The organism is Massilia sp. CFBP9012, assembly GCF_034045115.1.
GTDB lineage: Bacteria > Pseudomonadota > Gammaproteobacteria > Burkholderiales > Burkholderiaceae_D > Telluria.
On sequence record NZ_JAXCWM010000009.1, the window covers coordinates 57,672 to 115,342 of the forward strand.

Below are 57,671 nucleotides of genomic sequence, written 5' to 3' on the forward strand. Positions count from 1 at the left end.
CAGGCTGCGCATGGCCTCGATCACGCCGTCCTCGCCCTCGCCCATGGTGGGCACGATGACTTCGAGGCTCGGGTCGGCATGCACCTTGGCGTCGAACAGCGCCTGGCGAAAGCCCCGGTTACGCTGCTGGATGCTGTAGTGGGCCAGTGAGCCGGACAGCATGGCGATGCGCTTCTTGCCGCAGCGCAGCAGGTGCTGGGTGGCGAGGTAGCCGCCACCCATATTGTCCGGATTGATCGACGTGAAGCCGCGCCGGTGCATGTCCACCAGCACCATCGGCTTGCCGGTCTGCTGCAGCGCGCTCAGAACCTCGGGTTCGAAGAAGCCGGCGCACAGGATCGCGTCGGGCTGGTGCAGGCGGATCTGTTCCAGCACCGGCTCGGCCGGGCCGACCACGATCAGCGACAGCGCGATGCCCTCGCGCCGGCAGGCTTCTTCGGCGCCGTGCAGCACCGGCGTGAAGAAGGGGCTCGAAGTAAGCGTGTTGTGCTGGCTGTGCAGCAGGAAGGCGATGCGTCGGATGCGGCCCTTCTTGAGCAGGGAGAAATCGTAGCCCAGCCGGATGGCGGCCTCGCGCACGACCGACCGGGTCGCCTCGGTCATGCCGCCCTGGTTTTTCAGCGCACGCGAGACGGTGCCGATCGACAGCCCGGTCTCGCCAGCGATGTCGCGCAGGGTCACCTGGCTCATGGCAGCACCAAAATCCAAAACATGCTGTGTCTCCGTATTTATTATTTAAAACTGTTTTATTAAACGCCCGATGCCGCGTTTTCTGGCCTCATACCGGCCAGGAAAAATCGCTTGCATCCAGCAGGTTTTATAACAGTCGCACTTTCGACGCGTCAATCGAAGAGGAGCTGCCCAGGTTCTTTTTAGCGATTTTTAGTAAACAGGCCAAACGCCGCCTGTCGCCGGGTTCTGCCGAGGCATGTCTTACCTCGGCAGAACGTACTTACTGCATGCCTGTTTCGTGTTTACCTGGCGCTCAAACCGCCGGTCGAAGGCTTGCGCACGCCCGGCTGCAGCAGTTCGAGCTCGGCCAGTTCGACCGTGCTGCCGTTGTCGAAGCGCAGGCGGTATTCGCGGTAGGCACCGGGCTTGGCGATACCGAACGGCCGCAATTGGTTGCCCCAGTCGAAGCGCTCGCCGCTGCGCTCGTCGAGCGCGGTCCAGCCACCCTTGCCGCTGCGGCCTTCCAGCGTCCAGCCCAGGCCTTGGGGCGCGGACGCGCCCGCGGTGATGGTGTAGTGGCTGATCCGGGTTGGCGCCGCGAATGCGAACGCCACGCTGGCGCGCGGCGGCAGGGACAGCACGGTTGCCGCGTCGTCGTCCACCAGCGCGCCGGCGATGCGCTTGCCGCCCAGGGTCACGCTGCGCGCGCCGCCGCTGCGGTCGGCCAGGCCCTCCGGCTGCTTGCCGGGGGCCGTGAGCGAGGCCGGCAGGCTGGGCGCGTCGCTGCCCCAGGTCGACGGCGCACTGCCCATCGTGAATTCCAGGGTGGCGCCATTGGCGATGTCGGCGTGCTTGATCCAGGCCTGGTTCCACGGCTTGCCGTTGACCTTGAGCGACTGCACATACACGTTTTGCGGGCTGTTGTTGTTCGCGATCACGCTCAGCATGCGCCCGTTTTCCAGCCGCACGTCGGTGCGCGCGAAGGCCGGCGAGCCGATCACATACTCGGGAGACCCCATGCGCAGCGGATACAGGCCCATCATGGCGAAGGTGTACCAGGCCGACATCTCGCCGTTGTCCTCGTCGCCGGCATAGCCCTGGCCGATCTCGCTGCCCAGGTACAGGCGGCGCAGCGCTTCGCGGGTCAGCGCCTGGGTCTTCCAGGGCTGGCCGACCGAGGCATACAACCATGGGATGTGATGCGAAGGCTGGTTGCTGTGCGCATACATGCCCATGCGCACGTCACGCGCCTCGGTCATTTCATGGATCACCCGGTTGTAACGGCCGGAGAACTTCTGCTCGCCCGTTTCCGGGGTGGCGAAGAACTGGTCCAGACGCGCTGCCAGCTTGTCGCGGCCGCCCATCAGGCTGGCCAGGCCCTCGGCATCGTGCGGCGTGGTGAAGGCGAAGGTCCATGCGTTGGCTTCGGTATAGTCCGCGCCCCACAGGCGCGGCTCGAAGCTGGCCGCCGGCTGGCGCCACTGGCCCTTGGCGTCACGGCCGCGGAAGAAGCCCGTCGCCGGGTCGAACAGGTGCACATAGTCGGTGGCGCGCGAGGCGAAGTATTCGCTCTCCTCGCGGTAGCGGCGCGCGCGCGCCGTATTGCCCTTGCCGGCCTCTTCAATCGCCAGCGCCTGCCCCATCTTGGCCAGGCCGAAGTCGTTCAGCGCCCCTTCCAGCGTCCACGACATGCCCTCGTGCACCGTGGTGTCGGCGTAGCCGCGGTACATCGACTTGCCCAGGCCCTTGCGGCCCACGTTCGAGACCGGCGGCGCCACCGTCGCGTTCTTCAGCCCCGCCTCGTAGACCTGGTGCACGTCGAAACCGCGCACTCCCTTGAGCCAGGCGTCGGCGAAGGCGACGTCGGAGCTGGTGCCGACCATCAGGTCGGCGTAGCCCGGCGACGACCAGCGCGCCATCCAGCCGCCGTCGCGGTACTGCTGCAGGAAGCCGTCGACCAGTTCGCCGGCCCGGGTCGGCGTGAACAGGGCATAGGCCGGCCAGGTGGTGCGGAAGGTGTCCCAGAAGCCGTTATTGACGTAGTTCTTGCCGGGGATAATCCTGACCGAGGTGCTGGACGCATCGCCACCGGCATTGTCCTTGGACCAGCCGCTCTGGTCGGCATGGCGCCAGTCCGGCCGCTCGACCGTGCCGACGTTTTCGTGGGCCATGTTCGGATACAGGAACAGGCGGTACAGGTTCGAGTAGACGGTGACGAGCTGGTCTTCGCTGGCGCCCTGCACGTTCACCCGGCCCAGTTCCGCGTCCCAGGCGGCCTGGGCGCGCTCGCGCACAGCCTCGAAGCCGGCGCCACCGACCTCCATGTCCAGGTTGCGGCGCGCCTGCTCGAGCGAGATCAGCGAGGTGGCGATGCGCATGCGCACCTCGCCCCGGGCATCGGGCTTGAACTTGACGTAGCCGGTCGGGCGCCCGGTCTCGAGCGCGCCGCTGGCGGTCCATGGCTGGTCGAAGCGCGCGAACACGAACATGCGCGAGGCGCCGTTCGACAGGCCGCTGCGCGTGTCGGTGTAGCCGCGCAGGGTCTGGGTCGCGGCGTCGAGCGTCAGGCCGCCGCGCGCATCGACATTGTCGAACAGCAGATTGGCGTCGGCGTCAAGAGGGAAACGGAAACGGAACACGGCGGCGCGCTCGGTCGGCGCGATTTCGGCGCGGATGCCGTTGTCGAAGTCGACCCGGTAGCCATGCGCGCGCGCCTGTTCCTGCTCGTGCGAGAACGACAGCGCGCGGCGCTGGCGATCGGGGTCGGGCTGGCCGCTGGCGGCCGACGGCATCACCTGGAAGGTCTGGCGGTCCCCCATCCACGGGCTCGGCTGGTGGCTGAGCGACAGCGCCTGCAGGCGTGGCCGGTTGTCGGGGCCGTTCTTCTCGTTCCAGCTGTACATGAAGCTGAGCGTGCCGGCGTCGGTGACCGGGGTCCAGAAGTTGAAGCCATGCGGCATCGCCGTCGCCGGGATGTTGTTGCCACGCGAGAAGGTGCCGTTGGCCTGGGTACCGCGCGTCGCCAACACGTAGTCCGACACGCGCGTGACCGCCAGCGGGGCCTGGTCGGCGATCAGGATATCGTCCAGCCAGCCGCTGGCCTTGCCCACCTTGCCGCCGGCGGGCAGCACTTCGAGCTCGATCGACTTGATGCGGCGGCCCTTCAACTGGCCCAGGCGCACCGATTTGTTCGCCCACTGCTGCGGGAACAGCGTCTTCGATTCGGCCTGGGAGGCGGCGCCGACGCGTACGCCGTGGTGGTCGGCGATGCCCAGGCTTGAGACGCGGCTGCCGTCGTCCAGCACCAGGTCGAGCGAGACGCCGGTCGAGGCGACCGTGTCGTCGTCGACGATCTCGGGCAGCACTTTCCACGACAGCGTGGTGTCGGCATCGATGGCGATATCGACCGGGAACAGCTGCATGCGGCCGCCGCTGCCTTCGGCCTGGTAGCGCAGCGCACGCAGGCCGCTGTAGCCGGCCTTCGGCTTGGCGGTATAGGGGCGCTCGGGGCCCGCGCCGGCTTCGACGCGTACACCGCCGCCGGCCAGGGTCGCGGGCAAGGGATCGTTGGCCTCGAACGAGCTCGAGAACCGGACCACGTCGCTGGCAGGCGCCAGGCTGTCGGGCGTGGTGCTGGCGCAGCCGAGCAGCAGCGCGGCGGCGGCGACCTGGGCCGCGATGGCGCGCCGCCGCGGTGCAGCGCCGCGGCTTGCGCCTGCGGTGCGTGATTGGTCGGACAATAAGGCGGCGCTGCGGGAATCGTGAGCGGTTGCTTTCTGCGTCATGGTGCGGAAGGGCTCCTGGTCTGTGGAAGGGTGGCTGGCACGGCATCGGCCAGCGCGCGAAGTTGCAGGGCGGCGCGCAAGGCGTCTTCGGCGGCGTCGGACGTCACCTCCAGCGTGATGCGCTCGCCGGGCAGCAGGGTCAAGGCGTTGTCGGACAGGTCGGCATCGAGGTCGCCGAAATCGATCCAGACCGCGCGCGCGAGGCTGGAAGCGGAGATGTCGAGCAGGTAGGCGCCGGCGTGCTCCGGATCGCGGCGCAGTGTGGCGTGAAGGCCCGCATCCTTCCAGGCGATCCGCTTGGCCGGCGCGAAGTACACCACCGCGCGCGCCGCCGGTTCGCCCTCCGCTTGCAGCTCGAACACGGCGATGGTGGAGGCGGGATGGGCCGTGCCGAGCAGATCGGCATCGCGGTAGGCGGCTACTGTGGTCGCCGACAGCGGGGCCATCTCGACCGTGTTGCGTTCGTCGCGCAGCACCCTGCCGTCCAGCGTCATCACGCGGGTGCGCAGCTCGCCATGCACGCGGCGGGTGCGGTCATTGAGCAGGCTGACCCCTGTCTGGCCACTGGCGTCGCGCAGCGCGGCCAGCGCCACCGGCGCAAAGAAGCGGCGCGCGTGGAAGTGCAGCGCTTTCGGGCGGCCATACCAGTCGATGCCGGACCAGGAAGCGCCCGGCCAGACGTCGTTGAGCTGCCAGTACAGCGAGCCCATGGTGGTCGGACGACTGCGGCGGTGATGCAGCGCCGCCAGTTCGATGCCTTCGGCCTGCATTGCCTGGCTCAGGTAGACAAAACTGGCGAAGTCGCGCGGCTGGCCGAACTCGTCGTCGATGTATTTCATCAGGCGTTCGTTACCCTTGCCGGCCATGAACTTCTGATGGGCGTCGATCACGGGGGCGCCGAGCTGCTGCTGGTCGCGCCGGGCGAAGGCATCGATGGTGCGCTGGACCGGCCACGCCTGCAGGCCGTATTCGGACATGAAACGCGGCGTGATCTCCAGGTATTTCGTCACTGGATGGGCCGGATTGCCCCACACTTCCCAGTAATGCATGTCGCCGCTGGCCTCGGTGTTGGCGACTTCCTGCAGGTCTTCGCTCGGCGAGCTGGACCAATAGCCGATACCGCCGCCCTCTTCCCGCACCACCTGGCGCAGGTCGGTTCCAAACAGCTGCACATAGCCCTTCCACACCTTGTCGGCGAAGGCTGCGTCGGCCGCCTTCAGCGTCTTGCCGTGACCCCAGTATTTCCAGGCGATCTCTTGCTCGTTATTGCCGCACCACAGCACCACGCTCGGATGGTTGCGCAAGCGCCTGACCTGGTCGCGCGCTTCGTGAACGACGTTCGCGCGGAAGGCCGGGTCGTAGGCTGGCTGCATGCCGCCGCCGAACATGAAGTCCTGCCATACCAGCAGGCCCAGCTCGTCGGCAAGATCATAGAAGTCGCGCCCTTCGTAGTAGCCGCCGCCCCAGCTGCGCAACATATTCATATTGGCGTCGCGCGCCAGTTCCAGCGCGCGGCGCAGCTGCGCCTTCTTGACGCGCGGTTGGAACATGTCGAACGGGATCGTGTTGGCGCCCTTGGCGAACACCGGGACGCCGTTGACGACGAAGTAGAAGGCGGTGCCGCGCGGGTCACGGTCGCGGCGCAGTTCGACGCTGCGCAGCCCGGTGCGGGCGGGAATGCTCGCCAACCGGGTCTTGCCATCGGCCACCTCGAGCTCGTAGCGGTACAGCGGCTGCTTGCCATAGCCGTTCGGGAACCAGCGCTGCGGCGCGTCGACCGCCACCGGGAGCGCGATGCGATTGGCGCCGGCGCGTAGTTGAACGCGCTGGCGGGCGGCCAGCGTGCGCGCGCCATCGGGCGCCGTCTGCCACAGGCGCAGCTCGACCGCCGCAGCGCGCACCGCGTCGAGCGAGGCAATCGCGGTCAGCTCGGCGCGCGTGGCATCGACGCGGTCCTGGCGCAGTTGCAGGTCGTCGATGCGCAGCGTATCCCAGCTTTGCAGCACCACCGGCTTCGTGATGCCGGCGCCGACGTAGCGCGGCCCCCAGTCCCAGCCGTAGTGATAGCCGGGCTTGCGCACGAAGTTGCCGGTCATGGCGTCCTGCGGCTCGTCGCCGTAGGGAGAAGGATAGTTGCCGGCTATTTTGTGCGGCATTGCCGCGACCTGCGGCAGCATCCGCGCGATCGGCGAGCGCAGCACGATGCGCAGGATGTTGCCGCTCGGGCGCAGCCGGCCCTCGACCGGCACGCGCCAGGTACGGTGGGCGTTGTCGGCATCGAGCACCTTGTGGCCGTTGAGCCAGACTTCGGCGAAGGTGTCCAGCCCTTCGAACACCAGGTCGCTGCGCGCATTGCGCAAGGCCGCGCGCGGGGCATCGAATTCGACGCGGTATTCCCAGTCCGCCAGGCCGATCCACTGCAAGCCGGCCTCGGGCGCGCCGACATAAGGGTCGGGTATCAAGCCGTGCGCCATCAGGTCGGTGTGCACCGTGCCCGGCACCGTGGCCGCGCGCGACGGCGCCGCTTCCGGATAGGCGCCGGCCTGGGCGCCGCCTGGCACCATGCGGAAGGTCCAGCCCTGGTCGATGGTGAACTGCAGCGGCACTTCGGCCTGGGCGGCGCCGGCGAACAGCGCCATGACCAGTCCGAGCAACAGGCGCGTGGAGGACATCAGTGTAGACATGGCAATCATGGGATGTGGGCCTCCCCGCCTCCTGGTCGAGGTGCGGGGAGGTGCGACGGCGGGACTCAGAACTTGTAGTTCAGGCCCACGTATGCCACGCGGCCGGAGTAGCCACTCGAGTAGTAACGCGCCTTGGTGTCGTTGCCCAGGCGGGAACGCGACTCTTCCTCGGTCAGGTTCAGCACCGACGCGGTCAGGCTGAGTTCCTTGGTGAAGTTGTAGGCGGCGTTCAGGTCGACCTGGCTGTAAGGCTCGTCATACACGTTCAAACCGTTGACCAGGCCGTTGACGACTTCTCCGCGGCGGTTGTACGAGGCGCGCAGCATCATCTTGTCGTCCGAGTAGAACACGGTCAGGTTGGCCTGGTTCTTGGCGCTGCCCACCAGCGGCGAGGTGCCGATGTTGGTGCCGTCCGCCAGGGTGATCGCCGCCTGGTTGGTCTTGTTGTAGGTGTAGTTTGCCTGGACGCCGAAACCCGAGTCGAAGGTGTGCTGCGCATACACTTCGATGCCCTTGGAGACCGCATCGCGGCCACCGGCGCTGGTGCTGTAGTTCTGCACCGCCACCGACTCGCCGCCGATATCCAGGGTCACGTCACGCACCACCGGCACCGCGAAGTTGCTCACGTTCTTGCGGAACACGGCCGCGCCCAGCACCGAACCGCGCGTGAAGTACCATTCGAGGCCCAGGTCGTACTGGACAGCCTTGAAGGCGTCCAGTTCCTTGTTGCTGCCGGTACCGAACCAGCCGACCTGGTCGCCGCCGCCGATCAGGCGGCGGTCGTCGACGTATTCCTGGCCGAAGTTGCGCAGGCTGCCCGGCGCAGCGATCGAGTTATAGCTCGGACGCGCCACCACCTTCGACGCCGCGCCGCGCAGCAGCAGGGTGTCGGTGAGGTCGAAGGCCAGGTTCAGGCTCGGCAGGTAGTCGGTGTAGGTACGGTCGAGCGCGCTCACCACGAAGGTCGAGATGTGGCCGCTGGCCGGATTGGTCTGGCTGTCCGGCAGCACGGTGAAGCCGCTGGTGCAGCCCGAGCCGGCCGGCGCGCCGGCGGCAGGCGCGCCGCCCGGCAGGCATGGCGCCGGATTGCCGTCGGGGCCGTCGAAGAAGTAATCGTTGTAGAAATCGACCTGGTCCGTCGAATCGGCATGCTGGCGGGTGCGCACCACGCGCATGCCGAGGTTGCCGCGCAGGCGGTCGGTCTTGATGTTGGCCTGGACGTACATCGACGTGATTTTCTCGTCGACGTTGTAGACGAAGTTATCCTCGTTACGGGTCTGCATCGGGCCGTAGGTGTTGTTCAGGTGCGCGATATAGGCCGGGTAGTTAATCGCCGGGAAGGCGCTCGCTTTCAGACCGTTGGTCAGGTTGCCCAGCTCTTCGCTGTAAAGGAAGTCGGGACGGAACTTGTTGGCATTGACGTCGCAACCGTTCTGGAAGCGGCTGTCGTAGTCGCCCGGGTCGGCGCCCTGGCAGACCCAGTAGTTGTTGCCGGTACGGCGGTTGGTGCCGCCGTCGCGATACTTGGCGCCGAACTGGATCGAGTCGAGCCAGTTGCTCTTGTCGATGTGCCAGGTCAGGTCGGCCTGGGCGTAGTTCTGGTCGGTCTTGTTGCGGGTCCACGACGAGCTGGTCGAGCCAAGGTCGATCTCGCCGATGCCGTTGCGCAGGTTGGCCATCAGCTCTGGCGAGAAGTTCATGGTCGGGGTGCCGGAGAGGTCCCACGACGAGTACTGGTTGCCCAGGCTCCAGCTGCCGTCGGCGTTCTGGCGGCGCGGCTTGATCGGCATGCCGAGCGTCATTTCCGGACCGCCTTCGGCCCAGGTGCGGCCGAGCTTGATGTTGGCGTCGAGCGAATCGCCCTTCCATTCGAGTTCGAAGTCGGCGGTCTGCGACAATGCTTTTTCGCGGCTGATGTTGCCGGCGATCTGCGGGGTCGGAATGGTGCAGTCGTCAGGACCGAAGCCGCCGGTATTGGCGAACCCGGCCGCCCCGGCCTGCGCCGAGCTGCAGTAATAGTTCTTGCCCGGACGCGCGCTGTACTGGGCGCCGGTGACGATGCTGCCGCTCGGGTCGAAGGTCAGGTGGTCGAGCATGCGGCCGCCCGGATAGTTGCCGTCGCCGTTGAAGCGCGCGATGCTCCATTCCGGGATCTTCAGGGAATTGGTCTGCGTATTCTGCTTCAAGTCGAAGCGGAAATAGTTGGCCGTCATGTTCAGGTTGCGCAGGGGCTTGAATTGCAGCGTCAGCTGGCCGCCCTTGCGCTCGCGTTCATTGGTCACCACGTCCAGGTTGACCGAGGTCGGCAGCGCGAAGTTGGTGTAGTAATCGCCATCCTGGTTGTAGAAGCCCGATTCGCCCCACCAGTACGAGTTCAGGCCGTTCGGCTGGCCGTTGACGTCGACCGACGGATTGGTGGCGCGGCTGTCGCTGTACCACTGCCAGTTGGAGGTGCTGCCGCCCATGGTGCGAATGGTGCGTTTCTGCTGGGTGTAGCCGATCAGGAAGCCGATACGGTTGCTTTCGTCATGCCAGGCGTACTGGCCCGAGATCTGCGGATCGGTCTTCTTGGTGGTGTCGGACCAGGTGCCTTCGGCGTTCAGGAAGCCGGAACCCGATTTCACGTCCAGCGGACGGCGGGTGCGCAGGATCACGGTGCCGCCGATGCCGCCTTCGTCGAAGCGCGCTTCCGACGTCTTGTACAGTTCGGCGCTGGCCAGCATATTCGACGGCATCAGCGTGTAGTTGAACGAACGGGACGGATCGCCGTTCGATTCGGCGGTGGCGACGTAGTTGCCGTTCAACTGGGTCAGCGTCAGTTCCGACGACAGGCCGCGCACCGAGACGTTCTTGCCCTCGCCGCCGCTGCGGGTGACGACCACGCCCGGCACCCGCTGCAGGGCGTCGGCCACGTTCTTGTCAGGGAACTTGCCGACGTCTTCGGCGGTGACCACCTCGACGATCGAGTTGGCGTCGCGTTTCTGGTCAAGGCTTTTCTCGATCGAGTAGCGGAAGCCCGTCACGTGGACCGTCACCGGTCCGGTGGTGTTTGCCGGCGCCGGCGCCTGCGCGCCCGGTTGCGCCGGCTCGATCTGCGATGCGCCCTGCTGGGCCACCGGCGCCGCCGGTTCCGCCGGGACGGTCGCGGCCGTCTGCGCGTGGGCGCTGGAAAGAGTCAGCAGTGCGGCGCCGACCGCCATCGCGATAGGCGTGATGCGGCAGGTCAGCTGCCGGGAAGCGGCTTGGGTTCTTGAAGTCATCGTTTGTCTCCTTGTCGTGCCCTGTGGCGGGCTTTCTTTTAGGCGGAACCTTTCGGGTTCCATGGAGCGGCATGCCGTGCTTTCCCCGGATGAGCGGAACGCTGGAATGATAGCGTTCACAGGGATTTACTAAACGACAGTGATGCCGCGTGCATAGCAGGGGTCTTCGTGTAACAACAAGCGAATTTATACAAAGGAAAGAACTTGCACTCAACAGTCTTTCGCGGAACGGGCGAAGTTTAGCGGAGTTTAGTAAACGGCGATAAACCGTGTGCGGCCCTGCTTCCCTGGGTAGAGTGCGATATCATCGCGGCAACTTAACCAGAGACAAGAGTGTTGCCGCTGTGTTTTTCCCCTATGTTTATCTCGCCTACCTGTACTTCGTACTGCGCCTGATCGTTCCCCTCCCCCTGCACCGCACCACCCGGATCGGCCTGGGGCTCGCCCTGCTGCTGGTCTGCCAGCACCACATGATCCAGCGCTGGGTGTTCGGCACGATGTTCTCGCCCGAGATCCCGCGCATCTTCATCATCGTGCTGGGCTGGTTGTACTGCAGCTTCCTGCTGGCGCTCCTGCTGCAGCTGCTGGCCGACCTGGCCCTGCTGGCCGCCTGGGCGCTGCGCCGCGGGCGCGCCATCGATGCGCGCCTGACGCTCCGTTTGCGGTATGCCGTCCTTGCTGCCGGCACGCTGCTGTCGGCGGTCGGCGTGGGCCAGGCGATCGGGGTGCCCGAGGTGCGCCGGGTCGAGCTGGCGATCCGCGACCTGCCCCCGGCCCTGGACGGGTTCCGGATGGTGCAGCTGACCGACCTGCACATCAGCCGCCTGATGCACGGGGACTGGGTGCGCGAGGTGGTCGAGCGCAGCAATGCGCTGCGGCCCGACCTGGTCGTCATCACCGGCGACCTGATCGACGGTTCGCCGCAGGCGCGCGCGGGCGACGTGCGGCCGCTGGCCGACCTGGCGGCGCGCCACGGCGTCATCGCCAGCCTGGGCAACCACGAATACTATTTCGGCGCCGAGCGCTGGACGGGTGTCTTCGAAGGACTTGGCATGCGGGTGCTGGTCAACCGCCACGCCACGATCGAGCACGATGGCGGCCGCCTGACGATCGCCGGCGTCACCGACCGGGTGGCGCCGCGCTTCGGCATGGAAGGGCCGGATACGCGCCGGGCCCTGGACAATGCGCCGGCTGGCGTTCCCGTGGTCCTGCTCAGTCACCAGCCGATCGGCGTCGCCGCCAATGCCGAAGCCGGGATCGACGTGCAGTTGTCGGGCCATACCCATGGCGGCATGATCCGGGGTGTCGACCAGGTGGTCAAGCGCGCGAATGGCGGCTATGTCTCGGGCAGTTACCGCGTCAAAGGGATGGCGCTGTATGTCAGCAACGGCACCGGGCTGTGGAACGGGTTCCCGATCCGGCTTGGGGTACCGGCCGAGATCACGGAGTTCGTCCTCAGGCCGGCACGCTAGGCCTTAGCGCCTCTTCTTCTCAAGCTTCGGCACCGGCGGCAGCGACGCCCGGTGCTTCTTGATGTCGCTGAGCAGCAGGCGCGCCTGGGTGCCCCAGCCGCCGATGAAGACGTCATCCTTGCCGTCGCCATCGAGGTCGCCCCGGCCCATGCTCCAGCTGCGGCCGACGGTCACGCCCGGCAGCACCGACAGGGTCACGTCCTTGAAATTGCCCTTGCCGTCGTTCTGCCAGGCGCGCGGCTGCAGCGGCACGAACCCGGGCACCTGGATCGCGCCGACCAGCAGGTCCGGCGCGCCGTCGCCATTGAAATCGACCACCGTGCCGGCCCAGCTCGAGAAGGTGTGCGCCGGCAGGCGCGCCGCGGTCTCGTCGCGGTAGTTGCCCTTGCCGTCGTTGACCAGCAGGCGCGTTTGCGGGTCTTTCTCCCAGCCGGCGTTATTGCTCGTGATATTGAAGAACACGATATCGCGCTTGCCGTCGCCGTTCACGTCCAGCACGTGCACTTCACGCGTCTCCATCGGCACCTTCAGCTCGAGCCGGTGCGACTCATCCCTGAAACGCCCTTTGCCATCGTTGATCAGCAGCCGGTTCGGCTGGCTGGGGCTGGCCAGCACCAGGTCGAGATGGCCGTCGCCGTCCATATCGGCCAGCACCGCGCCCTCGGTCTGGTCGTTCGCTCGCGGCAGGTGGGTGGCGGAGGCATCGATGAAGTAGCCGGGCCGCTTGGGGTCGCCCAGGAACAGCAGGTTCTTGGCCGGCACCTCCTTGCCGCCGCCCGCCTCGCCGGTGCTGCCAATGAAGATGTCGGGCAGGCCGTCGCCATTGACGTCGCCGACCGCCAGCCCATTGCCCTGGCTGTGGGCCGGGAGGCGCGCGCTGGCGTCAACGAAGCCGCCCTTGCCGTCGCCCAGGTAGAGCTGGTGGTTCTCATCCGCCTCGGCCACGAATACCACGTCCATATGGCCGTCGCGGTCGAAATCGGCGGCGCGCACGTGTTCGCTGTCGTGCATGCGGGTGCCGAAGGCGTCCGGCACATAGGTGAGCTTGCCGCCGCCGTCGTTGCGGTACAGGCGGTTGACGCCGTGCTCCACCGAGAGCACGACATCCAGGTCGCCGTCGTGGTCGACGTCGATGAAGACGGAGTCGGTCGCGTGCAGGGCCGGTGCGACCGGCACATTCGGCAGCGTCGCATCGATCCAGCCGGATCCCGGCGCCTCGGGGATCAGGGAAAAGGCATCGTAGGCGGGATCGCGCGCAGTAGGCTTGCCGGGCTCGGCCTCAGGCTCGATGCGCCAGAGATCGTCCAGCTCCGGCCCGCCGCCGCGATTGCCGCTGCCGGCCGCAAGATACACCTTGCCGTCCAGCGTGGCGGCCTGGGTGCCGTGGCGGCCGACCGGCAAGGCCGGCAGCGTTTGCCAGCGGGCGCTCTTCGGATCCCAGGCCTCGACTTCGCGGTGCGCGTGTTCGTGCTTCATGCTCTCGCCGCCGATCACCGCCAGCTTGCCGTCGATGACGGCGCTGGCGGTCCCGGCGCGCGGCGTCGGCAGCGGCGCGGCGAGCGTGCTCCAGCGCTTCGCCTTGAAATCGTAGACGTCGACCTCGCCCACCGTCTGGGCCAGCGCATTGCCCAGGTCATGGGCGGAGCGGCGGCCGCCCGCCGCATACAGCTTGCCGTCGATGACGGCGGCGTGGAAGTGGTCGCGCGCATGCGGCGCGTCGGACAGTTCGGTCCAGCGGCCAGTGGCGGGGTCGAAGGCGTCGAACCAGGCGACGTAGCCGCTCATATGGCCGCGGCGGTTGCCGCCGACCAGGTAGATGATCCCCTCATGCACCGCCACGCCGCTCGCGCCGCGCCGCCGCTGCGGCGGAATCTCGGGCCCCTTGCTCCAGCGGTCGGCCGCCGGATCGTAGATCAGCACGTGCGGCACCGGAGACTCCTCCGGGAACTTGCCGGTCAGGGCGCCGAGTACGACCAGCTTGCCGCCGAATTCCACGCCCTGCAGATGATGGATCTCGAATGGCGGAGCTTCGCCTTTGGTCCAGCGCCCGCTGGCCGGGTCGTAGATCTCGAGGGGCCGCTCGCCGCGTCCGCCGAGCAGGATCAGGCGCCCGGCCACCGCCACGAAGCCGTTCTCGTGGCGCGCGGTGGGCCTGGATGCGTCGGTTTGCTGGCGCCATTGCGACGCCGTCGTCTGGGCGGGGTCACGGGCCTGGGCGGCGCTGCCGCCTATCGTCGTGGCGGCCAGCGCGATGGCGACGGCGAGCCGGGTCCAACAAGGGTTGCGCGGCCTGGCGCAAGGGTCAAACGTCATCGATACGTTCCTCCATGAGCTGCAAATGGGATGCAAGCGGACTGCAAACGGAAAGCATAGCAGACTTGACAATTCGGCAAGCACGCCTGACATCGCCATGTCATGGACCTGTCACGTGACGTTGCTAGCATGACTTGTTCGGTTCGATAAATGACAGCCCGGTGCCTGCCTCCACCCCTCTTCCACTCGCCATCCTGCGCCGCCGCGTCCTGTCACTGGTCAGCCCCAATGCCCTGCTGCCCGTGACCTGCGTGCTCGGGCTCACGATCGTGCTCTCGATCTGGGCCTTCTACGTCGATCGCGCCGAGCAGGAGAAGACCGTCGCGCGCCAGGCAGCGACCACCAGCAGCGAAAACATCGTCCTGATCGTCGCGACGAATCTCGAAGAAGTGCTGGGCCGGGCCACGCTCTATGCGCGCATCGCCGCCAGCGAAGCAAATGCGGCGCAGCCCAACGCCTTCCACCTGAATCCGCAGCTGATCGGCGACTCGGCCTATGTGCGCGCCGCGCTGTTCGACGCCGGCGGCGCCCTCGTGTACTCATCCGCCAGGCAGGACCGGGAACCCGAGCTGCAGCAGCTTCTCGAGCGCACCGGCGGCCACCCGCCCGGCGCGCCGGCGATGGCGATCGGACACCCCGCGGCGAGCGGCAAGTATCCCTGGCGCCTGCCGGTCCTGGTGCGGCTCGACGGGGACAGGGGCCACTACGGCGCGATGGTCGACCTGGGCTATTTTTTGGGCAGCTACCGCAACGTCGACCTGGGGCCGCAAGGACGCATCGAGATCGTCCACCAGGACGGCGCGCCGCTGGCGGTCATGCAGGGCGGGATCCTGGTGCCTGCGGGGTCGCGCGCGACGGGCCAAGGGGTAGAGCCCACCGCCGACGCCATCGTCGCCCGCGAAGTCCTGGCCGACATCCCGATCCGGGTGACCGTGATCCAGGATCCCGCGGTCGTCCTGGGCCAGCTGGATGCGCAGCACCATGCGTATTTCCTGCGCGCGGGCGCCTATTCGCTGCTGGTGCTGGTCATCACGATCGGCATCGCGGCCGGCCTGTGGCAACAACAACGGCTGCACAGCGCGGTGGCCGTATCGGAACAGGAAAAGCAGCGCCTGATCGCCCAGCTGGAGCAGGAAAAGAGCCGCGCCCTCGCGCTGGCCTCGCAAGACCACTTGACGGGGCTGGCCAACCGCCGGATGTTCCAGGAGATGGCGTCGGCGGAACTCAAGCGGGCCAGGCGCAGCCGCAACCTGTATGCCCTGCTGTTCTTCGATCTCGACCGCTTCAAGGTAATCAATGACACCCTGGGCCACGGCGTCGGCGACCAGCTCCTGAAGGCGGTGGCCGCACGCCTGCGCGGCGCCGTACGCGAGTACGACCTGGTCGCCCGGCTGGGCGGCGACGAGTTCGTGGTGCTGCTGTCCGAGGTGCCGTCGGAGGAATTCGTCGCCCAGCTCGCCGGCAAGCTGGTGCAGGGCCTGTCGGCGGTCTATCCGGACCTCGACGGCCACGACGTCGAAACCAGTCCCAGCGTCGGCATTGCGCTGTACCCGCGCGACGGCCAGCAGCTCGATGCGCTGCTGCTGCATGCCGACCAGGCGATGTACAGCGTCAAGGCGCGCGGGCGCGGCTTCTTCAGCTTCTACGACGCCTCCCTGAACGCCTCGAACGCGCTGCACTCTGAACTCGCCGCGCGCTTCAGGCCAGCCATCCAGGACGGCGAATTCTGCCTGCACTTCCAGCCCAAGCTGACGCTCGATACCTTGCAGATCGTCGGCCTGGAAGCCCTGGTCCGCTGGCAGCACCCCGACCATGGCCTGATCTTCCCGGGCGACTTCATCCCCCTGGCCGAGGAACAGGATTTCATCGCGCCGCTCGGGCGCTGGATCATCGACGCCGTGTGCCGCCAGCTGGCGCAGTGGCGGGCGGATGGCGTGCCGCTGGTGCCGGTGGCGATCAACGTCTCGGCGCGCCAGTTGCGCGACGAACGGCTGCTGGAAGACTTCATGGGCGCGCTGGCCCTGCATGGCATCGCACCCGACCTGATCGAGATCGAACTCACCGAGAGCAGCCTGATCGAGGATGCGGAAATGGCGCAGCGTAACCTCGACGCCCTTGCCGGCGCCGGCATCCGGATGGCGCTCGACGACTTCGGCACCGGCTTCTCGGGCCTGTCCCGCTTGAAGCAATTCCCGATCCATACCGTCAAGATCGACCGCTCCTTCATCCGCGACATCCGCAACGACACCAACGATGCGGTGATCGTCGCCTCGACCATCTCGCTGGCCCACAACCTGGGCCTGACCGTGGTGGCCGAAGGCGTCGAGACGCGCGACCAGCTGGTGCACCTGAAGGCTGCCGGATGCGACCAGGTGCAGGGCTTCTACCTGCAACGCCCGTGCGCCGCGGCCCAGATCGCGCCCCTCCTCCACAAGCAGTTCCTTGCCTTCCAGCCGACATGACACCCATTCTCCGCCGCCGGACAGCCATGCGGCTCCCGCTCCTCGCGGCCCTGGGCGCCCTTGGCGCGCCGGCGCTGGCGGCGGCCTGCGAACGGCCGGACCGGCTGCGCTTTTCCATCATCCCGCGCGGCGACGTCCGGAAGGAGATCGCGGATCTGCAGCCACTGCTCGACCAGTTGCGCGCGGCGCTGGGCATCCCGGTGGAAGTCTATGCCGCGCCATCCTACGGCGCGGTGGTCGAAGCGCTGCTGTCCGGCGCGGTTCACCTGGCCCGGCTGGGGCCCGCGTCCTACGTCTCCGCCAGGCGCGCCGACCCCATGCTCACACCATTCGCCAACTATGCGAACAAGGCGAGCAGGTTCCAGCCAGCCGGCGCGTTCTATCACTCGTTGCTGATCGTCCGGGCTCGCAGCGCGCTCGCGGACGTCGGGGCCCTGCGCGGAAAACGCCTGGCCCTGGTCGATCCCGAAAGCACCTCGGGCGCCCTGATCCCGCGCCACGTGTTCGCGAAACAGGTCGGCCGACCGCTGGAGGCGTATTTTTCCCAGGTCGGCTATTCGGGCAGCCATACCCAGTCGATCAACCGGGTGCTGGCGGGCCAGATCGACGCCGCCTTCGTCGGCAGCCAGAACCTGGCGACGGAGATGGCCTCGCATCCAGCCAGGGAGCGCCAGATCCGGGTCGTGTGGCGCTCCGGCCCGATCCCGACCGACCCCTTCGTGTTCAGGGGCCAGCTGTGCGAAGGCTTGCAGGAGAAGATACGCGGCGCCTTTTTCAAGAGCGGCGGCCCGCAGAGCGCGGACGTGCTGGACAAGCTGAACGTCGCCCGCTTCGTGCCGGTATCGGACGGCGATTACCGGATCGTCCACGAGATTTATTGAGCTGGACGGGATCGCTGGCCCGCAGCCTCAGAAGAACGGCCAGGCGAGGCGCCCCTTCAGGTGCAGCACGACCCGCAGCGCCGGGTAGCCAAGCGCGAAGCCGAAGGCCAGCAGGCAAGATGGTTCGCCCATGAAGGCCAGCCAGAACCCGGCGACCATGCTGGCGGCCACCAGCACCATCAGCCATAGCTCGATGCTGAGCAGGAATCCGGACGCTGCGCGCCACACTTGCCGCAGTTCGGCGGCGGCTTCGCTGACGGACTTGTCATGAACCATGGCGGTGTCGCTCCACGTGTGAGACCGGCGCTCACCGCGGGCCGGCGGCGCGGCGCCCTGGCCGTTATCGCATCCTAGTCCCTGCGCCAACAAGAGATATTGCCGTACACCAAAAAATACGCGGGACTTGCGCCGGCCGCCCCTAGACACGCAGCGCCGGCGGCACGGCCGGCAGGCTGGCCACCACCATGGTCCCCTGCCCGGCGCCATCCTCGATCCGCACCTGGCCGCCATGCATCGCCGCGATCTCGCTGGCGATCGTCAATCCGAGCCCACTGCCCCCGCCGGGCATGCCGAGGCCGCGATAGAAGGGCTGCAGCACCTTGTCGCGCTCGGCGCGCGGGATGCCCGGCCCGGTGTCGGTGACGCTGAACGCGATGCGCGCATGCGTGCCCTCGCCCACTCCAGCCATGGCGATGTGGATCGCGCCGCCAGCCGGCGTGTAGCGGATCGCGTTGTCGATCAGGTTGGCCATCATCTCGCGCACGAATTGCGGATGGCCGACGATCACGAGCGGCGCGGCGCAGCCCTCGACGGCGATGTCAAGTTCCTTTTCCAGCGCCAGCGGCACCAGTTCCGCGATCGCGTCCTCGGCCAGCGCCGCCACGTCGAAGCGCTCGAAGTCGCGCGGTCCGAGCGCCCTGGCCTCGGCCAGGCTCAGGCTCAGGAGCTGGTTGGCCAGCCGCACCAGGCGCGCGGTGGCGGCGTCGAAACCGCTCACGGCCGCCCGCAGTTCGCCATGCTCGCGCAGGCGCAGCGCCAGTTCGGCCTGGGTGCGCAGGACGGTGATCGGGGTGCGCAGCTGGTGGGTGGCGTCGGCGATGAAGCGCTTCTTGGCCTCGATCTCCCGCCCCAGCCGGCTCATCAGGTCATTGATGACGGCGGTATGTTCCTGTAGTTCGGCCGGCATGTCGGCGATCTCGATGTGGCGCAGGTCGTCGTGGGTGCGCTGGGCGATCGCGTCGCGGATCCGGCGCAGCGGGGCCATCCCGCGCTTGACCCCGTACCAGATCAGGATGCCGATGCAGGCCACGAACAGCGCCTGCGGCAACAGGACGAAGCGCAGCACTTCGCGCGCCAGCATCTCGCGCTTCCTGACGGTTTCGGCCACGCGCACCTTCAGCGGCGAAGCCGGGCTGTAGATCGACAGCGTGTATTCCGCCACCCGCACCGGCTTGCCGTCCATCGCCGCGTCATAGAAGCAGGTGTGGGCGATGCAGGTGTCGCGCTGGGCGGCCTCGGGAATGTGCGCGTTGCCGGCCAGGCGCGCGCCGAGCCGGTCCGACACGCTGTAGTGGATCGTGTCCACCTGGTCGAATTCGAGCATCGCCCGCGCCGCCTGTGGCAGGTCGACGTGAACGCCGTCCTGCCGCACGCTGACCTGGCCGGCCAGCGTCTGCGCCGAATCCTCCAGCGCGCGGTCGTAGGCGATATTGGTGAAGTGGAGGATCACCGCATACACGCCCCAGGCCCACACCACGCTGAGCAGCAGCAGCGGTGGCAGCAGCCACAGCATGAGCCGCCGGCCGAGCGAGGTCGGGCTAGCCGGCATCGTGCGCTTCCAGCAGGTAGCCCAGTCCGTGGATGGTCTTGATCTCGATGCCGAATGGCGCCAGGCGCTTGCGCAGGCGGTGGATATAGACTTCCACCGTGCCGATGCTGACCTCGTCCTCCCACGAGCCGATCTGCTGGGCCAGGCGGCGCTTGACCACCACCTGCCCCGCGCGCAGGATCAGCGCCGCCAGGATCGCCAGCTCGCGCCGCGTCAGGTCGATCCGCACCCCGTCCACTGTCGCCACGTGCTGGTCGACGTCGACTTCGAGCGGCCCATGCACCAGGTGGCTCGAGCCGCCATTGGCGCGGCGCCGCAGCGCCTCGATCCGGGCTTCCAGTTCCGGCAGCGCGAATGGCTTGACCAGGTAGTCGTCGGCGCCGGCCTTGAGGCCGCCGACCCGCTCGTCCAGGCCCGAGCGCGCCGTCAATACCAGCACCGGGGTGCGGTTGCGGCGCAGGCGCAGGCGCCGCAGCACCTCCAGGCCGTCGAGACCGGGCAGGCCGAGGTCGAGCACGACCAGCCCGTAGTCGGTCGTGCTCAGCGCGAGTTCGGCCGCCAGCCCGTCGCCCACCGGGTCGACGTGGTAACCGTTCGTCGCCAGCGCCTGGACCAGCGTCTGGCGCAGGGTGTCGTCGTCTTCGACCAGCAATACTCGCATCGAGGGGCAGGGAAAAAGGATTTTTTAAGGAAACTCCGGCGATTATAACTTTCTCAAATACAAGCTGGAGCCCGCATGTCCTACACCACCACCCCATCCGGGCGCCGGCTGCGCCGCGCCGGCGCCCTCGTGCCGGCGCTGGCCGCGGCCCTGCTCGGCGCCTGTTCCAGTTCGGAGCCGCCCGCCGCAGCCGCCGGTCCAGGCGCCCAATCCGAGGCGCGGCACTACATCAAGGTCGACTCGGTGGGCGTCGACGGGGAGGGATTGCAGGGCACGTTCCCGGGACGCCTGGCGTTTCGTCCCGGCGCCATGGCGGCGGCCGGTGCGCCGTTCGCCGGCCGGGTGCTGTCGGTCGAGGTGCATCCCGGGCAGGCGGTGCGGGCCGGCGCGCCGCTGGTCGTGCTCCAGAGCGCTGAAGCGGCAGACGTTCGTACCGCACTGGCGCAGGCCCAGGCCAGGCTGGCGGTCGCGCAAGACCTGCTGCGGCGCCAGGAAGACATGATGGGGCGCGGGATCGGGGTCGAGGTCGAGCGCTACTCGGCCGAGGCCGCGCTGCGCGAGGCGCAGGCCGAAGCCGCGCGCGCACGCCAGGCGGCCGCGCTGGCCGGTCCCGGCGCCGGCGAGCGGCTGGTATTGCGCGCTCCCGCGGCCGGGGTGGTCCTCGCGATCCGGGCCCAGGCCGGCGCGGTAGTGGCGCCGGGTGGCGAGGCCCTGGTCGAACTGGGCGACCCCGGCCAGCTGTGGATCGTGGCCGACATCCCGGAACGCGAGCTCCGGGGCCTGGCGCCCGGGCGCACGGCCCAGGTGCGCGTGCCCGGCATCGACGTCCCATTCGCGGCGTCGATCGACAGCATCGGCCACGCGGTCGATCCGGAACAGCGCCGCATGCCAATCTACCTCGCCTTCCAGGACAAGGCCGCCGGCGCCGGGCTCACTGCCGGGATGTTCGCCCAGGTCAGCCTGGCGGGCGGGCCGCGCGGCGCGCTCACCGTCCCCAGCACGGCAGTGCTGATCAAGAACGGCAGCCAGCGCCAGGTCTATCTGCAGGGCACGGACGGCAAGTACGTCGCGCGCCCGGTGCGCACCGGCGTCGCACGCGCCGGACGGGTCGAGATCCTCGAAGGCCTGAAGGAAGGCGACAAGGTGGTCGTGCAAGGCGCCCTGCTGCTCGATAACGAAGCTCAACAACTCCTGTAAGGGCACCATGCTGCGCAATCTCATACACGCCTGCGTCCAGCGCCGGCTGGCCGTGCTCCTGCTGGCGGCGGTATTCGCCGCATTCGGCCTGCGCGCCTACCTGGCCACGCCGATCGAAGCCTTTCCCGATGTGACCAATGCCCAGGTCCAGGTGATCACCCAGATGCCCGGCTACGCCGCCGAGCAAATCGAACGCCAGGTGACGGTGCCGCTGGAGCGCACGCTCAACGGCACGCCGGGCATGACCCTGATCCGCAGCGAGAGCCTGTTCGGACTCTCGCTGGTCACCCTCATCTTCGACGACGACGCCGATCCCCTCACCAGCCGCATGCTGGTCGGGCAGCGCCTGGCGCAGGCCGAGCTGCCGGACGGGATCACCCCGACCCTGGCGCCGGAAGCGACGCCGCTCGGCAAGATCTACCGCTTCCGCGTGAGCAGCGAGCGCCACGACCTGTACGAACAGCGCGCCGAGATGGAGTGGACCGTCACCCGCGTGCTGCGCCAGGTGCAGGGCGTGGCCGACGTGGTGGCCTGGGGCGGCTTTTTGAAGGAGATCCACATCGAGGCCGATCCGGCCCGGCTGCACGCGGCCGGCCTGGGCTTCGGCGACCTCGAGGAAGCGATCGGCAAGGCCAACCTGAACGTCGGCGGCGGCTTCCTGCGCCATGGCGACCAGGCGCTGACCGTGCGCGGCATCGGCTACGTCAACAGCGTGGAAGACCTGAAGGCGATTCCGCTCAAGACCACCCGCAATGCGGCGATCACGCTCGGCGACGTCGCCGACGTCACGCTGGCCGCGGCGCCGCGCCGCGGCTCGGTCGGCTGGAACGAGCGCAAGGAGATCGTCGAAGGCCTGGTGCTGATGCGGCGCGGCGAAAATCCCTCGACCGTGCTGGAGGGGATCCACCAGCAGGTCGAACGCCTGAACACCTCCATCCTCCCGCAAGGCATGAAGCTCGAAGTCTTCCAGGACCGTTCGACCCTGGTCGACGAATCGCTGGGCACGGTCCATGAAAACCTGCTGCACGGCTTCATCCTGGTGGTGGGCATCGTCTGGCTGTTCCTGCGCAGCGTGACCGGCTCGCTGGCGGTGGCCGTCATCATTCCGCTGTCGCTGCTGGCCGCCTTCTTCGGCCTGCACGCGCTGGGCCTGCCCGCCAACCTGATCTCGATGGGCGCGATCGACTTCGGCATCCTGGTCGACGGCGCGGTGGTCCTGATCGAGAACGTGCTGCACGCGGTGCGCCACCAGAAGCCGGCGACGCGCAAGGAAACGCTGCGGGTGATCATCCGCGCCTCGGTCGAGGTGGTGCGGCCCGCCTTCTACGCCATGCTGATCATCATCGCAGCGCTGCTGCCGGTGTTTACGCTCGAATCGGTCGAAGGCCGGATCTTCAGGCCGCTGGCCCTGACCTATACCTTCGCGCTGGTAGGCGCCCTGGTGTTCACCCTGACCGTGGTGCCGGCGCTGTGTGCGCTGCTGTTCAAGGCCAAGGCCAGGCTGCCGGACGAGCCGGCCTGGATGGAACGGATGAAGGCCGCCTACGGGCGCGGCCTGGGCCGCATCGTGTCGCACGGCACCGCCACCATCGCCCTGGCCGTGCTGCTGCTGGGCCTGAGCGCACTGGCGGCGACCCGCATCGGTTCCGAGTTCCTGCCCGAACTCGACGAGGGCGACCTGATGGTCTACGTCGAGCTGCCGGCCAGCGTGGCGATGGAAAAGAGCCAGGACATCCTGGTGGACCTGCATGCCCGCCTGCGCGCCTTCCCCGAGACCGACCAGGTGCTGAGCGAGCATGGCCGGCCCGAGGACGGGACCGACAACGAAGGCGTGAACGTGATCCGCACCTTCGTGCGCCTCAAGCCGGCGCCGGACTGGCGCAAGGGCCTGGACAAGCCGGCGCTGATCGAACAGATGCGCGCCTCGCTGGCGCAAATCCCCGGCATCCGCCTCAATTTCTCGCAGCCGATCAAGGACAGCGTCGAAGAGGCGGTGGCCGGCGTGCGCGGCAAGGTGGTGCTCAAGATCTTCGGCGACGACCTGGCGGCCATGCGCGCCACGCTGCAGCAGGCGAAGGACGTGCTGCAGCAGGTGCCGGGCGTGACCGAGCTCGATCTGTACCGCGACGCCGCCAGCCCCCAGCTCAATGTCGAATTCGACCGCCCCGCCCTGGCGCGCGCCGGCATCGCGATGGAAGACGCGGCGCGCACGCTCGAAGCGGCGCTCGCGGGCAGGATCGTGACCCGCTTCTGGGAGAAAGAGCGGCCGGTCGAGGTGCGATTGAGCCTGCCGACGGTGGAGCGAGACGACCTGGAAAAGATCGGCCAGATCGCCATCTCGGCCCCGAACGGCGCCCGGATCCCCTTGCGCGAACTGGCCAGCATCGGCATCGTCGACGGCGCCGCCTACATCGTCCGCGAGGGCAATACCCGCCTGCTGGCGCTGAAGTTCAACGTGAAGGACCGCGACATGGGCTCCACCGTCAAGGAGGCCATCGCGACCGTCAACGCCAAGGTCAGCCCGCCGGATGGGCACTACTTCAGCTGGGGCGGCGAATTCGAGAACCAGCAGCGCGCGCTGGACCGCCTGAAGCTGGTGATCCCGGTCGCGATCCTGCTGGTGCTCGGCCTGCTGTACGCGGCCATGAACAGCGGCCGCAGCGCCATCGCGGTGCTGGCCATCGTGCCGTTCGCCCTGACCGGCGGCATCCTGGCCCTGCTCCTGTTCGGCATCCCGCTGTCGGTCAGCGCGGTGATCGGCTTCATCGCCCTGCTCGGCCAGGTGTCGCTGATGGGCGTGCTGATGCTGTCGGCGATCGATGCCCGGCGCCGCCTTGGCGAGGACTTGCCGAGCGCGCTGGTGGCCGGTGCGGCGGACCGCCTGCGGCCGGTGCTGATGACGTCGTGCCTGGCCTTCTTTGGCCTGCTGCCGATGGCGCTGTCGACCGGCGTGGGCAGCGAGATCCAGCGTCCATTCGCCCTGGTGGTGGTGGGCGGCATGGTGAGCACGCTGCTGGTCGCGCTATTCCTGCTGCCCCTGTTCTACCGCATCCTGACCCCGACCGTCCTGACTACGCTTGAAGAAGAGGCCGACGCGTGAAACGCATCCTGACACTGATCCTGCTGGCGCTGGCCGGCGCCCCGCTCCACGCTCAGCCACCGCAGGCGCCGCCCTTACCACACGAGGTGGACCTGCGCACCGTCCTCGGCTTCGCGCGCGACGCCAGCCTGGCGGTCGCGCTCGAACAATCGCAGGTGGACGCCGCCAGCGCCGGGCGCCTCGAGGCGGCCGCCCTGCCGAATCCGACGCTGTCGTACAACCGCCAGCGCCAGCCGGGCCGCCTGACCAACTTCGATTCCGACCGCGCCCAGGACTGGACCATCGAACAGCCGCTGCTGCTCGGCGGCCAGCGCGGCGCCCGCGTCACAGCGGCCAGCCGCGCCGTCGACACCGCCTCGGCGCGGGTCGCGCTTACCCGGCACGAAGTGGCGTCCGAGGCGGCGGCCGCGCACGTGGCGCTGCTGCTGGCGCAGGAGCGGCTTGCCACCGTCAAGGCGGGCCTGGACGAACTGGCGCGCCTGCGCCAGGTGGTCGAAGGCCGCCGCGCCGGCGGCCTGGCCAGCGAGTACGAGGCGATCCGGGTCGAGGTCGAGGAATCGACCTGGCGCGCCCGGGTGGCCGAGGCCGAGGCGGCGCTGGTCGAACGGCAGACCGCGCTGGCGCAGGCGCTCGGCGTCGCCGGCTGGCGTCCCACCGCGCGCGGCACGCTGGCGCCGCTCGCACCGATCCGCGGCGACGGCGCCGGCGTGCATCCCGAAGTGCTGCTGGCGCGCCGCGAACAGGACGCCGCGGCCGCGCTGGTGAACGTGGCCCGGGCCGAGCGCATGCCGGCGGTGTCGGTCAATGTGGGCCGCTTCTGGACCAGCAAGCCGTATGGCGGCACGACCAGCATCGGGCTGGCCGTCGAGCTGCCCCTGTTCGACCGCCGCAAGGGCGGTCTCGACAAAGCGAAGGCGCAGGCCGGCGCGGCGGCGCTGCAGCGTGAATTGAGCGAGGCCAGGCACAACGCCGAAGTCGACAGCATGGCGCGCCTGGTGGCCCAGTACAGCCACGCGCTGGAAGACTTCCGGCGCCACGCCGGTGCCCGCACGGCGGACCTGAAACGCATGGCGCACGACTCCTACCGGCTCGGCAAGTCCTCGATCGCCGAGCTGCTCGACGCAACGCGCGGCGGCGTCGAACTGGCGCTGGCTGAACAGGAACTGGTCGCGCAGTTGATGGAGGCGCAGCTCAGGCTCGACGCGGCCAACGGTGAGCTGTTGCACAGGATCGATGACGGCCGCGCGCCAGGGGCTGGTGCTTCCCGGTGAAAAATGAATCCTGATTTATAACCCGTAGGATTTACCGTGTTTGACTTTCATTGCCGGGCGATGGCGATTAAGCTGATATGGCGCCGATGACCTGTCGGCGAACGCCGAACCAAAGGAGAATCCATGTCAGCATACGTTGTCTTCATCCGCGAGGAAACCACCGACCAGGCCCAGATGGACCAGTACGCGCAGACGGCGCCCGCCGCGCGCGCCGGCCACGACATCACCCGGCTCGCCTTCTATGGCGCGCTCGAGGTGCTGGAGGGCCCGGCCGCCGAAGGCGTCGCCATCCTGCGCTTTCCCGACATGGCGGCGGCGCGGGCATGGTATGACAGCCCGGCCTACCGGCAGGCGCGCGAGCACCGCCAGCTCGGCGCCGACTACCGGATGCTGCTGGTCGAGGGCAGCGACGCCGCGCGGTAAGCGTGGTGCCTGCCTCCACTGCCCGGCAGGACCATTCACTTTCCAGGAGAACCGCATGAGCATGAGGCGCGTCCTGTTCATCGTGACCGACACCCACGAAATCGGTCCGCACAAGCGCCTGGCCGGCGACTTCTTCCCCGAGATCGCGCACCCGGTCGAGGTGTTCGAACGGCATCGGGGTGGCGCTCGAATCCCGCGTCGGCAGCTCCGCTGGCGCAAGAAATCGTGAGAGTGCTGCCTTGATGCGGCAGAACGACATCGGCGCACCGGGAACCTCGACCGTCCGGTGGCGTCCGGCTGTTGCCTGCATCAGGGCGAGCGCGGCTTCTTTCTTGCACGGACTAGCGGTTTGGTTGTGGCGGTGTCATCAGGCACGGTGCTGTTTCCAGGCCCAGGCAGCTGGGTCGAATCGCCCGCAGCGGCCGTCTGTTTGAGTTCCTGTAAAGTGGCCTTCATCTGATGCTTGAACTCGGCAATAGCCTCCGCTAATTCGTGCATGCCAGCGGCGGCGTTGTCCCTATCCTGCTTGAGCTGGACCAATATCGCTTTCGACAGGCCGGCATCGTCGCTCGCCATGGCAACAAGATCGTCGGCAGGCTGCAGGACCACGTCGCCCTGCGCTTTGCTCATCACCGGAACGAATGCCACCTCCAGCCCGAAGAACTGACCGATGCGATTCATCGTCGCCATCGTCGGATTGCCCTGTCCGAGCTCGAGCGCCTTGATCACCCTGGCGCTGACGCCGCGATGGCGCGCGAAGTCTTCCTGTGTCATCCCTGAAATCGCCCGCATCTCGCGCACGCCTTCAGTGAGCGAGAGCCTGGCGGCGGCTGCCGATTCCAGCATGCGATTGCGTCGCTCCCGAATCTGCGTCTTGTCGATCGGTTTTCTTCTGCTCATGACTACCTCAATGCCAGGATATGGGTTCGTTGCGCTTCGATGCTGGGTTTGACGAATTCGATAATGTCCTTATCGATGCCTGCCTCGCGCATGTAGTCGGGCAAGGTCGCCAGTCGCTCGCCAAAGCGGACCAGGGCGTCCACCACCTGCGCATGCTCCGGACCGGACAAGGCCAGGTGATCCAGGATGTCCGTCCAGTGCCGAAGTTCCTTGCGTGTTTGACGGTGATACCAGCGCGCCGAGCGCGTGATGCCCTCGGGGTCCAGGTACATCGGTGCGAAATCGAACAGGGGCGTCAGGCGAACGATACCATCGGCAGATTGCACCGCTGTGTTGCGCGCATGGTTATCGGTATTGCGCATGGCCAGGTTGAGCACGTCGCGCCGGATGAACTCGATGGTCTCTCCGGTCGGATCATCCACGACCTTGCGTATTGCCTCCAGCAGCTCGAACTGGTTGGCCTGGGTGCCGAAACCGGCCAGTCCGGCGATCGAGGCCACGCTCTCCTGGTGAAAGCGCTGTACGCATCCGTCCTGTGCGCGGCGGTCGAAGCGAGGAACGAACAGGGTGTTTTCATGCCATGTCGGCAGGTCGAAGGTACGGATGCCAAGTCGGTGAGCGACTTCCATATAGCCGGCTTCGTTGCGCAACACCTTGCGATCGTCTTCGGATGACCCGCGTGGTCGCTTGACAATGTAATGGCGCCGGGCACGGTCGTCGGAAAGCGCCGCATCCGGATACCATTTGCCGTCATGCCCTTCGGTCAACAGGTATTTGGGGGCGACTCCCTGCACGCCAGTGCCACCTGCCGCCAGCATGCCATGGACCATCATCACTTCATGGAAGTCTGCCGAACGTGCGAGCAATTCATCGACCTCGAAGCCCTCGGCAGCAACATCATGGCGTTCGACATGCTGCTCGTAATAATGCACGGCTTCCCGGATCCGCAGTCGCCCGATGGGATTGAAGGCGCCTGCGCAGAGCAGCGGGAGATCGGACGCCTGGGCATCAGGGAGCTTGAGATGATCGAGGAGAAACTTGCGACCATTCCCTTGCGGTACGAGGTCGTACAAAAACGTAGGCCAGGCCTCGCGGACATGGCGATCGGCATCGACTGGAACGACGAGCGAGACCGGCGACGGCGCGTTACCGAAAGCGTAGGGCAAATCGTATTCGAACACGCAATCGTTGGCCCTGAAGCCGTTGCGGACGACGTCGGAAAAGCTCGCAGTGGCAGCTGCGATCCACTGGCCGTCCTGGAAAATCTCGATATGGCAATCCATATTCGCTCAACGCCCTTAAAGTGCACTAAATGATCCTGAAACCAGTATAGCAGCTGGTTTGTGCACTGGACAGCAGATGGCATGCGGCCAACTTCGCAACTGACACATTATTGAGTCCAAATGAAAATTGCCGGCGTCAGCCGGCAATTTTCAATCCTGTCCTGCGTCGAGCCTCAGACGCATCCCTAGAAATCGAACTGCGCCGACACCAGCGCGGTGCGCGAGGCGGCCGCGGTGGCGAAGGTGCCATTGGCCAGCCAATAGGCCTTGTCGGCGACGTTCTCGACGCTGGCGCGCAGGATGACGGGGCGGCCCATCAGGCTGGTGCGATAGCGGGCGCCGATATCGAAGCGGGTCCACGACGGCAGGAACAACGTGTTGGCGGCGTTGTATGGGATGTCCGAGGTGTGGATGGCGCGGGCATTGAAGCTCAGGCCAGGCACCTGCACCAGATCCCAGTCGAGGCCGGCGCTGAGGGCGCGCTTCGGCACGCCGTTGGCGTCGTTACCCTCGTTCAAGCCGCCCTGGGTTTTCTGCAGTTCGGCGTCATAGAAGGTCGCGCTGGCCATCAGGCGCAGGTTGCGCGCGGCCTCGCCCATGACCGACAGCTCCAGGCCACGGTTGCGCTGGTTGCCGTCCATGCTGTAGATCGTGGTGACCGGATCGGTGACGGCGTTCGGACGATCGATCTGGAACACGGAGATGCCGCTCAGGAGCTTGTCCTGCTCGACCTTCACGCCGGCCTCGTACTGCTTCGATTTATACGGAGCGAACACCTCGCCTGCATTCGCCGCAGTCTGGGGCGCCGTCCCACCGCGCGTCAGGCCGGACGTGAAGTTGGTGTACAACGACACATTGGCCATCGGCTTGACCACGATCCCGAGCAGCGGCGAGGTCGCGCTCTCGTCGTACGAGGTCGTGCTGGCTCCGCTCGGTGCGATGTTCTTCGCGACGACCTTCTGCTTGCGCACGCCGCCGGTCACCAGCACGCGGTTGTCGAAGAACGACAGGGTATCGGTGAGGGCGATACTGGACAGCTCGGTGCCCGAGGTCGTGGTCGGCGACTGGCGCACGCCGGTCATGACCGGCAGCGGCACCGGATGATAGATGTTCGACTCCACCGCGGTGCCGGCCGGTGCTGGCAGGTAGAAGCTGCCGGATTCCTGTTCCAGGCGCGAGGCCGAGACGGTGAACAGGTGCTTCACGCCCAGCCCTTCGACGGTGGCGCGGGCGCCGACCTCGCCGGTCTTGTTGCGGGTGGCGGCGTCGTACCAGGCGCTGGTGATGCGCAAATTGCCCGCCATGTCGATCGCATCGTTGCCGCGCGCTGCAGGGAAGTCCTGCTCATAGGCGTTATAGTGGTAGCCGGCGGCGGCGTACAGCATCACGTTCGGGGCCAGGTCATACTCCAGCCGCGACGAAATGGCCGAATCGCGCATCGCCAGTTCGACGCCCGGATACATCGCGCGCTTGCCGGACGGCGCATCCGGGATCCGCGTCACGTTGGGACGGAAGCTGGACTGGCCACGGAAACCGTCGGTGTCCTCGCGCTGTGCATAGGCATCGACCACCCAACGCAGGTTCGACGAACGATAATCGAGCGCCAGCGCGGCGAGACCGAATTCGGTCTTGCTGTCATCGAGCGTATTGTCGCCCTTGCGATAGACGCCGTTGAACCGCACGCCCCATTGGCCCGCATCGCCGAAACGGCGGCCGACGTCGACGTGGGCGCCGAAGATCGACTTGCTCTCGAAGGTGCCGGTAACCCGGGTCAATGGCTTGTCGCCCGCTCGCTTGGTGACGATATTGATGTTGCCGCCGGAGCTGCCGCTAGGGCTGATGCCATACATGAGCGTGCCCGGGCCTTTCAGCACCTCGACACGTTCCATCATCGCCACCGGCATCCGGTTGCCCGAACTGAGTCCATACAGACCGTTCACGCCGACGTCGCCGCTGCCCACGCTGAAACCGCGGATCTGGAAGTCGTCGCTGAAGCCGGAGGTCGAGGTCTGCACCCGCACCGACGCTTCGTTGACGACCGCATCGGCCAGCGTGCGCGCCTGCTGGTCTTCCAGCAGCTGCGAGGTGTAGTTCGTGGTGCTGAACGGCGTGTCCATGATGTCGCCCGCCCCCAGCACGCCAACGCCGCCGCGGCGCGCCACGCCGCCATTCATGTAGGGCGCCTCATCCAGCGTGCGGGCGCCGGTCACCAGCACTTGCTCGATCTGCGGCGCCTGCCCGTCCTGGGCGTGCACGGCGCCGGCCAGCAGGGCGATGGGCGCCGCGGCGAAGGCGGTGCCCCAGGCGCGGCCGATCAGCAGCGACAGGGTTGATTGGCCGGTGGTGCGGATGGAAGGCGAGCGCCGAAGCTTGGTCATGGAGAGGTCCAGTCGATATGAATGAATTAATGCAAATGAGAATTATACTCATTTGCATTAATGATCACAATGCCTGGATTCGCCGGGGGCGTGGCGTGCACACCCCTCAGCAGATGGCGTCAGAAGTAATAGCCGGCCTGCAGATTGATCCGGCGCGTGAAACCCTGGTGCGCGGACGAGGTCGAGGCCAGGCCGCCGAGATCGGGCGACAGATAGGGATGGTGCTTGCCCATCATCAGGTCGGCATAGAACGACCACTTGCCTGCCCCGAAGCTCACCCCGGTCACGTTCTGCACCGAGTCCCTGTAGGCGCCGCTGCGTTTTTTCAGGACACTGTAATCGTTGTAGACCTTGAACCCGCTGAACGGGCCGATCCTGCCGGGCAGGTCGTAGCTGATGTTGGCGATATGGATGTCGCCCTTCGATGCGACCGGGAACGGATAACCGAAGCCGCCGACCAGGACAAAGCTGTTGGGGTCCAGTCCGCCGTAGGTCTGCTCGGGGCCGTGCGCGGTGCGGTAGCTATAGCGCATCGATTGCAGCATCACGTTGACGCGGCCATAGTTGCCGCGATAGTGGACCGCGCCGGCGTGGCGCCGGGTGTCGGTGCCGCGGCCGTTGTCGATCTCGCCGGTCAGGCCGGAAAAGCCGAACTGGTGGCGGCCCTCGGGTCCCAGGTTCCACACCATGCGTCCCACCAGGGTGTTGCGCTCGCTGTCGGTCTGGCCGGTGCCGTAGCCCTGCTCGTCGTCGTCCTTGACGATATTGTAGGAATACCGGTTCGAGGCGCCCGCCGTATTGCTGCCACCGCCGTAGGACCCGCCATCGCGCGGGAAGAAGGCGAGCTGCCATTCGACCGGACCGGGGCGGCTGATGTATTTCACGCCGAGGTCGTACTTGTCTTCGAAGCCGGCGTAGAAGGCGATCGACTCGTAGAAGTTATTCGAGGCGAACGGCAGGAGGCCGAAGGGATTGCTGTCCAGGCCCACATGCAATTCGCTCTTGTCGTCAAAGCGCACGCCGCCCCAGGCGTGACGCAGGAAATGCTGCCAGTAGTCGCCCTGCCCCTTCGGATAATTATTGTAGCGGTACTGGGCCGAGCCGATCATCCGGCCGTCGTCGTAGTTGACGTCCAGGCGGGCCGTGTCGAGGCCGACGAAGCCGCTGCGGCGGTCCTTGTCCCAACTCTTGTGACCGTAATTGAAACGGATCGCGCCGCCGATCGTCAGCGGCGAGGCTGCTTCTTCCTGCGCGCTCCCGATCTCCTGGGCGTAAGCGTGGCCGGATGCGAGGACCGCCATGCCGGCCAGGGCTGCGCACAGGCGGGTCGCCGTCTTCATTTTCATGCGCGCGCTCATGCGCGCTGAAAGCGCCGTCCTTGTCGAATCGAGGTCTTGCGGGGTAATGGTGTAGTTCAAATTCACGTAGATGTCCTGAGTGATGATCGGCGCGCCACGGCCGGCGTCGAGCGGGCGATGGCGCAATTGTCGAAGAATCCCGGGCCTACGGTCTGGTGACGGCGCAGCAGAACCTGATATCGGGCGATCCATATCGCGCGATGTGCAAGCTCCCGAGGTCGAAGCGGCCTGCGATTGCCCTCGATGACCGGCACGGCCAGGCCAGTGACGTCATCGTCGAGGGAATACAGGACCAGGGTCACCGTTCAAGGTGACGACGCCGCACAGGACGCCCTGCCTGACGCATGGGGTCGATCCGGACAAGACAGCGATCTCGAACGCTGTTCAATGGGCCCCATGCTTGCACGCGCGCTCGACGCCGCATCGATTGGGGGGAAACATTGATGAATGTCAGGCCATGACTGGCGGCAGAAAAACATATTGTAACCCAGCAATGCATATTCGCACAAATGTACTTGTCGATATTGAAATAATTACAGACGCCCGCTTGCAGCGCGATGGCTGCCAGCGCGTGCAAATCGGAGCGGCGCTTGCAGCGCCTCGCGCGAGGTGATACAACGTGGCGTCTGTTCGACTGCCGCACGCGTCGCCTTCGACATCGCTCTCGACCTTCCCTCGACATTGCCATGCCCCGCAGTCGCGTTCCCAACGCCTTGGACCGCTGCGCCATGCCTTCACCGAAAACCAGTTCCGCCCTCGCCCCGGTGCCACGTGCCACACTGGGAGACCGGCTCGATTTTCTCCAGCGCGTGGCCCAGGTCGGGCTGTGGGAGATGCGCGTCCGCGACCGCCGCCTGTTCGTGTCGGATGAGCTGCGCGCCCTGTTCGGCATCTGCGCCGACGCGGCCGATCCCGACTTCGCGACACTGTTCGCGCGCGTGCATCCCGACGACCAGCACACCGTCGAGGCCGAGGTCGCGAACGCCCTGCGATACGGCACGCCGCTCGACCTGGAACACCGCGTGGTATGGCCGGACGGCGAGGTGCGGCATGTGCATGCGCGCGGTGACCTGATGCACGGAAGAGACGGCGAACCGGCCTATTACGGCACCGTGCAGGACGTCACCGAGCGACGCACGGCCGAGCAGGCCAACGCGCACCTGGCCCGGCGCCTGTGCGCCACGCTCGAGAGCATCACCGATGTCTTCTACACGGTCGACCGCGAATGGCGCTTCACCTACCTCAATGGCCAAGCCGAGCAGCTGTTCCAGCGGCCGCGCGCCGAGCTGCTGGGCAAGGTGTTGTGGGATGAATTTGCAAAACTGGGCGCCGGGCTGGCGTGGGAAGAGCTGCGGCGCGCCATGCGCGAGCGCTGCACGGTCGCCTTCGACGATGTCCATGCCTCGCCCCAGCTGTATTGCGAAGTGCGCGCCTATCCGTCCGATACCGGGCTGGCGGTGTATATGCGCGACATCACGCTCCAGAAACTGACCGAGGATGCGCTGCGCCGCAGCGAGGAGCGCTTTCGCATCGTCGCCCGCGTCACCAGCGACGCGATCTGGGATCTCGACCTGCGCACCGACACCCTGTGGTTCGGCGCCAACCTGCATGAGCTGTTCGGCTACACGCCGGATGAATTCTCGGCATCGCTCGCCTTGTGGATGAACCGCATCCACCCGGACGACCGCGAGCGCGTGATCGCACGCTTTAACCATGCGCTGCGCGACAACGGCGACGTCCACTGGCACGACGACTACCGTTTCATCCGCAAGAACGGCAGCGTGGCCCATGTGCACGACCGGGCGCAGATCCTGCGCGACGGCGACGGCAAGGCCTTGCGCGTGGTGGGCGCCGTGGTCGACGTGTCCGAGCGGCACGCGTTCGACGCCCGCATCCGCTATCTCGCCTTCCACGATACGCTCACGCACCTGCCGAACCGCGCATTCCTGACCGAGTGCCTGGAGGCCGCCCTTGCCGCGACCCGCCGCGACCCGCGGCGCAAGGCGCTGCTATTGATCGACCTCGACAACTTCAAGACGCTCAACGAGACGCTCGGCCACGCGCTCGGCGACCAGTTGTTGCAGCAGATGGCGATACGGCTGGCTGCCGGCCTTCCCACCGACGTCATCGCCGCCCGTTTCGGCGGCGATGAGTTCGGCGTACTGCTGGAACATCTTCCCGCGGACAAGGAGCAGGCCTGCGCCCATGCGAAGCATGAGGCCGAACGCATCAATCACCTGCTGAGCCAGCCCGTGCAGCTCGACGGCTACTGGCTGCAGCTCGGCGCCAGCATCGGCATCACCGTCTTTTCCGACGAAGCCAGCGATGCCGGCGAACTGCTCAGGCGCGCCGACCTGGCGATGTACCGGGCCAAGGCAGCCGGACGCGGCACCGTCCGCTTCTTCGATCCCGCCCTGCAAGCCGCGGCCACGACGCGCCTGGCGCTGGAAGGCGACCTGCGCGCGGGACTGCGCGAGAACGCGTTTTTCCTGCACTACCAGCCGCAGGTGGAGCGCGACGGCCGCATCGCCGGGGTCGAGGCCCTGGTGCGTTGGCGCCATCCCGAACGCGGCACGGTCTCGCCGGTGGAATTCATCCCGCTGGCCGAAGAGACCGGGCTGGCCCTTCCACTCGGCCACTGGGTGCTCGAATGCGCCTGCCGCCAGTTGTCCGCGTGGGCCGGGCAGGCGGAAACCGCGCACCTGGAAGTCTCCGTCAACGTCAGCGTGCGCCAGTTGCACCACCCGGCCTTCGTGGCCCAGGTGCTCGGCTGCCTCGATCAGAGCGGCGCCGATCCGCGCAAGCTCAAGCTCGAGATCACCGAAGGCTCGTTGCTGGACGATGTGGAAGACGCGATCGGCAAGATCAAGGCCCTCAGGGCCCACGGCCTGACCTTCGCGATCGACGATTTCGGCACCGGCTATTCGTCGCTGGCCTACCTCAAGCGGCTCCCGCTCGACATGCTCAAGATCGACCGCTCCTTCGTGCTCGACCTGACCACGAATCCGAACGACGCGGTAATCGCGCGCACGATCATCGCGCTGGGGGCCAGTCTTGGCCTGAAAGTACTGGCCGAGGGCGTGGAAACCGCGGCCCAGCGCGACTTCCTGTTCGCGAACGGCTGCCAGGCCTACCAGGGCTACCTCTGCGCGCGCCCGCTGACCGCGGAGGCGCTGGCTGGGATGCTGCGCAATGTCTGACTTCCAACTACGCCTTACAACAGAAATAGTAAGCGCGCAAAGCTTTCGAACGAAAGCGCTATAGCGAAATAACGCGGATACAACAGGTCATTCGAAAAAAATCGAAAGATGTTTTGTCACGCCCCGGATTTCGCTATAGACTAAGTCACACTGTAACAACAGTAGCCAGCCAGGTGCTTTCGATTCAATCAAACCGAAACCGCTATACGTGAGAGACAACGTCATACGAAATCAAACGAAAGCAACCGGACAGTCTTCCCGTGTACCAGCACTCGCCCGTGCTGCTTCAACAAACCTATAAAAAAGGAAGCGTTTAATGAGTTCTCATATGCAATGCCGTTCGCACGGCGACAGTCATGCCCGCTTTGTGCTGAATCCACTAACTTCCGCCTGCCTGCTGGCACTGGCCACCCTCACGGCGCCGGCCCGCGCCCAGGAGGAAGCCGTCACGGCCGAGACCGACAAGGTCGAGCAGGTCGAGCAGGTCGTCGTGACCGGCACCCGCGCCAGTCTGCAGCAGTCGCTGGCGCTCAAGCGCAACTCGGCTGTCGTGCAGGACAGCATCAGCGCCACTGAACTCGGACGCTTCCCCGACAACAACGTGGCCGACTCGCTCAGCCACATCACCGGCGTGTCGATCTCGCGCACGGCCGGCGGCGAAGGCCAGCAGGTCAGCATCCGCGGCCTCGGCCCCGACTACACGATCACCACCTTCAACGGCCGCCTGCTGGGCACCGACAGCGCGGGCCGCTACTTCGCCTACGACGTGCTGCCGGCCGACGTCATCAGCGGCGCCGACGTCGTCAAGTCGACCCAGGCGCAACTGGTCGAAGGCGCCATCGGCGGCCTGGTCAACCTGCGCTCGGCCAGCCCGTTCGACCAGAAAGGCCAGCGCGGCCTGCTGCGCCTGGAGGGCGACCACAACGACATGAGCAGCCTCAACGGCAAGAAGCTGTCCGGCACTTACAGCAATACCTGGGGTGACAAGGTAGGCGTGCTGCTCGGCGTGGTCTACGCCAAGCGCGATGTGCGCACCGACACCGCCGGCAACGATGGCGGCTGGACCCGCAACGCGATTCCGAGCGACCCGAGCCAGTTCTGGGAGGGTGGCAACGCCTGGGGCGGCCACATCGACCCCAACGGCAACGGCATCCTCGATCCCGAAGAAGAAGGCCTGATCGGGCCGGGGCAGTTTCGCTTCGGCTCCATCATGGAGAAGAAGGAACGCATGGCCCTCTCGGGCAAGGTGGAGTGGCGCCCCACCAGCGACGTGAAAGTCATCTTCGACGGCTTCAAGACCCGCCTCGACTCGCCGCAGGTCGGCTACCAGCTGTCGTATTACCCCTTGTTCGCGCCGGGCCGCTGGTCCAATATGCAAGTCTCCAACGGCGTGGTGACCGACCTGACCCTGGACAGCACCGACCCCGAGCTGCGCCTCAATCCCGAGGTCCTGAACCAGACCGAGTACCGCGTGGTGGATACCGCCATGTACGGCACCCGGGCCGAATGGAAGGTGTCGCCGACCTTCAAGGTGGTGGCGGACGGTTACCTGTCCACCTCGGAGCGCAACTCGGGCGGCAACGACAGCTATGTCGTGCTGCGCATGAACCAGCCCAACACCACGCGCATCCGCCTTACCGGCTCTTCCGTGCCCGACGTGACGACCACGCTGGCCGACGGCCGCGACCTGCAGACTGGCCTGGCCCAGGGCCTGTTCACCGCCAACGACTTCAATACCCACTACTACAGCCGCACGGGCGACAACATCAAGGACCGCATCGGTGGCCTGACGCTGGATGCCGACTGGCGGGTAGACCGGTTCAACGTCGACAACCTGAAGTTCGGCGTCAGCCAGACCAACCGCAAGAAGTCGCGCGACATGATCAACAACGCTTTCAATGCGGGCCAGGATCATTACTCCGGCGAGAATGCGATCAATGTGGGCTCCCTGGGCAACAACGTCATCAACCAGACCCTGAGCCCAAGCGGCTTCCTGTCCGGCGTGAGCGGAAACTTCCCACGCAGCTTCCTCGGTTTCGACGTCAACAACTATGCGCAGGCACTGGCCGCCCTCGACGGCACGCCCCGCCCGGGCGGCGGCGTCTACAGCTCGACCTTGTCGGCGCCCGCCTTCAACCCGCTGGAAAGCTACCGCGTGGAAGAGAAAACCACGGCTGCGTTCGTGCAGGCGGACATGTCGGGCGACCGCTGGTTCGCGGACGTCGGCGTGCGCCTCGTGCGCACCAGGACCAGCGCCCAGGCCTGGGACGCGAAGATCAACGACATCCTGCAGAACGGCGCGTTCAACTTCACTGCCGTCTACGCCGATCCGTCGGTCATCCAGCAAGACGCCAGCTATACCTCCGCACTGCCATCGGGTAACTTCACCTACTCGCTGACCGATAACCTGCAGCTGCGCCTCGGCGCCGCCAAGACGATGGCGCGTCCGTCGGTCGACAAGCTGGCGCCGTCCAGCACCACCGCCAGCATCTCGTGGGGCGACTTCACGCAGATCTACGGCGGCAATGCCGACCTCAAGCCGTACTCCGCACGCCAGGCCGACGTGTCGCTCGAGTGGTATTACGCCAAGAGCTCCGCGCTGACCTTCGCGGTCTACCAGAAGAACATCAAGAACCAGATCACCAACCAGTGGCTGACCGGCCAGGACATCGGCGCGCCCGGTGGACGCCTGTTCAACGTGCAGCGCCCGATCAATGGCGACAGCGCCAAGGCCCGAGGCATGGAGATCGGCCTGCAGCACCTGTGGGACAACGGCTTCGGCGTGCGTGCGCAATACACGCGCAACCTGTCGAAGAGCTGGGTCGACGGGCAGGAACGCCCACTCGAGGGCATCGCGCCGGCGACCGCCTCGCTGGGCATCCTGTACGAGAAGGGCCCATGGAGCATGAGCACCACGGCCGACTACACCGACTCCTTCGTCACCGCCACCAATGTGATCGGTTCCGGCTTCAACGAGATGGCCAACTCGATGACCTGGGTGACGGCCCAGATCGCCTACGAGGTGAACAAGTCGCTGCGCATCAGCCTCGAAGGCAATAACCTGACCGACGCGGAGCAGGCGCCCAAGCTGACCAACGGCATCATCAGCCTGCCCAACGGCTATTACCGCTATGGCCGCTCGTTCACCCTCGGTGCAAGCCTGAAGTTCTGATGCAACGCGTTTGATGCAGCACGGGCCGGCATGTGCGCCGGCCCGCTTCATCGGACACTGGAGTCCCGATGCGATCGCCTGTCTTCCCCTTTGCCGCCCTGCTCTCCGGGGCGGTCCTTTTATGTTCTCACGCCGCAGCGGAATCCGGGCCGGCACCCTCCTCGGGCGCTGTGGCGTCAGCCACCTTCCGTGCAACGGACGCAGAGATCGCCAATCCCGAGCGCGGCATGTACGTCTGGGCGGCAGACGACCTGGCCGCATGGACGCAGGCGCAAGCGGATGCACAGTTCGCGGCCGGCTACCGCATCGTCTATACGCCGGTGCGGCTCGACCGGTATGCCGGCGAGGCGCTGCCCAGGAAGCAGCTCGATGCGCTGAATGAAAGCTTCGCCACGGCGCGCCGCGCGGGCCTGAAACTCATACCGCGCTTTATCTATAACTACCCTGGGGGCGAGACCGGATACCAGGCGGCGCAGGATGCGCCGCTCGAGCGCGTCCTTGGGCACATCGGGCAGCTCACGCCGGTGCTGAAGGAAAATGCGGACGTCATCGCCTACCTGCAGGCCGGCTTCGTCGGGGCCTGGGGCGAATGGCACACCTCGTCCAACAATCTCACCCTGCCGGCGGCGCGTACGCGCATCCGCGACGCGCTGCTTGCCGCACTGCCGGCCGACAGATTCCTGCAGTTGCGCTATCCACCCTATCTGATGGCGTGGGCGCTGCAGGCGCCGCGCTGGCGCGACGGCTCGGGCGCCTCGCGCATCGGCGTGCATAACGACTGCTTCCTGGCCTCGAGCACGGATGTCGGCACCTACAGCGAAGACGCGGCGACCCGCCGGCGCGAGCGCGACTATGTCGCCGCGCTCTCGGCCGTTGCACCGTTCGGCGGCGAGACCTGCAACCCCGCCGATGCGGTCGACCCGACGCCGCGCGGGGACTGCGACGACATCCTGCGCGAAGGACGGCAATTCGGCCTGACCTACCTGAACGACACCTATTACCGCAAGCTGTTTCACACGCGCTGGGAGGCGCAGGGCTGCCTTGCCGACGTAAAGCGCCTCATGGGCTACCGCTTCGAGCTGAAGGCGCTGCGGCACAGCCCAGCGGTGGCGGCAGGCCAGTCGGGCGATCTGACGCTGACATTGCGCAACAGTGGCTGGGCGCGCGCCTTCAATCCACGCGGCGTGCACATGCTGCTCAAGCACCGTTTCACCGGCGCGGTCGTGCGCATTACCGTGGCCTCGATCGACCCACGAAGCTGGTTGCCGGGGACCACCAGCGAATCAAGTGCACGGTTCGCCGTGCCGGCCGGCACGCTCACCGGCGCCTACGACGTGCTGCTTGCATTACCGGATGGCGCCGGCTCGCTGGCCGGCGATGTTCGCTATAGCGTGCGTCCGGCCAATGCCGACGATGCCGTCAGGGCTCAGGGATGGGATGGAATGCTCGGCGCGTTTCGCACAGGGACGACGCTGAACGTTCTCTGAAATTCAGTCGGCAACCAGGAGTTCGATGCCGGCGTCGCGCAGGCCTTCCCGGTATTCAGGGCTGATGTCGGCGTCGGTGATGATGGTGTTGACACGGTCGAGCTGGACGATGCGGTGCAGGCTGATGAAGCCGAACTTGGAGGAATCGGCAAGGACGATGACGTTCCTGGCGCGCTCCACCATCTTGTGGTTCAGGCTCGCTTCCGCCTCGTGGTGGGTGGTCACGCCGAACTGCAGGTCGAAGCCGTCGACACCGAGGAACAGCTTGTCGAAGCTATAGGCCTGCAGGCAAGCCTCGGCTTGCAGCCCCTGGAGCGACAGCGAGCGCTTGCGCAGCAGCCCACCGGTCAGGATCAGGTCGACGCCCGGTGCATTGACCAGCTCCCAGGCAATGTTCAGGCCATTGGTCATGACCGTCACATCCTGGGCATCGCGCAGATGACGGGCCAGCGAAAGCGTCGTGGTGCCCGAATCGATGATGATGTTCTCGCCCGGCTTCACGAGCCGCGCCGCCAATGCGCCGATGCGCTCTTTCTGCTCGTGATTGAGCGCGTCCTTCTGCGAGACCGTGTGCTCGGTCGGCGGCATCCGGGCCAGCGTTGCGCCACCGTGGCTGCGTATGGCAAGGCCCTGCGCCTCGAGCGCGCTCAGGTCGCTTCGGATCGTCACGGCCGAGACCTTGAGCTGTTTCACCAGTTCGCTCACTTGTACCGACGCTTGCTCAGCAAGTGCTTTAAGGATGGTATCGCGGCGCTGACCGGTTTGCCCCATGGTCGGACGAATAATTTTAATAAAGTGTCAGCTTACCAGATTGGCGCAAGGCCAGCACGAGCGGCCAGTAGGGGCAACAAAAAATGGGAAAACTTCCTGCATATTTTCGTTTTATTTCTTTTTAACGGTAGTGTAATGACTTTTCTTTTCGAATTCTTTCGATTACCATCGAAATTGAAGACTTCGTGCATTGCCAGATTCGATTTTCCCTCGGCCTGCCTCGACGCAAGCCCCGTACCCATAACCAGGAGATGTGCATGAAAGACCGCCGGACCAAAGTGACCCAACCCAAGCCGTGGAAACTGGTATGCGGTAGCCTGGCTGCCACGCTGACCTTGTTGTTCACCCCGGCGCATGCCAACTCCGCGGGCGATCCGCTGGCCCCGGCGGGCCGCTGGGAAGGCGCCACGAACGGCAGCGCCAGCACGCCGCCGATGGGCTGGAGCAGCTGGAACGCGTTCCGCACCGAAGTCGATGAGAGCAAGGTGCTCGGCGCCGCCCAAACGCTGGTCGACAGCGGGCTCGCCAAACTCGGCTACAAGCACGTCAACATCGACGACGGCTGGTGGGTGAAGCGCCGCACGGGCGACGGCCGGCTGCAGATCCGCACCGGCATCTTTCCCTCGGCGGCCACCGGTGGGCCGAACGAAACCAGCTTCAAGCCATTCACCGACAAGCTGCATGCGATGGGACTGAAGGCCGGCATCTACACCGACATCGGACGCAACGCCTGTTCGCAAGCCTATGACCTGCATTCGCCCAACCTGCCACAGGGCACGACCGCCGAGCGCGAGGTGGGACTGGAAGGCCACGTCAGGCAGGACATCAACCTGTACTTTAAGGAGTGGGGCTTCGACTACATCAAGATCGACGCCTGCGGGCTGGCCGACTTCCTGCCGGGTTCGGACCTGGTGAAAAAACAGGACTACCGCGCGGCGGCGCCGCTGATCGAACGCGGCTCGATCAACCGCACCGATGTCAAAGCGGTGCGCGCGCGCTACGAAGACGTCGCCGCCGCGCTCAAGGAAGCGCGGCCGAATAACGACTACGTGCTGTCGATCTGCGCCTGGGGCATGGCCAACGTGCGCAGCTGGGGCAAGGATGTCGGCAACCTGTGGCGCACCAGCGCCGACATCACGCCGAGCTGGACCAGCATGCTGCACAACTTCGACAGCGCGGCGAAGCGCGCGCTGTACGCCGGCCCCGGCCAATGGAACGACCCCGACATCCTGCACATCGGCCACGGCGAATTCGATGTCGCCAACCCGGTCGAAGTGCGCTCGCATTTCTCCTTGTGGGCGATGATCAACGCACCGCTGCTGCTCAGCTATGACCTGCGCAACGGACCGGCTTCCTTCCTCGAAGTCATCGGCAATGCCGAGGTCGTCGGCCTGAACCAGGACAAGGCGGGACACCAGGGCGTGGTCACCTATGACTCCGACGATGCGCAGATCATCGTCAAGACGCTGGGCAATGGCGAGCGCAAGGCGGTGGCCTTGTTCAACCGCGGCGCCTCGCCGGCGCCGGTGACCCTGCTGGCAGGCCACCTGAAACTGTCCGCCAGCGCACCGGTGACCCTGCGTGACCTGTGGTCAAAACAGAGCGCGACCTTCACCGGGGAAAAGGAATTCGTGCTCGCGCCGCACGAGACGCTGGTGTTCGAGGCGACCGGCAAGCGGCAGCTGGACAACGGCGTGTACCTGTCGGAGATCCCAGGCTCGATCAACGTCGCCGTCGACGGCACCCGTCAACCGCAACTCGACCCGACCGTCCACCGCATGATCGACCCGTGGTCGAGCACCCGCTCCGGCGGCTCGCGCCCCCAGTACGCGGGCTGGGGCGGCGCGCAGGCGGATACGACGCCGTATGGCCAGAGCCTGCAGGTGGCAGGACAGGTGTTCGATTCGGGGATCGGCGTGCTGTCGAATTCACGGCTGCAGGTGAAGAACGATGGCGGCTACGCGCAGTTGACGGCCGCGGTTGGCGTGGACGATTCGACCGAGAACACCCGCCAGCCTGTGCGTTTCTACGTGTATGGCGATGGCAAGCTGTTGGCAGAAAGCGCGCCGCTGGCGTTTGGCGCCAGGGCGCCGCTGTTGAAGGCGGACGTTCGGGGCGTCAAGCTCATCGAACTGGTGGTGCGCGGGTCACAGGCAGCCGATGCGCCACCGGTGGTGGCGACCTGGGGGGATGCCCAGTTGACGCGTGCTGCCGGATCCCTGGCTACTGTCCAACGCAAATGACCTTGGTGTCGTATTCGTGGGCGTTGCCTTTCTTCTGGGCCGCCCAGTCGATGACTTCCTGAGCCTCGGCCACCGTCATGACGGTGGCTTTTTCCTTGTTCTTGATGAAGGAGACGCCTTCGAACTTGCCTTCCTTGCTACGCATTACCTTGGCGAACACGGGCGGCTTGCCCTCCTCGGTGCGTTTTTTTTGCTGGACGAGGTAACGCTGGTCGATGGTTTCCATGCGAATGTCTTATACGTGGTGGATCAAGACCGCATTTTACGGCGTGTGATTGGTCAAAGGCCAGAAACCAAACGGTCATTCACTGGATTGTTCGAGCACCATCCCCTGTTGCGGGTCACTGCCGGCACGATGGGAATTGCAAAATCTGCGGCCCACCCTGTTACAATCGTCGCTACCGGTGGTGCGACTCCGGTACCATGCGCGCACGAACAGCTTCAATTGAACGGGCAAGCGATGACTTTCGCAAGCGATCAACAAGGCGCCGGGGCCCGCCTTTTCGAGGCGGCGCAGCGCATGCTCGACTTGCGTGACGCCGTTTTCTCCACCTGGGAAGCACGCGTGCGCGAACGGATCGTGCAGGCGCGCGACGTCGAGCATCCCATCCTCATCGATACCCTGCCTGCCTTCTACGACAACATCGCCCAGAGCATCAGCCCCGACTATCCGCGCATCACCGCGGTCGAAGGCACCTCGGTGGCCGCCGAACACGGCGGCGAACGGGCCCGGGTCACCGTCTACGATCATGCGGCATTGATCGAGGAGTACCAGATCCTGCGCTGGGCGATCTTCGAGGTATTGCAGCGCGAGCAGGTCGACATCGGTCAGCACGAGGCGCGCACCATCCACGCCTCGATCGACGCCGGCATCCAGGAAGCGGTCGAGGCATTCTCGCTGGTGCACAGCGGCTTTCGCGAGCGATTCGCGGCCGCACTGACCCACGATATGCGCGGGCCGCTGGCAGCGTCCATGTCGGGACTTGAACTCATCCTTCTGAGCAATGACCTGACGCGGGTCAAGACCGTGGCGGCCAAGGCGCTCGCCAATCTGCAACGCATGGCCGCGATGGTGGATGAATTGCTCAATACCATGGCTTTCCACAGCGGCGAGAGCATCCAGCTGGCACTTACCAAGGTCGACATCCGGGAGGTCGCGATGGAAGTCCAGACCGACGCCCTGGCGGCGCACGGCCCCCGTATCCATCTCGATGGCCGTTCCATCGTCGGCTGCTGGGACCGCGCGGCGCTCAAGCGCGCGGTGGAGAACCTGGTCTCGAACGCGATCAAGTACGGCGCCGCCGGCTCGCCGGTCACCATCCGCCTGGACGATGTCCATGAGCGCTTGCTGCTGACCGTGCATAACGAGGGCGAGCCGATTCCACCGGACGAACAGGAATGCATCTTCCAGATGTACCGCCGTGCCGAAGCCGCCCTGCGCGGCCAGCGCCAGGGCTGGGGAATCGGGCTGCCCTACGTCAGGGCGGTGGCCGAAAGCCATGGCGGCAGCATTGGACTGGACAGCAGTGCGGAACGGGGGACGACGTTCTTCATCGATATTCCGCTGGATGCGCGCCTGGTTCAGGCAGCGCCCACCTTGCAGACGACCAACGGTTGAGCGCAAGCTGTAGCCATCACACTCGCGCATGCGCTGGCCCATGCACCGGCGGATTCGGACTGAAACCTGATTCATCGAAATACATCGACTCGCACTACGGTGATGGTCGAGCCGGACAATCCGGCGATCGCTAATCACCGGCAGCACTCTCCCGCAGACCGCGATCCGCATCACCAGCGGACGCTTCAGCTATTTCACCAGCACTGACATGACCAGTTACGCCCAGGGCGGCGTGTAACTCAGAACATTTACACACCTTTGATAATGAGATATCATTCTCATTAAGGAGGAGCATCGTCCTGACGGCCCCTGTGTGTCTCCGATTCCCGCATCGCGGCGCCCCGCCTTCATCACCATACCCATGATCAGAATCGACCACCTGACCAAACGCTACGGCGAGCGCACCGTCGTCAACGACCTCAATCTGCACGTACCGGCTGGACAGGTTTATGCGCTGCTTGGCCCGAACGGCGCCGGCAAGTCCACCACCATCGGCTGCCTGCTGGGATTCGTGAAACCCGACCACGGCCGCATCACCCTTGCCGGCTCGCCCCTTGCCCCAGCTGAGGCGGCAATCCGCCACGCCGCCTATATCGCGGAAAACGTCGCCCTGTACGACCGCCTTACCGGCGTCGAGAACGTCGACTTCTTCATGCGCCTGCTGGGTCGCCGGCTCCCCACGAGCGAGATCGAAGCGCTGCTGGCGCGCGTCGGCCTGCCCCAGCACGCGTGGCACCGGCAGGCGCACGGCTATTCGAAAGGCATGCGCCAGAAGGTCGGCATCGTGATGGCGCTGGCCAAGGGCGCGAGCGTACTGGTACTGGATGAACCGACCTCGGGGCTCGACCCTGAAGCCAGCGTCGCTTTCGGCGACCTGATCCGCGCAGTGGCGGACGACGGTGCGGCCGTGATCATGGCCACCCACGATCTGCTGCGCGCCCAGGAACTGGCGGACCGCTGCGGGGTACTGGTCGGCGGCCACCTGGTCAGCGAATGGAAACTTGGAGAATTGAATGCAGGCGAACTCGAACGCAATTATCTCGACAGTCTCGCGGCCCGTGCCTGACGCCGCGTGGCGCCACGCCTTCGTCGGCGCCTGGCAGGCCGACTGGCGCGAACGCCGGCGCGACTGGCGGGTGGGCCTGGTGCTGGCGCTCGGCCTGGCGCTGGCCGCCTGCGCCGCGCTGCTGGCCTCGCTCGACCTCGACCGTACCCGCGCCGCGCGCGCGGTCGCGGCCGAGGCCGAGGCCCAGCGCTGGGTCCACCAGGGCAGCAAGAATCCCCATTCCGCCGCCCACTATGGCGTGTACGTCTTCAAGCCGCTGCCGACGCTGGCGGCGCTCGATCCCGGCATCGAGCACTATGTCGGCACCAGCGTGTGGCTCGAGGCCCACCGCCAGAACGATATGGTGTACCGCCCTGCGGCCGATGGCGCGGGCGCCGATCGCCAGTTTCGCCTCAGCCCGGCGCTGATGCTGCAGGTGCTGGCGCCGGCCGTCATGATCTTTTTGGGTTTCGGCATGTTCGCCGCAGAGCGCGAGCGCGGCATGCTGCCCGCGCTGCGCCTGAACGGCGCGCCGCTGGGTGCGATCGCCGCCGCGCGCGGCGCCGTCCTGCTCTGCCTGGCGCTAACCATGTCGCTCCCGGCGATTGTCGCGATCGCCGGCGTGAAGTGGCATGCCGGCGGCGCCGAGCCGGTCGCCGACGCCGCTGCGCGCGGGGTGCTGTTCGCGGCCGCCTACCTGGTCTATCTGACCATCTGGGCCGCGCTGGTGACGGCCGTATCGGCCTTCGCCCGGACCATGCGCGCCAGCCTGGCGCTGCTGGTTACGCTGTGGATCGTCGCGACCCTGGTGCTGCCGCGCGCCGCGGTCGAACTGGCGCAGTCGGCGGCGCCCCTGCCGTCCATGCAGGCTTTCCGCCAGGCGGTCGACGAAGAACTCGGCATGCCCGACGACCCGGCCGAGGCCGAGCGCCACAAGCAGCAGCTGCTCAGCCAGTATGGCGTCGACGATGTCGCCGACCTGCCGGTCAACTGGGCCGGCATCAGCCAATTGCGCAGCGAGGCCCACGGCAACGAGGTGTTCGACCGCCACTACGGTCCGCTGTTCGCGGCAATGGCCGCGCAGGACCGGGCGGTGGCGCTGGCGTCCTGGCTGTCGCCGGCGGTGGCGATCGGCGGCCTGTCGAGCCGGCTGGCGGCGAGCGACAACGCCAGCCATACGGAATTCATGCAGGCGGCCGAGGCGCACCGGCGCCTGATGCAGGACTTGCTCAACAGCGACCTTGCACGCAATCCCGACCGCGACGGCGTCAAGTACCAGGCCGGCGAAGCGCTGTGGCGCAGTATTCCGCCGTTCCGATTCACCTACGCCGCGCTCGACATGGGCGAGCTGCTGGCGCGCTGGTTGCTGCCGCTGCTGGCCGGCCTCGCCGCGAGCCTGGCGCTGGCCATGGTCGCCCTCGGCCGCCTGCGCACCGGGAGCGTCAAATGATGTCCATCCTTGCCCTGGCGCGTTTCGACCTGCGCGCCCTGCTGCGCGAGCGCGGCACGCTGCTGCTGATCGCCGCTGCCCTCCTGCTTGCGCTGTACGGCCTGTTCGAGGGCGCGCGCTTCCAGCGCCATGCCCAGGCCGCGCAGCAGGCAGCGCTGACCCAGGAAGCCGGCGCGCGCGCCGCCGCCAAGGAACTGGCGGCGCATTACTTCGCCGATCCGGACGACCCGGCCTTCGCCGGCATGCGCTACTTCCGCACCCCGGTCGACATTCGCGGCTACGCCTTCCGCGAGCACGTCGGATTCGCGGCGCTTCCCGCGCTGCCCGGCGCCGCGCTGGCGATCGGCCAGGCCGACATCCAGCCCGGCTATGTGCGCGTGCGCGCCGAGTCGATGGAATCGGTGCGCACCGCCACCGAGATCGAGCATCCGGCGCGCCTGGCGACCGGGCGCTACGACCTGATGTTCTTCGTGGTCTACCTGTGGCCGCTGGTGCTGCTGACCTTGTCGGCTTCGGTGCTGACCCAGGACCGCGAGAGCCTGCGCCTGCGCAGCCTGGTGCTGCAGGGCGTCGGCAGCGGCCGCATCCTGTTTACCCAGGCCGGCGCCCGCAACCTGCTCGCCACGGCGCTGCTGGTGGCGGCCGTCACGGGCGCGGCGCTGCTGGGCGGCGCCGTGTCGCGCGATGGCGCTGGCCTCGCCGCGCTGGGCAGCTGGAGCGCCATCGTGCTCTTGTATTCTGCCTTCTGGACCGCGGTCGGCGCCGCCGTGTGCGCGGCCTGCGCCAACCGCATGAGCGCGACCTTCGCCGGCTTCGGCCTGTGGCTGCTGTTCGCGATCGTGCTGCCCGCCGCGCTCGATGCCGGCGCGCGCATGGCTGCGCCGGTGCCGCCGCGCGAGCGCTATGTCCAGGCAACCCGCGATGCGCTAGACCAGGTCAACGCCAACACGGCCAGCAGCATGGCGCGCTTCTATGACAGCCACCCGGAATGGAAGCCGCAGCGCACCGCGCCCGGCAACGTATCGTCGAACGTCTCGCGCCTGCACCGTGCCGAAGAGGTCGAACGCACCATGGCCGGGGTCGAGCGCGAGTTCGCCGCCGCCAGGGATGCGCGCAGCACCCTGTTCGCGCGCCTGAGCCTCGTCAGTCCGGTGACGCTGGCGAATGCGGCTTTTTCCCGGCTCGCCGGCAACGACGGCGCGCGCCACACGCGCTTCGTCGGCGAGGTCGCGCGCCACCAGAATGCGCTGCGCGCCTGGTTCCAGGGCGCCATCCAGCGCGCCGCGCTCGGTGACGAGCGCTCACCCTGCCCGCGCACCTGCCTGGGGGGCTACGGCTTCCGCGACTTCGACGCGGTGCCGCGCTTCGCTGCTTCCCCAGGCCTGGGACAGCAGGCCGCGATGCCGTGGCAGGCCTGGCTGCTGGCGGCATGGGCGGCCTGCTTCGTCGCACTGGCGCTGTTCGCCTTGCGCCGGGAACGTCGCCGCCAGCGCGGCTGAGCCTGCATCCGAAATTTTCAACACTTCCCCCACGTTTCTGGAGTAGTCATCTTGCAATCCGTCACCCGTCCCACCCCGACCGCCGCGTCCCTGCGCGCGATTCCACATGCCGTCATGCTCACCTGCGCGCTGGCCGTGCCGGCGCTGGCGGAGGATATGGCCGCCACCGCGTCCGCCGACCCGGCCCAGGTGGTCGAAGTGCGGGGCCAGCGCAGCGAGGACGAGCGCCTGGCGCCCGGCACCGGCGCCAGGTCGCTGCCCGGCAGCGTCACCACGGTGACCGCGGAAGAGCTCGCCACGCTGGACATCGGACGCGATATTTCGAACGTGTTCCGGCGCGTGCCAGGCGTGGTCGCCAACAATATCGACCAGGGCGACACCGGCAACGGCTTCCGCATGCGCGGCTTCGCCACCCAGGGCACGCACGGCGCCGACACCGCGATCCATATCGACGGCGTGCCGCAGAACATCCCGTCCAGCCAGGGCGGCGCCGGCCACGGCCCGGCATTCCTCGAGTGGATGACCGGCGACATGATCGACACAATCGACGTCATCAAGGGCCCCGTCTCGGCACTGTATGGCGACCAGAACCGCGCCGGCGCGGTGGCGATCCGCACCCGCGAAGGCGGCGCCGCCACGCCATCGAGCGCCACGGTGACAGTGGAAAGCTATGGCGGTCGGCGTGGCTCGCTGGTGCTCTCCAGCGAACATGGCAAGCTGCGCTCGCTGGTGGTGGCCGACCGCTACAGCCTCGATGGCTTCCGCCATGGCGCCTTCACCGATCGCAGCAACCTGTTCTGGAAACTGTCGACCACGATCGGCGATGGCCTCTACAGCCTGCGCGCCACCTATTACAAGTCCGACTTCGCCGGCGCCGGCTACCTGTCGCTGCCGGCCATGGAAGCCGGCCTCGACCCGCATTCGACGATGTACGACCTGCCCGGCTTCGGCGCCGCCCAGCGCAAGACCCTGGTGTTCAACCGTCGTCCGGCATCCGGCGAGGCCGGCTGGTTTGCCACCGCCTACGCCGAGGACTTCGAGCGCAGCCGCGCGATCCAGACCAGCACCACCCAGCACACCTACGGCTACGACGACCGCGGCATCTACGGCGCGCGCGGTGGCAATACCTGGACCTTCGGCGACGCCGCCGTGCTGACCCTGGGCGCCGAGGCGCGCAAGGACAAGGGCGATGCGTATCGCCAGCAATACCGCGAACGCCAGCCGACCGCCAACTACGTCAACAACCAGGACCTGGACCTGCTGACCTATGGCGTATTCGTGCAGGGCCAGTACCGGGTACTGCCGACCGTCAAGCTGCATGGCGGCGCGCGTTACGACCGGTTCGACTACGACCTGGTCAACCTCAAGCTGCCGGCCGCGTCGACCGGCTACAAGGGTTCGGTGCTCACGCCAAAGTACGGCGCGATCTGGAACATCGTGCCCGACGTGGAACTGTACGCCAATATCGCGCAGGGCTTCCGCTCGCCGGCCGCCGAGCAGATCAGCACCAGCGGCAGCCTGGGACCATTGGGCGCCGCGGGAGGACGCATCAACGCCGGCATCGATCCGAGCCGGGTCCGCTCGCACGATGTCGGTTTCAACGCCAGGCCGCTCGACGGCCTGAGCATGTCCGGCGCGTTCTACACCATCCAGAACGACGACGAGATCGTCAACACGGCGCCCGACGTGTTCGTGGCCTCCGGCCAGACCACCCGCCGCGGCGTGGAGCTCGACCTGCGCTACCAGTTCAGCAGCGCATTCAGTACCTACCTGAACTATGGCCGCATCCTGCGCGCACGCCTGGACAACCCGGCCCCCGGCGCCGGCGCCCGCCTGTCGGTGCCGGAGCACACCTGGAAGGCCGGCGCCCAGTACCGCAGCGCACTGGGACCGGGCCGGCTCACGCTTGCCGGTGACGTGTATGTCACGGCCGGCAATCCCTATTACATGGGCACGCCGTCATACGAACGCGATATGCCGACCTATGTGCGCTACGACGTCAAGGCGACCTATGACATCGGCAAGTTCCAGGGCGCGCTGTTCGCGACGCTGCAGCCGCACAAGTTCGCCAGCGACATCGCCTATGGCACGGCGGGCGCTCTGGTGGTCACTACCGTGCCGCAGGCCAGCGGGGGTGCGTCGCTACGGTATTTCTTCTGACGCGACCGAAGGCGAAGGGGAAAGCGACTGACGGGGCGTTCGTCTAATGCAGGCAACTGCGCTTGTGCAGATACATTTCCCGGTCCGCAGACTGCACATAGTCGAGCAATGCCGTGCCGCTGCCCGGATCGCATTGCACCGCGCCGGCGCTCACCCCGAGCAGGTAAGTGCGTTCCTGCATCAGGTTGAACGCGCGCAGATTGTCCTGAAGCCGTGCCAGTATCACGCGCGGATGCGCGTCGTCGAGTGCGAATGCGACGAACTCGTCGCCACCGAAGCGTGCCAGCACGTCGCTGTCGCGCAGGGATTCGCGCAGCACGCTGGCCGCGTCCTGGATCAGCCTGTCGCCGGTGGCGTGGCCGAGCCGATCGTTCACCAGCTTGAGGCCGTCGATGTCGGCATAGATCACGGCGCAGCCGGTCTGCTTGCGCCGGGCCAGCTTGAACATGTGCTCGGCCTGGGCGAAGAAGCCGCGCCGGTTGTTCAGGCCGGTCAGGACGTCGGTCAGCGCAAGCGCGCGCGTTGCAACGTCGGATTCGTCGCGACGCGCCAGTTCGTTGGCATGCGCCAGGGCGCTGCCCGCCATCTGTTCGTATTGAACCGACACCAGGGCCTCGAGCGAGGTGCGCGCCGAGATCCTTCCCAGGGTCGCGATGGACAATTCGAGAATCGTGCCCAGCAGGCTGTGCCGTTCATTCCAGGTGTCCGGCGCCGCGTCGCCCGTCCAGCCGGCGGCCAGCACGGCCATGGTATGCCTGCTCGGCACGCCAACCAGCATCGTCCGCCGGTCCACCATCGCTGCCTGTTCCGGTCCGCGGTCCAGGCGGGCCAACGCCATGCGGTACCAGTCATGGCCTGACGTCGCCTTGTCCGGCCTGCCCCCACGGTCGAAATCGATGCATTCGTTGATTTCGCCACGCACCAGCAGCAAGGCACTGTCGATGTGCGCCAGTTCGGCCATGGCCCGGCCTGCCAGCGCCAGTGCGGCGCCGGGCTTGTCGACTTGCATCAATTCACGCGACATGGTGAGCAACGCGCGCAATTGCCGCGCTTCCAGGTCTGGACTCGGTTCGGTCATGTGTGTCATCGGTAGCTCTTCGCTTGCGTTTGGTCCGCAGCCACGACTGCGGCTTATTGATCGTCTGGTGACGACGGGGTGATCGCTTCCGAGACCGATTGTCCCTCGCTCTCCCGGCGGCGCAGGCCGGGATGGCCGAGCACGCGCGCAATCACATGCTCGGGGACCTGCTTGTGGCGCATGTATCGAATAGCGAGTTCGGCATTGCGTGCTGCCAGGATGTTCAGCCCGCGTGCGACGGCATTCGCTGCGGGCCCATCCCGGCGCCGCTGGCGCTCGTTGATCAGCATCGATTCTCCATCACAACCGGCCGAAACTGGGCGACACATCGGAATAATGCCTGCAGCTGTTTCAAACGCCAGTGCGATCGATCATACGCGCCGCATTGCCAGGGGACCAGCGCTTTTCGTAACAATGCATCGGGCATGCCGTCCGCCATCGCCGCGGGCGGATGGCGGCCGTGGCGCCGTGGCCGGCCTCAGGCCTCAGGCCTCAGGCCTCAGGCCTCAGGCCACATGCAACAGCACGGCGATGTAGTGGCAAATACTGCCGGCCAGGACGAACAGATGCCAGATCCCGTGACCATGGCGCACCTTGTGGTCGGTGGCATAAAAGCCGATGCCGGCCGTATACAACAAGCCGCCCGCAGCCAGCCAGGCAAAGCCGGCGCGGCCAAGCGCATCCACCAGAGGAACGGTACAGACGACGGCGAGCCAGCCCATCACGACGTAGATGACGAGCGATAGCACCCGCCCTCGCCTGGCATACAGGAGTTCCTGCGCGATACCGAGCACGGCCAGGGTCCAGACCACGCCGAACATGGTCCAGCCGATGGTCCCGCGCAGCGTCACCAGCGTAAATGGCGTGTACGTGCCCGCGATCAGCAGGTAGATCGCGCAATGGTCCATCTTGCGCAGAACGTTCCTGGTTGCGCCGCGAAGGCTGTGATACAGGGTAGAGGTCAGGTAGAGCAGCAACAGCGTGACCGCGTAGATGCTGAAGCTGACGACCTTCCAGACATCGCCGCTGCGCGCCGCCACGTCCACCAGCAGCACGCCGCTCACGACCGCGGCCACCGCCCCCACGGCATGGGTGATGCTGTTGAAGCGTTCACCGTGGACCATGCGCCGCCTTTCGCAGGCAAGGCCCGGCGTGCGTGCGGACAGCCTTGCATGGCCGGCCAGGGTGCGTCACTCGGGTAAGCGATGCCCGAAAACAGGGATTGCGGTGCGCGCGACCCGCCGCCGCCATGGCCGGGTCAGCACACGCAGCGCCACCTCCAGCGAAACGTGATTTGTCGCCAGCGCTTCGGCTGTGGCTTGGATGCCGCGAGCGCGATGATTGCTCACGATCGCATCGATTAATATGGCATTCAGGCGATCGATACGGGTATGCATTTGCCAGTCTAGCATCCCCCCCGATGAACACAAGTATTATATTTTTTGCCAGATGAAGCGGGTACATGGTTTCGTGCTACTGTGGTTTCCTGACCAAGGAGCATTCCATGCACGCCGAGCCAAAATCGCATTACAAAGGCTATACCATCGTGGCGAATCCGGTCGAAACGATCCGCAGACGCTTCATGGCCATTTTCACGATCTATGAAAGCGAACATGCGACTTTCCCCCTCTGCCATCACCAGGCGACCGGGACCAAGGGCTTCCTGACCGTCGAAGAAGCCGTCAACAGTTCCTTCGACAATGCGCGCAAGTGGATCGACAACCGACTCATTCCACATATTCATTGAAGCGCCAGCATGCTTTTGCGTGCTCGCGCGCCTGTCCATTCGCGCACCGACAGCGGCATGGCGACCATCCAGCGCCACTTTCATCCATGGCCGGCAAAGGTTCGTAGTGCGCTCCCCTTGGTACGATGGGCGCGTCCGACCCGCACAATATGCGTCAACATTCGGGCAATCATGCAAAACCGGGCCGACACGAACACCATGGAATTCACAATGCTCGACGAGCCTTACCTTGGCTACAGCATCGAGTGGGCCACCACGCCGTCGCAGAATCAGCCCGAAATGTGGCTGGGACACTTCCACGCGTTCAAGCAAGGGGAGCGCACGGTCAGAGGTTCGCTCGTCAATCCACAACGCAGTGCCGCGAACGCGCACCTGAGCGTGATTCGCATCGCAAAAGCCAGGATCGATGCGGCGCTTCTCCGACACTCCCCTCGCCCGCCCGGCTGAACCACGGCCGCCCGCGCCATGTCCATGCTGTCCGAAAGCGAGCGGGGCTCTTCCTGCAGAGTTTCGTGACCGGTAATCCCAGCCTGCGCGCATTGCCCGCCGCCAGGCGCGCCGTTGGCCCGGCGGGCGCGAGGCGGGCCTCTGGCGCCAGGTCCGGCTCAGGCAGACGTCGCATCCAGCACCACCGGCAGCACGAATTTCAGGCGCAAGCCCTGCCCCCGCCCGGCGCTGTCGGCGGACACCGTCCCCCCATGCGCCCGGCTCACGCTGCGCGCGACGGCCAGGCCGAGTCCCGCTCCCGATTCAGCGCGAGCGGGATGGGGGGCGAACTTGCGAAACGGCTGGAACAGCAGGGGTAGTTCGCCTTCCTCGACGCCGATCCCGTGGTCGCTTACCAGCAGCTCGAGAAAAACGCCATCGACCGCGACCGCCAGTGAAATCGCGGCCCCATCGTCGGAAAACTGGCTCGCATTGAGCAGGGCGCCGCCGAGCGCCTGCGCCAGCCGCTCGGGATCGCACCACAATATGGCGCCCCGCACCTGTCCCTGTGCAGGAATTCTCAACTTGAGCGTCTGGCCACGCTCGCCCAGGACGCAGCCGACAACGTCGCACGCGTTCTCCAGCACCTCGTCCACGTTCGAGGCGCGTTTGAACACCGGCGTGTCGCCGGCTTGTTCGATGCGCGAGCCTTCGAGCAGATCGTCGACGAAGCGCGCCAGCTTCCTGGTCTGGCGCGCGATGACGCCGGCCATGCGGTCGATGCCCGGGGCGCCGGGCCGGCGCTGCAGCAGCGTGGCCGCTGCCATGACCGGGGCTAGCGGATTGCGCAATTCATGCGCCAGCACGTGCAGAAAGCCGGCCCGGTTGTCATGCACGAACTTGACCTGGTCTTCGAGCCGCCGCTGCTCGCTGATGTCGGTCAGGGAGCACAGCACGCCTGCGCTGGCGCCATCGGCGTCGAGCACCGGCCGTGCATGGATCACCACCCAGCGCCGGCCCCCGTCGACAGACTCGGCCAGCAGTTCGGCGGCCGGCTGGGCAAGGCCGGTGCGCGCCGCCAGCGCGGCCGGCGATGCCGGCCTGTCGAGCGCGCTGCCATCCGGGCGGTACAGCGCCTTGAAACCGTCCCAGCGCTCATCCTCGTCCGGATCGGGGCAGACGCCCCATAGCCGCCTGGCGGAGTCGTTGGCGTACCGTACGGCCCCGTCAGGAGTACAACAGTACGCGGGGCAGGCGATCTGCCCGATCAGCAGACCATGGGCATCCAGCGCAGTATCGGCGCGCCGGTCACTGCCGCGCCGCCTTTCAGGTATTCGTGCCACAGCGGCTCCCGGTTTCATCGTCGTACATCATGATGGACGCTGGCGCCGCGTGCCGACGTAGGACACGCACGGGCGTGCATGTCATCTGTACCGCCGCCGGCCCGCTCAGGCATCCATGCTGCCGATGAAGAAGCGCAGCATCTCCTTGCTGGCGTTCGGTCCGCGGGCATCCGTATAGCTGCCGCGCGCGTCACCGCCCGACCAGGCGTGGCCGGCCCCGTGCACTGTCCATTCCTCGGCCACGATGCCGCCCGTGCGTTCGCGATGCACGTGGCGGGTAAATGCCCGCCCGCCGCTGCGTCCTGTCTCGGCCTCCACGGCGACGCCGGCATCCACCGCGCGCCGGTGCAGCGCATGGCTGTCGAGAAACTGGCGTATCACGCCGCCGCTGTTCATGCGATGGACCGTCGTATCGGCATCGCCATGGAAAACGATGACTGGCGCGGCGGCATGCGCACTGGACGCGACCGGTGCCGGTGCAGCGGCGCCGGCGTCACTGCCGGCGCTGCCGTGCGCCAGCCCCGAATGGCAGCCGACCGCGCTGAACAGGTCGGGATAGGTTCGCCCGAGAATGACTGCCATGGCGCCGCCCGCGGACAGGCCGGCGACCGCGACCCTGCCGGGATCGACCGCATGCTCGTCCATGATACGCCGGGTGAGTCCGGCGATCAGCGCCGGCTCGCCTTCGCCGCGCCGGTGATGGGCCCGGTCGTACCAGTTCCAGCACTTGTTGTAGTGGGCGCTGCAGGACTGTTCCGGATACAGGACCAGGCAGCCATGCTTTTCGGCGAGCGCATTCATGCCGGTGCCGGCGGCGAAATCGGCGGCGTCCTGCCCGCAACCATGCAGCATGACGATCAGCGGCATCGGGCCGCGTTCGCCGCCGGGAATGAACAGGCGATAGTGCAGTTCACGCTCGCCGTTCTCATGGAGTCCGTGGCTGAACCGGCTGCCGGAAACGCGCTGGGCGGGGGCGCCGCTCCAGGGCAGGGCCAGCGATGACCAGGCGTCGAAAAAGATGTTGAACATGGTTCGCTTTTCCCCAATAAGGTGATGCAAAGCAGTCGCGCAGACGCAAGCGGCGGCGCGACCGCATGGTCGGCGCCGCCGCAAGGCTTGCCCCCGGGGCCCGGGCGAGGATGGAAGATCAGCGTGGTGGCGACGCTACAGCGTTGCCGGCCAGGCCATTGCCGTCTTGCCCGTTGCCGGGGTTGTGCGGCCGGCCTGGCTGTCCATCGGGTTTCGCGCCCGCGGCCTCGCCCTGGAGCTGGTTCAGGTAGTCGGCGCCGATGCTGGCGCCGCGCTGCGCCTCCTGCAAGAACGCGTCGCGCGAGTTCTTGACGGTTTCCTCCTGCTGGCGCAGGCTCTTGTCGGCTTCCTCGGCCGACGCGCGGGTGACTTCGCTGGCCAGCGCGCGCGCGGTACGGGAGGTTTCCTGCACATGCTGCTCGCTCGCACGGGTCAGGTCGACCTGGGTGGTCGCGGCCAGCTGCGACAACTGCTGCTGGTATGCACGCAGCTTGTCGGTAGCGGGCTGGGCGCGCGAGGCCGCCGCCGACAGGGCGTCGGTGGGACGATCGGCGCTCAGCATGCGCTGGGCGGTGCCGGTGGCCTCCTCGAGCAGGGTCTGGCCAAACCGCATATTGAGCTGGAAGACCTGCTGGAACGAGCGCAACATCGTTTGCGACAGCTCGTTCAGGAAGGCGCTGTGGGCGTCGATATGCGATCGCACGGCGGGATTGACGGATTGGGGAAACGGATACATGGCGTACCTTTCAAGGAATGGAATCGATGGCGATGGTCATGCGAGCGCCGGACGCAGTGCGTTGACATATCAGGCGGGAATGGCAGCACGGCAGGTGCCGACTGGGAGATGACGATCAGGGCAGATCGCGTGTGACCTTTGCACTATGCGCTCTTTTACGCGTCCAGGCGGCCGATTCGCATATCTATTTTCGGGCGATGGCAGTCGGCAAGACATTGCCCGCGAAGGTCCCGCAGCGGATGCGCGGATGCAGCGGCAGCGCCGTCGACAAGCACGATGTACCGCTAAGCTATTTATTATTACAAATTTGACAATTAGATGCGGGTTGCTATACTGTATTGACGCAATCCCGGCCCATGCGAAACAATTTGCTCGATGCGCGAAGAGGTAACCACCGATGCCAGCCGGAGACGTCATGCCTTATCGAGTGCTCATCCTTTCCCCCGATGCCCACGACGTCGCCAGCCTGCGCCAGGCGCTGGGCAATGCACGCGATGGCCCTTTCGTTCTCGAACACGCCGCTACCCTGTCGGACGGTCTGCGCCGCATCCAGGACGGCCAGATCGATGTGATCCTGGTCGATCTGCTGCTCCCGGACAGTCAGGGCCTGGCATGCTTCGACCGCTTGCACGCGGCGGCACGTCATACCCCGATCCTCATACTATGCGCACCCGACGACGAGGCCGATGCCGTCGAGACGGTCCAACGCGGGGCCCAGGGCTGGTTGTCGAAGGGTTTC

Annotated in this window: 41 protein-coding genes (2 of these 41 cut by a window edge); 20 read left to right on the plus strand and 21 right to left on the minus strand. The window is 66.6% G+C overall.

The window, feature by feature from the left end; translation table 11 throughout:
- From SOM61_RS16190 to SOM61_RS16205, 4 genes are all read right to left on the minus strand, one after another.
- Nucleotides 1-690 carry the 5' portion of a LacI family DNA-binding transcriptional regulator gene (locus SOM61_RS16190; protein ID WP_123069310.1) on the minus strand. It extends 297 nt beyond the left edge of the window, so 690 of the gene's 987 nt are visible here — the first part of the coding sequence; the start codon lies at nucleotides 688-690; the stop codon falls past the left edge of the window.
- A 284-nt stretch (nucleotides 691-974) separates the two neighbouring features.
- Nucleotides 975-4,457: a GH92 family glycosyl hydrolase gene (locus tag SOM61_RS16195; RefSeq protein WP_320475031.1), complete on the minus strand. Its 3,483-nt coding sequence runs from the start codon at nucleotides 4,455-4,457 to the stop codon at nucleotides 975-977.
- A complete protein-coding gene (locus tag SOM61_RS16200) occupies nucleotides 4,454-7,141 on the minus strand; it encodes a beta-mannosidase (protein ID WP_320475032.1) in 2,688 nt (895 codons plus the stop codon). The genes SOM61_RS16195 and SOM61_RS16200 overlap by 4 nt, the downstream gene beginning before the upstream one ends.
- Before the next feature lie 65 nt (nucleotides 7,142-7,206).
- Complete coding sequence (locus tag SOM61_RS16205; protein WP_320475033.1) at nucleotides 7,207-10,401, minus strand: TonB-dependent receptor; 3,195 nt, start codon at nucleotides 10,399-10,401, stop codon at nucleotides 7,207-7,209.
- Nucleotides 10,402-10,745: 344 nt separating this feature from the next.
- Here SOM61_RS16205 and SOM61_RS16210 point away from each other — a divergent pair, with 344 nt between their 5' ends.
- Nucleotides 10,746-11,873 (plus strand): metallophosphoesterase, encoded by a 1,128-nt coding sequence (locus SOM61_RS16210; RefSeq protein WP_320475034.1) that lies wholly within the window; start codon nucleotides 10,746-10,748, stop codon nucleotides 11,871-11,873.
- A 3-nt stretch (nucleotides 11,874-11,876) separates the two neighbouring features.
- On the opposite strand, the gene SOM61_RS16215 is transcribed toward SOM61_RS16210, so the two are convergent.
- Nucleotides 11,877-14,186, minus strand: a complete 2,310-nt coding sequence (locus tag SOM61_RS16215; protein WP_320475035.1) for an FG-GAP-like repeat-containing protein — start codon at nucleotides 14,184-14,186, stop codon at nucleotides 11,877-11,879.
- A 161-nt stretch (nucleotides 14,187-14,347) separates the two neighbouring features.
- On the opposite strand from SOM61_RS16215, the gene SOM61_RS16220 reads away from it, so the two are divergent.
- A complete protein-coding gene (locus SOM61_RS16220) occupies nucleotides 14,348-16,648 on the plus strand; it encodes a putative bifunctional diguanylate cyclase/phosphodiesterase (protein ID WP_320475036.1) in 2,301 nt (766 codons plus the stop codon).
- Nucleotides 16,649-16,674: 26 nt separating this feature from the next.
- Complete coding sequence (locus SOM61_RS16225; protein ID WP_320475037.1) at nucleotides 16,675-17,529, plus strand: phosphate/phosphite/phosphonate ABC transporter substrate-binding protein; 855 nt, start codon at nucleotides 16,675-16,677, stop codon at nucleotides 17,527-17,529.
- A 27-nt stretch (nucleotides 17,530-17,556) separates the two neighbouring features.
- On the opposite strand, the gene SOM61_RS16230 is transcribed toward SOM61_RS16225, so the two are convergent.
- The 3 genes from SOM61_RS16230 to SOM61_RS16240 all read right to left on the minus strand — a co-directional run bounded on the left by SOM61_RS16230 (nucleotide 17,557) and on the right by SOM61_RS16240 (nucleotide 20,018).
- The gene (locus SOM61_RS16230) at nucleotides 17,557-17,805 is read right to left on the minus strand and encodes a hypothetical protein (RefSeq protein ID WP_320475038.1); all 249 of its coding nucleotides are present in this window, start codon (nucleotides 17,803-17,805) and stop codon (nucleotides 17,557-17,559) included.
- A 142-nt stretch (nucleotides 17,806-17,947) separates the two neighbouring features.
- Nucleotides 17,948-19,357 carry a sensor histidine kinase gene (locus SOM61_RS16235; RefSeq protein WP_320475039.1) on the minus strand — a complete coding sequence of 470 codons (1,410 nt, stop codon included), beginning with the start codon at nucleotides 19,355-19,357 and terminating at the stop codon, nucleotides 17,948-17,950.
- Nucleotides 19,347-20,018 carry a response regulator gene (locus tag SOM61_RS16240; protein ID WP_320475040.1) on the minus strand — a complete coding sequence of 224 codons (672 nt, stop codon included), beginning with the start codon at nucleotides 20,016-20,018 and terminating at the stop codon, nucleotides 19,347-19,349. Before SOM61_RS16240 ends, SOM61_RS16235 begins: the two co-directional genes overlap by 11 nt.
- Before the next feature lie 75 nt (nucleotides 20,019-20,093).
- On the opposite strand from SOM61_RS16240, the gene SOM61_RS16245 reads away from it, so the two are divergent.
- From SOM61_RS16245 to SOM61_RS16265, 5 genes are all read left to right on the plus strand, one after another.
- Nucleotides 20,094-21,215 (plus strand): efflux RND transporter periplasmic adaptor subunit, encoded by a 1,122-nt coding sequence (locus tag SOM61_RS16245; protein ID WP_320475041.1) that lies wholly within the window; start codon nucleotides 20,094-20,096, stop codon nucleotides 21,213-21,215.
- 7 nt (nucleotides 21,216-21,222) lie between these two features.
- The gene (locus SOM61_RS16250; protein ID WP_320475042.1) at nucleotides 21,223-24,315 is read left to right on the plus strand and encodes an efflux RND transporter permease subunit; all 3,093 of its coding nucleotides are present in this window, start codon (nucleotides 21,223-21,225) and stop codon (nucleotides 24,313-24,315) included.
- Complete coding sequence (locus tag SOM61_RS16255) at nucleotides 24,312-25,586, plus strand: TolC family protein (protein ID WP_320475043.1); 1,275 nt, start codon at nucleotides 24,312-24,314, stop codon at nucleotides 25,584-25,586. The genes SOM61_RS16250 and SOM61_RS16255 overlap by 4 nt, the downstream gene beginning before the upstream one ends.
- Before the next feature lie 123 nt (nucleotides 25,587-25,709).
- Entirely contained in the window at nucleotides 25,710-26,009 is a 300-nt protein-coding gene (locus SOM61_RS16260; RefSeq protein ID WP_320475044.1) for a DUF1330 domain-containing protein, read from the plus strand.
- Nucleotides 26,010-26,064: 55 nt separating this feature from the next.
- Nucleotides 26,065-26,238 carry a hypothetical protein gene (locus SOM61_RS16265; protein ID WP_320475045.1) on the plus strand — a complete coding sequence of 58 codons (174 nt, stop codon included), beginning with the start codon at nucleotides 26,065-26,067 and terminating at the stop codon, nucleotides 26,236-26,238.
- 80 nt (nucleotides 26,239-26,318) lie between these two features.
- Here the strand turns inward: SOM61_RS16265 and SOM61_RS16270 are convergent, their stop codons facing one another.
- The 4 genes from SOM61_RS16270 to SOM61_RS16285 all read right to left on the minus strand — a co-directional run bounded on the left by SOM61_RS16270 (nucleotide 26,319) and on the right by SOM61_RS16285 (nucleotide 31,916).
- Nucleotides 26,319-26,909, minus strand: coding sequence for a helix-turn-helix transcriptional regulator (locus SOM61_RS16270; protein ID WP_320475046.1), 591 nt, complete (start codon nucleotides 26,907-26,909; stop codon nucleotides 26,319-26,321).
- Between the two features lie 2 nt (nucleotides 26,910-26,911).
- The gene (locus tag SOM61_RS16275; protein WP_320475047.1) at nucleotides 26,912-28,192 is read right to left on the minus strand and encodes a type II toxin-antitoxin system HipA family toxin; all 1,281 of its coding nucleotides are present in this window, start codon (nucleotides 28,190-28,192) and stop codon (nucleotides 26,912-26,914) included.
- A gap of 185 nt (nucleotides 28,193-28,377) precedes the next feature.
- Nucleotides 28,378-30,570 (minus strand): TonB-dependent receptor, encoded by a 2,193-nt coding sequence (locus SOM61_RS16280; RefSeq protein ID WP_320475048.1) that lies wholly within the window; start codon nucleotides 30,568-30,570, stop codon nucleotides 28,378-28,380.
- Between the two features lie 119 nt (nucleotides 30,571-30,689).
- Nucleotides 30,690-31,916 carry a hypothetical protein gene (locus SOM61_RS16285; protein ID WP_320475049.1) on the minus strand — a complete coding sequence of 409 codons (1,227 nt, stop codon included), beginning with the start codon at nucleotides 31,914-31,916 and terminating at the stop codon, nucleotides 30,690-30,692.
- Between the two features lie 740 nt (nucleotides 31,917-32,656).
- Here SOM61_RS16285 and SOM61_RS16290 point away from each other — a divergent pair.
- The 3 genes from SOM61_RS16290 (at nucleotide 32,657) to SOM61_RS16300 (ending at nucleotide 39,787) form a co-directional block, all read left to right on the plus strand.
- Nucleotides 32,657-35,128, plus strand: coding sequence for a sensor domain-containing protein (locus SOM61_RS16290; protein WP_320475050.1), 2,472 nt, complete (start codon nucleotides 32,657-32,659; stop codon nucleotides 35,126-35,128).
- 367 nt (nucleotides 35,129-35,495) lie between these two features.
- A complete protein-coding gene (locus SOM61_RS16295) occupies nucleotides 35,496-38,300 on the plus strand; it encodes a TonB-dependent receptor (protein ID WP_320475051.1) in 2,805 nt (934 codons plus the stop codon).
- Nucleotides 38,301-38,470: 170 nt separating this feature from the next.
- Nucleotides 38,471-39,787 (plus strand): DUF4832 domain-containing protein, encoded by a 1,317-nt coding sequence (locus SOM61_RS16300; RefSeq protein WP_320475052.1) that lies wholly within the window; start codon nucleotides 38,471-38,473, stop codon nucleotides 39,785-39,787.
- Nucleotides 39,788-39,790: 3 nt separating this feature from the next.
- On the opposite strand, the gene agaR is transcribed toward SOM61_RS16300, so the two are convergent.
- Nucleotides 39,791-40,558 carry a transcriptional repressor AgaR gene (agaR, locus tag SOM61_RS16305; protein ID WP_320475053.1) on the minus strand — a complete coding sequence of 256 codons (768 nt, stop codon included), beginning with the start codon at nucleotides 40,556-40,558 and terminating at the stop codon, nucleotides 39,791-39,793.
- A 257-nt stretch (nucleotides 40,559-40,815) separates the two neighbouring features.
- Between agaR and SOM61_RS16310 the strand changes: the two genes are divergently transcribed.
- Nucleotides 40,816-42,801 carry an NPCBM/NEW2 domain-containing protein gene (locus SOM61_RS16310; protein WP_320475054.1) on the plus strand — a complete coding sequence of 662 codons (1,986 nt, stop codon included), beginning with the start codon at nucleotides 40,816-40,818 and terminating at the stop codon, nucleotides 42,799-42,801.
- On the opposite strand, the gene SOM61_RS16315 is transcribed toward SOM61_RS16310, so the two are convergent.
- A complete protein-coding gene (locus SOM61_RS16315; protein WP_320475055.1) occupies nucleotides 42,782-43,027 on the minus strand; it encodes a hypothetical protein in 246 nt (81 codons plus the stop codon). The genes SOM61_RS16310 and SOM61_RS16315 overlap by 20 nt on opposite strands.
- 234 nt (nucleotides 43,028-43,261) lie before the next feature.
- Between SOM61_RS16315 and SOM61_RS16320 the strand changes: the two genes are divergently transcribed.
- The 5 genes from SOM61_RS16320 (at nucleotide 43,262) to SOM61_RS16340 (ending at nucleotide 50,573) form a co-directional block, all read left to right on the plus strand.
- On the plus strand, nucleotides 43,262-44,419 hold the full coding sequence (locus tag SOM61_RS16320) for a sensor histidine kinase (protein WP_320475056.1): 1,158 nt from the start codon (nucleotides 43,262-43,264) through the stop codon (nucleotides 44,417-44,419).
- Nucleotides 44,420-44,780: 361 nt separating this feature from the next.
- Nucleotides 44,781-45,485, plus strand: coding sequence for an ABC transporter ATP-binding protein (locus SOM61_RS16325; RefSeq protein WP_320475057.1), 705 nt, complete (start codon nucleotides 44,781-44,783; stop codon nucleotides 45,483-45,485).
- Entirely contained in the window at nucleotides 45,433-46,914 is a 1,482-nt protein-coding gene (locus tag SOM61_RS16330) for a DUF3526 domain-containing protein (protein WP_320475058.1), read from the plus strand. The genes SOM61_RS16325 and SOM61_RS16330 overlap by 53 nt, the downstream gene beginning before the upstream one ends.
- A complete protein-coding gene (locus SOM61_RS16335; protein WP_320475059.1) occupies nucleotides 46,911-48,413 on the plus strand; it encodes a DUF3526 domain-containing protein in 1,503 nt (500 codons plus the stop codon). Before SOM61_RS16330 ends, SOM61_RS16335 begins: the two co-directional genes overlap by 4 nt.
- Before the next feature lie 51 nt (nucleotides 48,414-48,464).
- Nucleotides 48,465-50,573 carry a TonB-dependent receptor gene (locus SOM61_RS16340; RefSeq protein ID WP_320475060.1) on the plus strand — a complete coding sequence of 703 codons (2,109 nt, stop codon included), beginning with the start codon at nucleotides 48,465-48,467 and terminating at the stop codon, nucleotides 50,571-50,573.
- A gap of 43 nt (nucleotides 50,574-50,616) precedes the next feature.
- On the opposite strand, the gene SOM61_RS16345 is transcribed toward SOM61_RS16340, so the two are convergent.
- The 4 genes from SOM61_RS16345 to SOM61_RS16360 all read right to left on the minus strand — a co-directional run bounded on the left by SOM61_RS16345 (nucleotide 50,617) and on the right by SOM61_RS16360 (nucleotide 53,048).
- Nucleotides 50,617-51,660 (minus strand): GGDEF domain-containing protein, encoded by a 1,044-nt coding sequence (locus tag SOM61_RS16345; RefSeq protein ID WP_320475061.1) that lies wholly within the window; start codon nucleotides 51,658-51,660, stop codon nucleotides 50,617-50,619.
- A 44-nt stretch (nucleotides 51,661-51,704) separates the two neighbouring features.
- Nucleotides 51,705-51,941, minus strand: a complete 237-nt coding sequence (locus tag SOM61_RS16350) for a hypothetical protein (RefSeq protein WP_320475062.1) — start codon at nucleotides 51,939-51,941, stop codon at nucleotides 51,705-51,707.
- Between the two features lie 216 nt (nucleotides 51,942-52,157).
- On the minus strand, nucleotides 52,158-52,775 hold the full coding sequence (gene trhA / locus SOM61_RS16355) for a PAQR family membrane homeostasis protein TrhA (RefSeq protein ID WP_320475063.1): 618 nt from the start codon (nucleotides 52,773-52,775) through the stop codon (nucleotides 52,158-52,160).
- A gap of 66 nt (nucleotides 52,776-52,841) precedes the next feature.
- Nucleotides 52,842-53,048 (minus strand): hypothetical protein, encoded by a 207-nt coding sequence (locus tag SOM61_RS16360; RefSeq protein WP_320475064.1) that lies wholly within the window; start codon nucleotides 53,046-53,048, stop codon nucleotides 52,842-52,844.
- A gap of 107 nt (nucleotides 53,049-53,155) precedes the next feature.
- Between SOM61_RS16360 and SOM61_RS16365 the strand changes: the two genes are divergently transcribed.
- Both SOM61_RS16365 and SOM61_RS16370 read left to right on the plus strand, forming a co-directional pair.
- The gene (locus SOM61_RS16365; protein WP_320475065.1) at nucleotides 53,156-53,398 is read left to right on the plus strand and encodes a hypothetical protein; all 243 of its coding nucleotides are present in this window, start codon (nucleotides 53,156-53,158) and stop codon (nucleotides 53,396-53,398) included.
- A gap of 57 nt (nucleotides 53,399-53,455) precedes the next feature.
- Nucleotides 53,456-53,845 carry a hypothetical protein gene (locus SOM61_RS16370; protein WP_320475066.1) on the plus strand — a complete coding sequence of 130 codons (390 nt, stop codon included), beginning with the start codon at nucleotides 53,456-53,458 and terminating at the stop codon, nucleotides 53,843-53,845.
- A gap of 158 nt (nucleotides 53,846-54,003) precedes the next feature.
- On the opposite strand, the gene SOM61_RS16375 is transcribed toward SOM61_RS16370, so the two are convergent.
- The 3 genes from SOM61_RS16375 to SOM61_RS16385 form a co-directional block, all read right to left on the minus strand.
- Nucleotides 54,004-55,167 carry a PAS domain-containing sensor histidine kinase gene (locus tag SOM61_RS16375; RefSeq protein ID WP_320475067.1) on the minus strand — a complete coding sequence of 388 codons (1,164 nt, stop codon included), beginning with the start codon at nucleotides 55,165-55,167 and terminating at the stop codon, nucleotides 54,004-54,006.
- A gap of 105 nt (nucleotides 55,168-55,272) precedes the next feature.
- The gene (locus SOM61_RS16380; RefSeq protein WP_320475068.1) at nucleotides 55,273-56,196 is read right to left on the minus strand and encodes an extracellular catalytic domain type 1 short-chain-length polyhydroxyalkanoate depolymerase; all 924 of its coding nucleotides are present in this window, start codon (nucleotides 56,194-56,196) and stop codon (nucleotides 55,273-55,275) included.
- A gap of 118 nt (nucleotides 56,197-56,314) precedes the next feature.
- Nucleotides 56,315-56,932, minus strand: coding sequence for a phasin family protein (locus SOM61_RS16385; protein WP_320475069.1), 618 nt, complete (start codon nucleotides 56,930-56,932; stop codon nucleotides 56,315-56,317).
- 415 nt (nucleotides 56,933-57,347) lie between these two features.
- Between SOM61_RS16385 and SOM61_RS16390 the strand changes: the two genes are divergently transcribed.
- Nucleotides 57,348-57,671 carry the start of a putative bifunctional diguanylate cyclase/phosphodiesterase gene (locus tag SOM61_RS16390; protein ID WP_320475070.1) on the plus strand. 1,770 nt of this gene lie beyond the right edge of the window, so 324 of the gene's 2,094 nt are visible here — the first part of the coding sequence; its start codon is at nucleotides 57,348-57,350; its stop codon lies beyond the right edge, outside the window.

Coding starts and splice junctions, on each gene's coding strand:
- SOM61_RS16195 (WP_320475031.1), bottom strand. CDS start 4,457: ATGACGCAGAAAGCAACCGCTCACGATTCCCGCAGCGCCGCCTTATTG.
- SOM61_RS16200 (WP_320475032.1), bottom strand. CDS start 7,141: ATGTCTACACTGATGTCCTCCACGCGCCTGTTGCTCGGACTGGTCATG.
- SOM61_RS16205 (WP_320475033.1), bottom strand. CDS start 10,401: ATGACTTCAAGAACCCAAGCCGCTTCCCGGCAGCTGACCTGCCGCATC.
- SOM61_RS16215 (WP_320475035.1), bottom strand. CDS start 14,186: ATGACGTTTGACCCTTGCGCCAGGCCGCGCAACCCTTGTTGGACCCGG.
- SOM61_RS16225 (WP_320475037.1), top strand. CDS start 16,675: ATGCGGCTCCCGCTCCTCGCGGCCCTGGGCGCCCTTGGCGCGCCGGCG.
- SOM61_RS16230 (WP_320475038.1), bottom strand. CDS start 17,805: ATGGTTCATGACAAGTCCGTCAGCGAAGCCGCCGCCGAACTGCGGCAA.
- SOM61_RS16235 (WP_320475039.1), bottom strand. CDS start 19,357: ATGCCGGCTAGCCCGACCTCGCTCGGCCGGCGGCTCATGCTGTGGCTG.
- SOM61_RS16240 (WP_320475040.1), bottom strand. CDS start 20,018: ATGCGAGTATTGCTGGTCGAAGACGACGACACCCTGCGCCAGACGCTG.
- SOM61_RS16245 (WP_320475041.1), top strand. CDS start 20,094: ATGTCCTACACCACCACCCCATCCGGGCGCCGGCTGCGCCGCGCCGGC.
- SOM61_RS16250 (WP_320475042.1), top strand. CDS start 21,223: ATGCTGCGCAATCTCATACACGCCTGCGTCCAGCGCCGGCTGGCCGTG.
- SOM61_RS16260 (WP_320475044.1), top strand. CDS start 25,710: ATGTCAGCATACGTTGTCTTCATCCGCGAGGAAACCACCGACCAGGCC.
- SOM61_RS16265 (WP_320475045.1), top strand. CDS start 26,065: ATGAGCATGAGGCGCGTCCTGTTCATCGTGACCGACACCCACGAAATC.
- SOM61_RS16270 (WP_320475046.1), bottom strand. CDS start 26,909: ATGAGCAGAAGAAAACCGATCGACAAGACGCAGATTCGGGAGCGACGC.
- SOM61_RS16275 (WP_320475047.1), bottom strand. CDS start 28,192: ATGGATTGCCATATCGAGATTTTCCAGGACGGCCAGTGGATCGCAGCT.
- SOM61_RS16280 (WP_320475048.1), bottom strand. CDS start 30,570: ATGACCAAGCTTCGGCGCTCGCCTTCCATCCGCACCACCGGCCAATCA.
- SOM61_RS16285 (WP_320475049.1), bottom strand. CDS start 31,916: ATGAAAATGAAGACGGCGACCCGCCTGTGCGCAGCCCTGGCCGGCATG.
- SOM61_RS16290 (WP_320475050.1), top strand. CDS start 32,657: ATGCCTTCACCGAAAACCAGTTCCGCCCTCGCCCCGGTGCCACGTGCC.
- agaR (WP_320475053.1), bottom strand. CDS start 40,558: ATGGGGCAAACCGGTCAGCGCCGCGATACCATCCTTAAAGCACTTGCT.
- SOM61_RS16310 (WP_320475054.1), top strand. CDS start 40,816: ATGAAAGACCGCCGGACCAAAGTGACCCAACCCAAGCCGTGGAAACTG.
- SOM61_RS16315 (WP_320475055.1), bottom strand. CDS start 43,027: ATGGAAACCATCGACCAGCGTTACCTCGTCCAGCAAAAAAAACGCACC.
- SOM61_RS16320 (WP_320475056.1), top strand. CDS start 43,262: ATGACTTTCGCAAGCGATCAACAAGGCGCCGGGGCCCGCCTTTTCGAG.
- SOM61_RS16325 (WP_320475057.1), top strand. CDS start 44,781: ATGATCAGAATCGACCACCTGACCAAACGCTACGGCGAGCGCACCGTC.
- SOM61_RS16330 (WP_320475058.1), top strand. CDS start 45,433: ATGCAGGCGAACTCGAACGCAATTATCTCGACAGTCTCGCGGCCCGTG.
- SOM61_RS16335 (WP_320475059.1), top strand. CDS start 46,911: ATGATGTCCATCCTTGCCCTGGCGCGTTTCGACCTGCGCGCCCTGCTG.
- SOM61_RS16345 (WP_320475061.1), bottom strand. CDS start 51,660: ATGACACACATGACCGAACCGAGTCCAGACCTGGAAGCGCGGCAATTG.
- SOM61_RS16350 (WP_320475062.1), bottom strand. CDS start 51,941: ATGCTGATCAACGAGCGCCAGCGGCGCCGGGATGGGCCCGCAGCGAAT.
- trhA (WP_320475063.1), bottom strand. CDS start 52,775: ATGGTCCACGGTGAACGCTTCAACAGCATCACCCATGCCGTGGGGGCG.
- SOM61_RS16360 (WP_320475064.1), bottom strand. CDS start 53,048: ATGCATACCCGTATCGATCGCCTGAATGCCATATTAATCGATGCGATC.
- SOM61_RS16365 (WP_320475065.1), top strand. CDS start 53,156: ATGCACGCCGAGCCAAAATCGCATTACAAAGGCTATACCATCGTGGCG.
- SOM61_RS16370 (WP_320475066.1), top strand. CDS start 53,456: ATGGCGACCATCCAGCGCCACTTTCATCCATGGCCGGCAAAGGTTCGT.
- SOM61_RS16380 (WP_320475068.1), bottom strand. CDS start 56,196: ATGTTCAACATCTTTTTCGACGCCTGGTCATCGCTGGCCCTGCCCTGG.
- SOM61_RS16385 (WP_320475069.1), bottom strand. CDS start 56,932: ATGTATCCGTTTCCCCAATCCGTCAATCCCGCCGTGCGATCGCATATC.